This window comes from Streptomyces sp. NPDC057697 (assembly GCF_042799335.1).
In the GTDB taxonomy this organism is placed as follows: domain Bacteria; phylum Actinomycetota; class Actinomycetes; order Streptomycetales; family Streptomycetaceae; genus Streptomyces.
In genome coordinates this window covers 956-57,246 of the sequence record NZ_JBHVJA010000006.1, presented here as the reverse complement: position 1 = coordinate 57,246, position 56,291 = coordinate 956, and the positions used below count along the sequence as shown (strand labels likewise).

Below are 56,291 nucleotides of genomic sequence, written 5' to 3'. Positions count from 1 at the left end.
GCACGGTGAGCGATTCGGGCCGGCCGACCACGTCCAGGTCGTGGACGCGGCCACCGTGCTCGCGCAGCCGCAGCCCCTCGGCCAGGAAGAAGAAGTCGAACGTGCCGCGTTCCGCGGTGCGGGCGAGGTGCTCGAAGGAGGAGAAGTCGATCTGGCTCCCGGAGCGGGGGTCCGCCCAGACGGTGGTGCTGTTGACGCCCGGGAAGTGGGCGGCGAGGTGCATCTGTTTCGGTGCGGTGCTCATGCCCGTGCTCCTTCGGTGGCGTACCGGTTGGCGGGGCGGGCCAGCCCCAGGTGCTCGCGCAGGGTGCCGCCGGGGTAGAAGGTGCGGAAGAGGCCGCGGTGCTGGAGCAGGGCCACGGTGCCGTTGACGATCCGTTCGAGGTCGCGCCCGGGGGTAATGGGCGTGAGGTGGAAGCCGTCCGCCGCTCCGCCCCGGTGCCACCGGGTGATCAGTTCGGCGAGGTCGACCGGGCCGCCCCGGTAGTACGAGCCGTCGGCGGCGAGCGGCGGTCCGCTCTCCAGCCCCGGTTCCGCGGCGCTCTCGGCGTCGCCGAGGTCCACGGTGAGCGCGACCAGCACCCGGAGCGTGCCGGGGTCCCGGCCGTACGCCGCCGCGCGCCGGCGCAGATCGGTACGGGCCGCGGCGGCCTGCTCGGGGGCGGTGGCCCGGACCAGCACGACGTCCGCGTGGCGGGCCGCGGTCTCCCGGGCGGGGCCGCTCGTCCCGTCGACGACGACGACCGGGTGCCCCTGCGGGGGCCGGGGCACGATCGCCGGACCCCGGACAAAGAAGCCGGTGCCCTCGAAGTCGACGTAGTGCAGCTTGTCGCGGTCGATGAAGCGCCCGGTGGCGACGTCCCTGATCTCGGCGTCGTCCTCCCAGCTGTCCCACAGCCGGGCGCCCACGTCGACGCTCTCACCGGCCTCCCGCCACAGCTCGTCGGCGGGCGCCGCCGGGCGCCGGCCGAACAGCCGGGCCTCGGCCCCGGTCGTCGACACGTCGACGTACCAGCCCGCCCTGCCGCGGCTCACCCAGTCCAGGGTGGCCACGGCGGACGACACGTGGAACGGCTCGGTGTGGGTGGTGGTGACGGTGGGCACCAGGCCGATCCGCCCGGTGGCGGGGGCGACCCGGGAGAGCACCGCGAGCGCGTCCGGCCCGGGTCGGGCGAAGGAGTCGCCGAGCGTGACGAAGTCGAGGGCGCCGTGCTCGGCGAGCCGGGCGAGGGCGGTGTAGTGACCGGGGTCGTAACGGGGCGGCCCTCCGATCCCGGCGGCCAGGTGGAGGGGTGCGGTGGCGGGCATGGGCGGTACCTCTCAAGACTCTCTGGGGGGTTCTCGCAGGGCTGTCGCGGGCTCGGTCCCGGTCCCGGGCGGGCCCGGCGGGGTCGCTCTCGTGGATGAGCGCGGCGGGGAGAGCGCGGCGGACGGGCGCGGGCGCACTCCCCGGAGGGGACATGGGCCGCTCACAGGACCTTGGACAGGAAGGCGCGGGTGCGTTCGTGCTGCGGACGGTCGAGCACGTCGCCGGGGGCGCCCTGTTCGACGATCCGTCCCTCGTCCATGAAGACGACGGTGTCGGCCACCTCGCGGGCGAAGCCGATCTCATGGGTGACGACGATCATGGTGGTGCCCCGGCGCGCCAGGTCCTTGATGACGTCGAGGACTTCGCCGACCAGTTCGGGGTCGAGCGCCGAGGTCGGCTCGTCGAAGAGCAGCAGTTTCGGTTCGAGGGCCAGCGCGCGGGCGATGGCGACCCGCTGCTGCTGCCCGCCCGAGAGCTGCCCGGGGTAGGCGTCGGCCTTGTCCGCGAGCCCGACCCGGGCGAGCAGTGCCTCCGCGGTGGCCAGTGCCTCCTTCTTCGGTCGGCCGAGGGCGGCGACGGGGGCCTCGATGATGTTCTCCACCACGGTGAGGTGCGGGAAGAGATGGAAGTTCTGGAAGACGAAGCCGATCCGGGTGCGCCGGCGCAGTACCTCGCGCTCGCGGAGTTCGTACAGCTTGTCGCCGTCCCTGCGGTAGCCGACCGGGGTGCCGTCGACGGTGATCCAGCCGCGGTCGACCTTCTCCAGGTGGTTGATGGTGCGCAGCAGTGTGGACTTGCCGGAGCCGGACGGGCCGAGGACGACGGCGACCTCTCCGGCCCGTACCGACAGGTCGATGCCGCGCAGCACGTCCAGGCTGCCGAAGCGCTTGTGGACGGAGCGGATCTCGACCATGGCGCCCGGGGCCGGGGCGGTGTCCGCGTCGGCGCCGTTCATCGCGCCGCTCCCTCGGCGTGGCGGCGGTCGGCGCGGTGCCGGAGCGCGAGTGGGTCGCTGGTGAGGGTCATGGGGTTCCTTGGGCTGCGGGGTACGGGGGGTGCGGTGCGATGTACCGGGAGGTGCGGGAGGTCCGGGCCGGGAGCCCGGCCGGTCCCCGGCGCCGTCCCGGGCCGTGGTCAGCCCCCTCCTCCGGCGAGGCCCCGGAGGAGGGTGAGCGCCGCGCGGGCGGTGGCGTCGTTCTGCTGGAAGGCCGGACCACCGGTGCGTGGCCGGGTGAACGCCCCGCCGGCTCGGGCGCTGGTGAACGGGCCGAGCGCGAAGCGCCGCGGGTGCGGCCGGCCGTCGCGGCCCAGGATCCGGCCGCTGTCGGGGGCGACCGAGAGCAGCCCGGTGGCGGTGGTGGCGGCGCCGTCCTCGTACAGCTCCCGGAGCAGCGGGCTGCGGGTGCGTTCCAGCGTGGGGTCGGGCAGCCGGGCCTCCACCAGGGCGCGGGCCGCTATCCGCTGTCCCGGCACGGTGGCGCTGCCTGCCAGGAAGAGGCCCCGCCGCTCGTCGGTCCCGACGGTCATCCCGGCGCCGAGGAAGCGGACGACACCGGCCCTGGAGAGCGCGAGGAGCTGGTGCAGCCGGGGTCCGGGCGGCCCGGAGGCGAGATGGCTGAAGAAGCCGTGCCACCAGCCTCCGATGTCGCCGAGCCGGATCAACTGCCCGTAGACGGACAGCAGTCCGAGGAAGACGGCGAGATCCGGGCTGTGCTCGGGGTCGTGGCGGCGCTCCAGATCGGCGGCGATGTAGCCGCGCAGCCCCTCCTGCAGCGCGTCGTACGAGGGGTAGCGCACCCCGTCCAGGGGATGGTCGAGCGCTTCGAGGTCGAGCCGGTCCGCCGGGTCGGGGACGGCGGCGGCGACGAGGGCGGCCAGCTCCGGTCCCGCCGGGTCGGCGGCGGTGTACTCCGCCTTGAAGGCGGCCCAGTCGCCCGTCGTGCGCCCGGGGTGGGCGGTGAAGAGCCGGTGATAGTGGGCGTAGCCCAGCTCTTTGTCGACATGTGGCCACACATCGCGCCGGAAGTCGACCGGCCGGTCCGCCGTGAGCAGCGCCCCGGTCCGGTCGGGGCCGAGGAAGCGCGGCAGCGGGGGCCGTTCCCCCGTCCAGGCGTAGCCGATCTTGGAGTGGTACGGGACACCGCGGCGCGATCCGATGTGGAGCACGGGCTCCCTGCCGGACGGCACGTACTCGCCGTTCTCGTACCGTCCGCCACGGCCCTCGGTGAGCAGCACCATCAGGTCGACGAAGGCGAGCCCGAAGCCCCGGACGATGACCGGCTCGCCCGCGGGCACCTCGCTCAGATCGGTGTCGGCGGTGAAGTCCGGCGGCAGGTGGACGAGTCCGTGCCGGTCGGCGAACCCGGCCAGCTCGACCTGTTCCGGCTCCGGTTCGGCTTCGAGGTGGCCGATGGTGACCGCGACGGCGTCGGCGAGCAGCGGTCGGCCGCGCCCCTCCAGCCAGACCCGCTGTCTGCCTTCGCGCGGGCCGGTGACCCGTACGGCGCCGGTCCGGTGCCAGTGGACCGCGAAGGAGGCCGGGAGGGCGGCGACGGCCTGCTCGTACACCCAGCGCAGATAGACGCTCTGGAGCCGCCGGCTCGGGAAGTCCCCGCCCTCCAACGCCTTGATCTCGTCGAGGAGTCCGGGCTCGACGTCCATCCCGTCCGGGAGCGTGGCGCGCCCGTCCCGGATCTTTGCCGCCCAGCTGTGCAGGGCGGGGCCGGGCCGGACCGGGCCGTCCTGCCGGACGGTGTCGTCGGTGAACATCGTGACGTCCTCGGCCATGGAGTTCATCCAGAGCAGCGGGGACTGGTCGTACCGCCAGATCCGTCCGCCGCCGGGCGGGTACGGGTCGACGAGATGGAGGGCCAGCGGGCGGTCCCCGTACAGGGCGGGGGCGTTGGCGGCGATGCGTTCGACCAGGCCGGTGCCGCGCGGACCGGCTCCTATGACGACGAGGGTCGGCGTGCCGCTCATCGGGCACCGGCCGTGCCGCGCGCGTAGTGCCGTTCGACGTAGTGCTGGCCGATTCCGAGCAGCGAGGTGACCGCGGCGTACCAGAGGGTGGCGACCAGCAGCAGCGGGATGACCTGGTAGGTGCGGTGGTACACGAGCTGCACGGAGTACAGCAGGTCCTGTACGGCGATGATGCTGACGATCGAGGTGCCCTTGAGCGTGCCGATCAGCATGTTCCCGGCGGGCGGGACGATGGAGCGCATCGCCTGCGGGAGGACGATCCGGCGGAATCTGCGCCAGGGGCCGAGACCGAGCGACTGGGCGGCCTCGATCTGGCCGCGTTCGACGGAGAGGATGCCGCCGCGGACGACCTCGGCGGCGTACGCGGCCTCGTGCAGGGTGAGTCCGACGACGGCGACCGTGACGGGGCCGAGGAGGTTCACCGTACGGACCCCGAGGATCTCCGGGTAGAGCGCGCCGATGTTGAACCAGAACAGCAGCTGGACCAGGATCGGGGTGGATCTGAAGAGCCAGATGTAGCCCCAGCTGACGGCTTGGAGCACGCGGTTGGCGGAGAGCCTGAGGACGGCGAGCAGGGTGCCGAGGGCGAAGCCGAGCACCATCACCAGTGCGGTGAGCCAGAGGGTGAGGCCGAGGCCGCGCAGGACCGCGGCGGTGGTGAGGTACTCGGCGACGACGTCCCACTGGAAGGCGTCGTTGCGGACCACCGAGTTCAGTACCAGGGCGAGCAGGGCCAGGACCGCGGCGGCCGCCGCCCACTGGCCGGTGCGGCGTACCGGAACGATCCGGAGCCGGTCGGTTCTGTCGCTCTTCCCGTGCGGGGCGGGGGGAGAGTGCGGGAGGGTGTCTGTCTGCGCGGGCATGCGAAGGCTCCGTGGATGCAGAGATCGAACACGGGGCGTGCCTTCGGCCGGAACACAACGCGGACCGGGCCCCTCAGCGCCGGTCCGCCTCCGAGGTAAACGCCGTGCACCGCGTGCTGTCAAGCCTGTCCACACTGTGAGCCGTACGCCCGGGGTCGGTTGACGGACCACCGGATGCCTGTTCCACTTGGGCCATGCATTCGCAGCAGTGGCTGGTCAAGCGCTCCCACATCGACTTCGGTCGCGTGTGGTCCTCCTCCTGTTGAGCCGACCCCCTGCGTCTTCCCGTTTCTCCGCCTCGCGCCGTGTGCGGCGCCTGAGCACTCTTCCCCGCGTTCCTTCGCGGTCACGACGCCGTTCTCCCCTCCCCTCGTTCCGTCGTCCTTCCTCGCCCCGGCCGTGGGGCCGCCGCGTGCTGCCCCGACGCCGCGGCCGCTCCCGGCCGACGACTCCGGAGAACCACACCTCATGCCCCGAACCCGGCACACCGCCGCCTTCGCACTGATCACCGTCGCCGCCCTCGCCCTCACCGCGTGCGGGTCCGGCGATCCGGCGGCCGCACCGGGCGGCGCCGCCCGGAACGCGGCGGCCGGCGGGAAGGTTCCGACGCGGGACGTCGTCTCCTCGGTGCGCGAGGACGAGGCCGCGGCGAAACTGCTGCCCGCCGATGTCCGCGCCGCCGGGACCCTGACCATCGCCGCGAGCGTCGGCAACCCCCCGGGCGCCACCTATCTCGCGGACGGCAGGACGGTGGCCGGTACGGACATCGACTTCGCCGACGCGGTGGCCCGGAAGCTCGGCCTGCGGTTCACCCGCGAGGTGGCCTCCTTCGAGGCGATCCTGCCGGCCCTGGGCAGCGGGAAGTACGACGTGGGCACCGGCAACTTCGGGGTGACCGAGGAGCGCCGCGCGACGATCGACTTCGTCACGTACATCAATGACGGCCAGGGCTTCGCGGTCCGCGAGGACAGCAGGCTGAAGAAGGTCACCGATCTCGTCCAGCTCTGCGGCCTGACCGTGGGCACCGGCGCGGGCACCACCTTCGAGGTGACCCTGGAGGAGAACCGGCACCGGTGCGCCGACGCGGGCCGCGAGCCGTACGAGGTGAAGACGTACAACGACCAGGGCGCCACCTGGGCCTCGCTCCAGCAGGGCCGCAGCGATGTGCTGATGTCCACCATCAACGGGCTGCGGTACGCGGTGCGTCAGCAGGAGGGGGTGCGCTTCCTCAACGAGTTCAAGCGCCTCGACGTCGGCTTCGCCTTCAAGAAGGGCACCGCGCTGGCGCCCGCCTTCCGGGCCGCGGTGAACGGTCTCAAGGCGGACGGCACCTACGACCGGATCCTGAAGAAGTGGGGCATCGGCCCGTCGGCGATCAGGACCTCCCAGATCTCGCCGCCCGAGATCCGGTGATCCGTGCCGGGCGTCCGGCTGCCCGGCGGGAGACACTTGGCACCCGTGCCGGGCGTCCGGCCGCTCCGGGCATCCGGCTCAGCAGCCGCAATCGCAGTCGCAGCAATCGCACCCATCACAGCAGTCCCCGCAGTTACTACAGCAGTCGCATCCGTCGCAGCAGTCCCCGCAGTCGCACTGATTGCAGAGTCCTTCGCGGCGCCGATGGCTCCACGGGTCCTCGAACGTGCCGCAGCACATCTGGCAGGTGCAGGCCAGTCCCGCCCACACCAGGCAGCCCATGATCAGACCGCGCCGGTCGCGCGGCGGCTCGGGCGGGGGCATCGGCGGGCCCGCGGGTCCGCCGGGGCCCGGCGCGTACGGATTGCCCGGCGGCGGCCCGAAGGCCCCGGTCTGCCCGGAGGCTGACGGGGCGCCGGCTCCGTCCAGCAGCACGCCGCCCGCCCCGTGCGAGCACGCCGTGGTGCCGAAGGCCCGGTCCACCGACTGGCGCAGTTCGTGCGCCAGCAGCACATGGGCCAGCTTGCCGTCGGTGAACTCGGCATCGCGCAGGGCCAGCCGCACCCCGTGCAGCGCGTCGTCGCACAGCCGTCGCACCTCGGCGCGCGAGGTGCCGGTCGCGGTGAGCGGGTTCCAGGCACCTGACGCGGCGTCGGCCTCCTGGTCCTCCACGGCGTCCAGCAGATGCGCCAGCCGTCCGAAGAGGCGTCCGGCCTCGGCGAGCGGCTCCGCGTTCTGCGGCCTGCCGGCCAGCACCGCGGTGTGGGCGAAGGCGGCCGCGGTGGCGGTCTCGGTGGGTTCGGTGACCGTGAGCAGCGGGGTGCCGGGTCCGGCGATCCGCTCGATGCCGGTCTGCCGGTCGACGGCGTCCACGAGCAGCGCCGTGTCGAAGCCGAGCCGGGCGCCGGTGCGTGCGCCCGCCCGGTCCCAGCCCGCGGCGACCCGGCGTGCGGCGGCGGCGACCGGACGGCGCCTCAACAGTCCGTCCCCGTCCGCGACGTGGTCCCGGACCTTCGCCGAGGCCAGCACCAGGGAGACGGCGGCGGCCAGCCTGGCGCCCTCGCCCTTGGCGACCGGGGCGGTCCGCATGGCGCGCAGCGGACAGGGCCCCGCCGTGCGCCGCCATCCGGAGGTGCGCTCGGACTGAGCCTCCGTCAGGACGGAAACAATCAGACCGTCATAGTTCGTGACGATCCTGGCGAATTGCCCGTGATCGGAGCGAAGCGCGAGGCAGAGCCCGCAGAGATGGGCCATCCACTCGGTCCTGAGCCCCTCGGACAACCGATGGGCACAGGGCCTGACTATTCCGAACACGACGATCCCCCGAGAGTCGTTCACCTTTGCGCCGGGCTCGTGCGGCCGCGCGGTGTGCATCGTATCGACCGTGCCGTTCACCCGTACGTCGGCCACATCACCCATACGGCCCGGGGCATCATATTTTCTTTCCTTCAGACTCCCTATGTAGGAGAAAGCCTGACAAAGCGCCACATCTTCTGTGCCAGTACCGTCACGAATCCCCTGCGCGCCGACTATCCACTTGGCGCACGATCCGCATCATGGACGACCATAGGGGGAGACGGAAAAGATGCGGAACGCCACGGAACCGCGGTGAGAGGAGGCGTCCATGGGATCGGTGCGCAAGGCGAGTGCCTGGCTGGGCCTCGTGGAGGACAACGACGAGCGGTACTACGACGACGAGTACGCCGAGGGCGCGCAGACCGGGACCGGCCCGGCCTGGGTGACCGACCCCCGGGTGCAGGTCGCGTCCGAGGCCGCCGAGGAGACGGGCCGCCGGATCGCCACCGTCACCCCGGACAGCTTCCGGGACGCGCGGGCCATCGGTGAGCTGTTCCGTGACGGCGTGCCGGTGATCGTCAACCTCACGACCATGGACCCCACGGACGCGAAGCGCGTCGTGGACTTCGCCGCCGGGCTGATCTTCGGACTGCGCGGCTCCATCGAGCGCGTCGCCACCCGGGTCTTCCTGCTGACCCCGGCCGACACACAGGTGGTCACCGAAGCCACCGGCCGCCCGGCCGACGGCTTCTTCAACCAGAGCTGAGCAGGGCGCTCGCCGGACAGGTCCTAACGGAACGCGTCGAGACCGGTGAGCGCCTTGCCCAGCACCAGCTGGTGCATCTCCACGGTCCCCTCGTAGGTGAGCACCGACTCCAGATTCGTCGCATGGCGCATCACGGGGTACTCCAGCGAGATCCCGTTGGCGCCGAGGATCGTGCGCGAGGTACGGCAGATCTCGATCGCCTCCCGCACATTGTTGAGCTTCCCGAAACTGACCTGCTCCGGGCGGAGCCTGCCCGCGTCCATCCGCTGGCCCAGATGGTGGGCGAGCAGGATGCCCTTGTGCAGTTCCACGGCCATGTCCGCGAGCTTGGCCTGGGTGAGCTGGAAGCCACCGATCGGCCGGCCGAACTGCTCCCTGGTCCTCGCGTAGTCCACGGCCGCCTCGAAGCTGGCGCGGGCCGCGCCCATCGCGCCCCAGACGATTCCGTAACGGGCATGGCTCAGACAGCTGAGCGGACCGCGCAGACCGACGGCCCCGGGGAGTACGGCGTCGGCGGGCAGCCGCACCTCGTCCAGGACCAGCTCACTGGTGACCGAGGCGCGCAGGGACCACTTGTGCTTGATCTCCGGCGCGGAGAAGCCCGGGGTGTCGGTCGGCACGGCGAAGCCGCGGATCCCTTCGTCGGTCTGCGCCCAGACGACCGCGACCCCGGCGACCGAGCCATTGGTGATCCACATCTTGCGCCCGGTGAGCACCCAGTCCCCGCCGTCGCGCCTGGCGTGGGTGCGCATCCCGGCCGGGTCGGAGCCGTGGTCCGGTTCGGTGAGGCCGAAGCAGCCGATGATCTCGCCGGCCGCCATGCCGGGGAGCCAGCGGCGCCGCTGCTCCTCGGAGCCGAAGCGGTGGATGGCGTACATGGCGAGCGACCCCTGTACGGAGACCAGGGAGCGGATCCCCGAGTCCGCGGCTTCGAGCTCCAGACAGGCCAGTCCGTACTGGACGGCGGTGGCGCCCGCGCAGCCGTATCCCTGGAGGGACATGCCGAGCGCGCCGAGCGCGCCGAGCTCACGGGCCAGCTCCCGGATACCGGGCAGCTCGCCGTTCTCGTACCACTCGGCGATGTGCGGCAGGACCCGGTCGGCGGCCCAGTCGCGGACCGTCCCGCGGATCGCCAGGTCCTCGGCGCCGAGCAGGTCGTCGACGCCGATCGGGTCGGCGGGGTCGAACGGTGGGAGCTTCGAGGACTCGGTGCTGGACATGGGCGCCTCCGGCGGCTCGCGCGATCCTAAAACTAGCAGTGTTAGTTATGGCGTCGCACCGACGTTACGACTCAGTGCGCCGCCCGTCCAGGGCCGGTCGCCTCGGCGGGTCGGCGCCGGGCGGGCCGCACCGGGGAGCGCTGCGCGGGGAGTTCGCGCGCGGGGCGGTGTTCGCGCGTCCCGGCCGCGTCGGCCGGCTCCGCGTCGCCGAGCGCCGGCGAGGGGCAGTCCATCATCCGCGGCAGCCACAGCGCGGCGAACGCCCCGGCCAGCAGCAGAGCGGCGCTGACCAGCAGTGTGACGTGCAGTCCCGTGACGAAGGAGTGGCGCGCCGTGGAACGCAGCACGGCGCCCAGCGGGCCGCCCAGCCGGTCCGCCACCTGGTAGGCCTCGCCCAGCGAATGGGCGGCGGCCGCACGGGCCCCGGCCGGGACGCCCGCGTCGGAGAGCTTCGAGAGCCCGGGGGTGTAGGCGGCGTTCATGACACTGCCGAGCAGGGCGATCCCCATGCCCGCGCCCAGCTGGTACGAGGTCTCGCCGATCGCCGCCGCCCCGCCCGCACGGTCGGCGGGGGCCTCGCTGAGCATCGACTCGTACGCCCCGAAGAGCGTGGTCTGGAGCCCGAAGCCGAGGGCGACGAAGGCCACCGTCAGGAGCACGGGCCGGTCGTGCTGGCCCATCGCGGTCAGGATCAGCACCGAGACGGCCGTGAGCGCGAAGCCCCAGCCGACCATCCGGCGCGGGCCCAGCCGGCGCAGGGTGTACGAGCCGGTGGCGCCCGCGGCCATGGCGGCGAAGGTGAGCGGCAACAGCCGCAGACCGGTCTGGAGCGGGCTCAGGCCGAGGACGAGCTGGAGGTACTGCACGGCTATGAGTTCGAGGCCGACCAGGGCCAGCATGGCCAGGACGATGCAGCCCACCGCGGTGGAGAAGGCGGGCCGGGCGAACATCCCGATGTCGATCAGCGGATGCGTACGCCGTTTCTGACGGCGCACGAACACGACGAGCAGCACCGCCCCGATCAGCAGCGGGACGAGCGTGGCCGGGGTCAGCACCCCTTCCCCGGTGCCCGCCCGCTTCACCCCGAGGACCACCCCGAGCACTCCGGCCGCGGCCATCAGCGCGCCCAGCACGTCCCACGGGCCGTCCTGGCCGCCGCGCGACTCGGGCAGCAACAGCCGCCCGACCGGCAGCACCAGCGCCATCAGCGGCACGTTGATCAGGAAGACCGAGCCCCACCAGAAGTGCTCGACGAGAAAGCCGCCGATGACCGGGCCGGTGGCGGCGCCCACCGCGGCGACCGCGCTCCAGACGCCGATCGCGACGGCCCGCTCACGCCGGTCGGGGAAGACCTGCCGGAGGATCGACAGCGTCGCGGGCATGATCATCGCGCCGCCGACCCCGAGCAGGGCGCGCGCCACGATGAGCACGCCGGGGCTCCCGGCCAGCGCGGCGATCGCGGAGGCGACGCCGAAGAGCGCGTAGCCGAGCAGCAGGACGCGGCGGCGCCCGACCCGGTCCCCGAGGGTGCCGAAGAGGATCAGCAGCGAGGCGCAGACCAGCGGATAGGCGTCGACGATCCAGAGGAGGCCGACGGCGCTGGGCCGCAGGTCCTCGGTGACGGCGGGTACGGCGACGTGGAGCACGGTGGCGTCGAGCGCCACGAGCAGGAGGCTGAGGCAGAGGACGACGAGGACGACCCATCGATTGGCACCGTCGGCCGCTGGGCGCAGCCGGAATCGGGCTGTGGTCGTCCCGGACATGCATGTACCTCCCAAGGTCCCTCGCGCTCGGCGGGCCAACCGTGGATGCGACGGTTCGCCGCTCCTCATGGCCCGGCATCGACGGGCGAGTGATCCGTCAGCGTACGCGAGTTCGGACCCCTCACACGTGGTCCACCTCATACCCGGTCCGGCCACGGGGTGTGGCGTACGCCACCCCGGCCCGCCGCCCGGACCTGCGAGGACACCCTCCGCACCCGGCACAGGACGGTACCCGGCCGCCCGCGCGCGGCGGCCGCCGGGCCCGCACCGAAAGCGGCCGGTGACCGGACCGGCACCGTCCGTTCCGCCTTCCGCCGAGCCCGGATAAATTCATACCGGCACCTCCTGCGCTTTTCTTCCCGCGTCCAAACACCCTTCCGAAATGCGTGCGAAATCAATAGCGCGAAGGCCCTTCGAGAGGCATACCCGAGTCATGAATTAAGGGCCGTCCGAGACATAGTCCACATCACATCGTCATCACAAAGAGACCGGAACGACCTGGTCCCGCACTAACTCGCTGTAACGTCGATTGGGTGCGTACCGACATCTTTGCCCGCCTGGACCGGGAGCCGGAGCCGCCGAAGATAGAGCCACCGCGGATGAGTCGTCACCGCATCGCGCTCTTCGGCGGGACGTTGGCGTTCTATCTCGCCATCGTCGTCGCCGTGCTGGTCTCGTCCTGGCTGGTGACCCTGGACTGGAAGGTCATGCTCTTCCGGCCGTATCAGCAATGGCCGGGAATCCATGCCTTCCTCGACTACTACGTCGTGCTCGGCCAGCGCGGACCCACCGCCACCATGGTCGCGTGCTGGCTCGGCTGGCGCTCCTGGCGGCAGCACACACTGCGGCCGCTGCTGACGCTGGGCGCGGCGCTGCTGCTGCTCAATGTGACGGTCGGCGCGGTCAAGATCGGCCTGGGGCGACTCGGTCCGCACTACGCGACCCAGATCGGCTCCGCCGAACTCTTCGCCGGCGGCGACATATTTCCCTCCGGGCACACCGCCAACGCGGTGGTGACCTGGGGAATCCTCGCCTATCTGGCCACTACGCCACGGGCCCGGCGCTATCTCTCGGCGATGTCGGCCATCGTCTCGCTCGGCGTCGGTCTCACCACCGTCTATCTCGGTACGCACTGGCTCAGCGACGTCCTGCTGGGCTGGGCGGCGGGGCTGCTGATCATGCTGGGCCTGCCCTGGGTCGAGCCGCTGATCACCCGGGCCGAGGCGTGGATCTTCGCCCAGCGCGACAACCTGCGGGGGCTCGGCCGTCCCGTTCCCTCCGTGCCGGTCGCGGCCGGCGGGCCCAGGACCGTGCTGCTGCCGCAGCCGGACGGCGGCGACGTCCCGGCGCAGAACCCCGCGCCGGAGCCGGTCGCCGCAGGGGCCGCGAGCCCCCGCTCGCGCGCGCACACGACGCACCTGGTGCGCTCGGAGCGGACCCCGGTCACCCCGGCCGGCAGCCGTCGCCCGCCGCACGCCGACCGCACACCGCGCGGCGGCACCGCCCCGGCCCGCCCGGTGGCCGGTGGCTGAGGCCCCGGCGGACGCGTAGCGGTACGCACAGCCGCTCCCGGACATGTGTGAGGGCCCCGACCGGCGTCGGGGCCCTCACGCGTCCTCGGGTCACGGGCGCCGGACCGGCGGTGCCCTCAGCCCACCCAGCAGCGGGTGACGACACCGGCGGCGACCTCGAAGTTGATCCGCCCGCTCCGGAACTCCATCGTGACGATCGCGCCCGGCGGCAGGGATCTGACGGTGCTCCAGCCATGGCCGCGGGCCCGGCGCTCGGCGGCCTCGGAGGCGAGGCCGACGTACGCACCGGGGGTGTCGTCGGGCTGGGCGGAGGGGCTCGGTATGGGTGCCATGTCTTTCACCGTAGGCGGCCGGGGGCCATGACGGAAGCCGGGGCTCCGCCGCCGCCTGGCATCCCCACGTCCCCCATCGGTCACGCTTGTGTCACAGGATCACGACACGCCCGCCGCTCGGATCACACCGCCCGAACACGGGCCCCGGGGACCGGACACACAGTAATCGGACAAGCCCGGGAACAAGCGGCCGGAAGGCCCGGAATCGGAACGGAATATCCCGTGCCGAGCGCGTCGAATTCCCGTTCCGAATAACCTGTGTAAATGAGCAGGTCGCCGGGAATTCACGCTTCCTTATGGCACCCTTATCCTCTGGTCACAATATTCCGCGCCGACCGCCGGGCCGCCCGTCGGCCGTCCGTGGGTATAACGGGCAACCCGGGCCGCCCCTATGGCGTTGTCGCAGGCGGGACTCGGTCCAGGGCTCTGGAGAGCCGGTCCCTGACCGTCCCGATCGCGTCCTGGAGCTCCGGCGGTTCGACCACTTCGAAGTCGATTCCCAGCATCATCACGTGGATGACCAGCACTTCCCAGGTCGCCGCACCGGCGCGCAGCAGACAGGTGTCGGCGTCGACCGCCTCCAGCACCCCCGCCGAGGGCGAGACCCGCTCGGCCGCGCGCTCGATGCCCGCCTTCAGCCGGACCACCGCCCGCGTCGGGTACACCCCCGTGGAGATCCCCTTCGACACATAGGCGGCCAGGTCCTCGGCAGGCGCGTCACGGGGGACGAACCTCGGGCCGTGCGGCGGCGTGGGCGTGATCCGGTCCACCCGGAAGGTACGCCAGTCCGCGCGGTCCAGGTCCCAGGCGACGAGGTACCAGCGGCGCTCGGTGCACACCAGCCGGTGCGGTTCGACGGTCCGCCGGGAGACGGAGCCGGAGTGGTCCCGGTACGCGAAGCGCAGCCGCTCGGCGTCCCGGCAGGCCCCGGCGAGTTCGGTCAGGACCCCCGCGTCGGCGACCTCCCCGGCGGTCCCTCGGAGCAGCGGCACGGTGAAGGTGTTCAGCGCGTTCACCCGGCGCCGGAGGCGGTCCGGCAGCACCTGTTCGAGCTTGGCCAGAGCGCGTACGGAGGTCTCTCCGATGCCCTCGATGCCGTTGCCCGCGGCGGTGCGCAGACCGACCGCGACGGCGACGGCCTCCTCGTCGTCCAGCAGCAGGGGCGGCAGCTCGGCCCCGGCGCCGAGCTGGTACCCGCCGCCGGTGCCGGGGCTGGCGTTGACCGGGTAGCCCAGTTCGCGCAGCTTGTCGACGTCGCGCCGGACGGTCCGGGGGGTGACCCCGAGCCGCTCGGCGAGGTCGGCGCCGGACCAGTCCCGGTGGGCCTGGAGGAGTGAGAGCAGACGCAGCAGTCGTGCCGAGGTCTCCAACATGGGACGAGTCTGCCAGCCCTTGAGGACAGCACGTGTCCGCGAGCCCGGCGGACCGGCCTCAGCCCACCGGCTCCGGTTCGAGCCGTACGCACAGGTCGTTGTCGGTGGAGTAGCAGGGGGTGGCCAGGGTCCCCTCCCCCGTGCCGCGGCCGGGGTAGACGAAGATCTTCTTGCGGTCCCAGACGTCGTCGAGGATCCGGGAGATCCGTACGCCGCCGGACCCTTCGCCCTCCGCCGTCCCGGTCACCAGCCAGAGCGTCCACAGCTGCTGCGCGGTGACGGCCCCCTCGGCCAGCCGGTCCAGGGGGAGCGTGAAGGCGAAGGCGCCGTCCCGCCCGGTGACCGGCACCCGCAGGACCCGGCCTCCGGCGCCGGGCTGCCGCGCCTCGACACCGGCGTCGGCCCCGAGCTCCGCGCCGTACAGCCTGCACTCGACGGTGACCCCGGTCTCGTCGAAGGTCACCGCTCCCGCCTCGGCGTGCGGGGCGCGGTGCCAGCAGCGCACGGCGAGCCGGCCGTCGAGGGTCGGGTACGGGATGCGGACCGCGACCGGACCGGGCCCCGGGGTGCGGTCGACGAGCAGCCGCAGATCCCTGGTCCCGGGCTCGACGGCCACCGCCGCGTCGTCGTCCGTGCCCGGCTCGCGGAGGTACACGTCCCAGCGGCCCTCGGCGTACTCCCCGGCCCCGGGCAGCACCGCGCGCAGCCGTCCGTCGCGCAGCGGGCTCAGCGGGAGCCGTACGGTCCCGCCGGCCGCGCCCTTGCTGCCGCGCAGCCGCAGGAGCAGTTCGGGTGCTTCCCCGTCCTCGCGGCGGAGGCCGAGATCGAAGGTGATCCCGCCGTCGGGTCCCACGGTGCAGTCGGCCCGCGGTGTGCTTCGCCCTGCGGAGGCGCTCATGCGGTCTTCCCCTTGCGGATCGCGGCGGCCGCCTTGTAGCGCAGGGCGTACGCCCCGTCCAGCACGGTGCCCCGGGCACGGTGCAGCGTGGTCCTCATCGCGCCGTGCGAGCGGTCGCGCGGGCCCCGCGAGGCGAGTTCGGTGAAGAGCTGTTCGTGGCGTTCGGCGATCCGCGACGGGTCGAACCGCTGCGAGGCGACCAGCGCGGCGTGCCCCGCGCGGCGCCGGGCCTCGTCGTCCTGGATCAGGCCGAGCAGGGCGTCAGCCACCGCCGCCGTGTCGCCGACGGGCACCAGCCGTCCGTCGGTGCCGTCGTCGATGATCTCGCGGGGGCCGTGCGGGCAGTCGGTGGCGACGACCGGCAGCCCGCCGCGCATCGCCTCGACGATGGTCATGCCGAAGGACTCGCGGTCCGACGTGACCGCGGCGATCGATCCCTTGGGCCACTCGGCCTCCAGCGGATTGACCGGTCCCATCAGGAACACGTGGTCGTGCAGGCCGAGTTCGGCGACGAGGTCGAGCAGCGCCTGTCGTTCGTTGCCGGTCGCGTCGCCGCCGCCGTAGATGCGCAGCCGCCAGTCCGGACGGACCGCGACCACGTCGGCGAAGGCCCGGACGAGCAGGTCGTAGCGCTTGACCTTGTGCAGCCGGCCCGCGGCGATCACCCACTTGTGGTCGCCGTCGGCGGGCGGGATGGTCGGCGCGGGCACGCTGTTGGGGATGGCCTCGATCCGTACCCCGGGCAGCTTGAACCCGGCCCGGTAGGCACGGGCGTCCGCCTCGGTGACGGTGGTGATCGCGTCGAGCAGGGCGTAGCGGTGCCCGATCTCGCGGCGGAGCCGGTAGCCGTGGCTGTCGAGGGTGAGGTGCTCCTGACCGATCCGGACCGGGCCGCGGCGGGCCTGCCTGCTGATGTGCACATTGAGCCCCGGCCGGGTGCCGACCACGACGTCCGCCTCCAGGGAGCGCAGATGGTCCGCCACCCGGGCGTCGCTCAGCCTGCTGTACTGCCGGTACCTGCTGTCGCCGCGCGGGAACACGGTGGCGGGGCGGGCGTAGTCGGTGGCGTCGCCGTCGTACGTCGGGCTCTTCTTGCGGAGATCGACGAGGTGGCGCAGGCGCACGCCTTCGGGCGCGCCCAGCGCGGGCACGTCACGGTGCCGGAAGACCGACACGATCTCGATGTCGTGGTGCCCGGCCAGCTCCCCGGCGAGGTTGAACGTCGTACGGATCGTGCCTCCGACTCCATAGGCGTTGTGGAGCAGGAAAGAAATGTGCATGAGACGCCATGTCTCCCGGTTCGACTGGATCAGCTGTGGGCCGCACTTGGCAGGACGGCACGGGCCGGTCGACGGTTCACTCCGAGTAGGGACGAATTTCAGCCAGCCGTGAACTCGTCCGTTTTCCTGCTTTATCGAGGTATCGGCGCACCGGTGCACGGGCGAGTCGATCACATCCCGCCCCGCAAGATCACGACAAATACGCCTTAAACAGCCTCCAGGACCCCGAGATTCACCCTCTGCGCCGGTTGGTTCGATTACGTTCCCTTTCTCGCGTGACCCCGGCCGCGGCTCGCCCGTTGTCATTTCCATGAGCCGGGAACCGCCCGGCGCACGCACCGAGTTCGAGGAGCCACCCCGTGCCGCGCATGCTCGACGTCAGCGAGGACGTACGCGCCGAGATCGGCGACGCCGAAGCCGACCGGCTGCTCATCGGCGACAACGCCCCGGGCAGTTACGACTGCACTTCCTGCCGCACCCCCGGCGACTCCGAGCAGGAACGCACGAGCACGGTGCTCTTCGTCGGTGACGAGACCGCCGTCCTGGCCTTCGCCCACGCGACGTGCATCCCCTCGCAGGTCGTCCAGGTCGCCGAGGAGCAGCTGCAGGGCGCCGTACGCAGCATCACCGGCGGCGAGGCCCCGGAGGGCCTCTCCCCCGAGCAGGCGGTTCTCGGGGTCACCAGCGGCCTCGTCCTGATCGACGACGAGCTCCACCCGGCCCTCGTCGTCGAGCCGACCGGTGCGATCGCCCGTCCGGGCACCGACGGCAGCCGGGGCGACGAATTCCTCCAGCTGCTGCGGGAGCAGGGCTTCCACCCGGCCGCCGGGATGGACCAGGTGCCCGCCGTGCTGCACGGCTGGTCGATCCTGCTCGCCATGGGCCGGCTGCACGCCGTACTCCAGCCGGGCACCGGCGGCGGCGCACCGGTCGCCTGGTGGCAGGCGCACGCGCCCCTCCAGGTCACCGAGGGCTGGCGGACCGCGGCCAACAAGTCGCAGACCGTCCTCGTCTACGCCGCCCCCGCCGGGACGATCGGCCAGCAGCCGCGTGAGGACCTGCTGCGGGACGCCCTGGACAAGGCGGCGGCCGACGGGCTCCTGGTCGCCGCCGCGATGCCGCTGGCCGGTACCTGATCGTGGCCGTCGGCCGCTCCCACCGGCGGCGAACAGCTATTTCTCCGCCGCGCCCGCATCCGACGGAGACCGGGGTCGTTGGCACATACGTGCACTCATACGACTCCTCCCACCAGCGCCCGAGCCCGATCCCTGCCATGCGGCCCTCGCGGGACCCCTCGGGCGGTCAGTCCCAGACTCCGATCTACGACGCGCTGTACTCCGAGTACCGTCGCTCGTTCCGGGCGCTGCCGGGTGATCGGAGCGGCGAGGAGAATCTCGGCTTCATGGCCTTCGGCACCGGGCTCTTCGGCAGCCGTCTCCCGCTGAGCGGCCACTCCGCCGGCTTCTCCACCGGTCTCGCCGTGACCGGCGGCTCCGGCAGCCACAGCGGCGGCCTCGGCTCCTGGCAGCGGGTGGGCCGGCATTCCGGGCGCAGCCGGCCGGCGGCCCTGCCCCCGGGTTCGCGAGGGGTCTGACCCCACGACCGAGCCCCGGGCCGTCCCCCATGCGGGACGGTCCGGGGCTCGGTCGTACGCCCGTGGCTGCTACTTGTTGCGGCCGCGCTTCTCGCGGACGCGTACCGAGATGTGGATCGGGGTGCCCTCGAAGCCGAACTCCTCACGGAGCCGGCGCTCGACGAAGCGCCGGTAGCCGTGCTCCAGGAAGCCCGAGGCGAACAGCACGAAGCGCGGCGGCTTGGTACCGGCCTGGGTGCCGAAGAGGATCCGGGGCTGCTTGCCGCCGCGGACGGGGTGCGGGTGGGAGGCGACGATCTCGCCGAGGAAGGCGTTGAGCCGACCGGTGGGAACGCGGGTCTCCCAGCTGGCGAGGGCGGTCTCGATCGCCGGAACGAGCTTCTCCATGTGCCGGCCGGTGACGGCCGAGACATTGACCCGGGGCGCCCACGCGATCTGCGCGAGCTCCGTCTCGATCTCGCGCTCCAGGTAGTAGCGGCGCTCCTCGTCGAGGGTGTCCCACTTGTTGTACGCGATCACCAGGGCACGCCCGGCCTCCACGGCCATGGTGATGATGCGCTGGTCCTGGACGCTGATGGACTCGCCCGCGTCGATCAGGACGACGGCGACCTCGGCCTTCTCCACGGCGGCGGCGGTACGCAGCGAGGCGTAGTAGTCCGCGCCCTCCTGGAGGTGGACGCGGCGGCGGATGCCGGCCGTGTCGATGAACTTCCAGGTGATGCCACCGAGCTCGATCAGCTCGTCGACCGGGTCACGGGTGGTGCCCGCGAGCTCGTTGACGACGACGCGGTCCTCGTTCGCCACCTTGTTCAGCAGCGAGGACTTGCCGACGTTCGGGCGGCCGATGAGCGCGATCCGGCGCGGGCCGCCGATCGCGGTGCCGAAGCGCTGGGCCGGGGCCTCGGGAAGCGCTTCGAGCACGGCGTCGAGCAGGTCGCCGGTGCCGCGGCCGTGCAGCGAGGAGACCGGGTGCGGCTCGCCGAGACCCAGCGACCAGAGTGCGGTGGCGTCCGCCTCGCCGCTCTGTCCGTCGACCTTGTTGGCGCACAGCACGACGGGCTTGCCCGCCCGGCGCAGCAGCTTGACGACGGCCTCGTCGGTGTCGGTCGCGCCGACGGTCGAGTCGACCACGAAGACGACCGCGTCGGACGCCTCGATGGCGTACTCGGCCTGGGCGGCGACGGAGGCGTCGATGCCCAGCACGTCCTGTTCCCAGCCGCCGGTGTCGACGACCTTGAAGCGGCGGCCCGCCCACTCGGCCTCGTAGGTGACCCGGTCGCGGGTGACGCCGGGCTTGTCCTCGACGACCGCCTCGCGGCGGCCGATGATCCGGTTCACCAGTGTCGACTTGCCGACATTGGGACGGCCGACGACGGCGAGGACGGGCAGCGGTCCGTGACCGGCCTCGTCGATCGCGCCCTCGACCTCTTCGAGATCGAAGCCCTCCTCCGCGGCGAGCTCCATGAACTCCGCGTACTCGGCGTCGCCAAGCGCTCCGTGCTCGTGGTCCGAGCCGTCGGAGTGAATCTGGTCGTTCATGAAGTCCGTTCCTCTTTGCATCATCATCGATGGGCCGCCGACACGCGGCCCACTACTCAAGTCTTACTTAGCGCCCGGTGAAGCGCCTGGCCTCGTCCAGATGGGCGGTCAGCCGCTCCTGGATCCGTACCGTCGCCTCGTCCAGCGCCTTGCGCGTACGCCGCCCGCTGCCGTCGCCCGCCTCGAAGGCGTCGCCGAAGACGACGTCGACCCGGCTGCGCAGCGGCGGCAGTGCCGATATCAACCGTCCGCTGCGCTCGGTGCTTCCCAGGACGGCCACGGGCACGATCGGCGCCCCGCTGCGTACCGCGAAGTACGCGAGCCCGGCGCGCAGGGAGGCGAAGTCGCCCTCGCCCCTGGTGCCCTCGGGAAAGATCCCGAGGGCCCCGCCGTTCGCCAGCACACCGAGGGCATGGGTGACGGCGGCGCGGTCGACGGTCGTACGGTCCACCTTCAGCTGACCGATTCCGCGCAGGAACGGGTCGAGCGGGCCGACGAACGCCTCCTTCTTGATCAGGAAGTGGACGGGCCGGGGCGCGGTGCCCATCAGCATCGGACCGTCGATGTTGTGCGAGTGGTTCACCGCGAGTATGACGGGTCCGGCGGCGGGGACCCGCCACGCACCGAGGACGCGGGGCTTCCACAGCCCGTACATCAGCCCGATGCCGATCCCGCGCCCGACCGCCGCACCGCGCGGCGAGGGCGAGCCCGTGGCCTGGGTCACTTCGCGGCCCGCTTCTCCTCGACGAGGGTGACGACGCACTCGATGACCTGCTGAAGGGTCAGCTCGGTGGTGTCCACCTCGACGGCGTCGTCGGCCTTGGCGAGCGGGGAGGTCTTGCGGCCGGAGTCGGCCGCGTCCCGCTTGATCAGCGCTTCCTTGGTGGCGGCGAGATCGGAGCCCTTGACCTCTCCGCTGCGCCGGGCGGCGCGCGCCTCCGGGGAAGCGGTGAGGAAGATCTTCAGGTCGGCGTCCGGCAGCACGGTGGTGCCGATGTCACGGCCCTCGACGACGATGCCGTGCCCGGCCGCGGCCGCGATGGAGCGCTGGAGCTCGGTGATCCGGGTGCGCACCTCGGGCACCGCGCTGACGGCGCTGACCTTGGAGGTGACCTCCTGGGTGCGGATCGGGGCCGAGGCGTCCTCGCCGTCGACGGTGATCGTCGGGGCGGCGGGATCCGTGCCGGAGACGATGACCGGCTTGGCGGCGGCGGTCGCCACCTCCGCGGCGTCCTGCACGTCGACGCCGTTGTTCAGCATCCACCAGGTGATCGCCCGGTACTGGGCGCCGGTGTCCAGGTAGCTCAGGCCGAGCTGCGCGGCGACGGCCTTGGACGTGCTCGACTTGCCGGTGCCGGAGGGCCCGTCGATGGCGACGATCACTGCGGCCGGGGCCGTACGGGTTTCCACGGTGGTGGACACCTTCCTGATACACGGGGTGGGCGGGACGGGGGCGCGTGCGAACCCGCCCCGCACAAGGTTACCGAGTGTCGGAGCGGGTCTCCGCACCCCTGTGGACAACGGCCCTTTGGCCCTGCCCGCCCCGGGGCTACTGCCGTATCGACCAGCCGCGCTCGCTCAGCGCCGCGCTCAGCCGGGGGGCCGCGCTCGGCTCGACCATCAGCTGGACCAGACCGGCCTGCTGCCCGGTGGCGTGCTCGATGCGTACGTCCTCGACGTTGACCCCGGCCCGCCCGGCGTCGGCGAAGATCCCGGCCAGCTCGCCCGGCCGGTCGCTGATGAGCACGGACACCATCTCGTAGACGGTGGGGGCGGTCCCGTGCTTGCCGGGCACCCTGATCCGGCCCGCGTTGCCCCGGCGCAGGACGTCCTCGATGCCCTGGGTGCCCTCGCGGCGCCGTTCGTCGTCGTCGGACTGGAGGCCGCGCAGTGCCCGTACCGTCTCGTCCAGGTCGGCGGCGACCCCGGCCAGCACGTCGGCGACCGGGCCGGGGTTGGCGGAGAGGATCTCCACCCACATCCGGGGGTCGGAGGCGGCGATCCGGGTGACGTCCCGGATGCCCTGGCCGCAGAGGCGCACGGCGGTCTCGTCGGCCTCCTCCAGGCGCGCGGCGACCATCGACGAGATCAGCTGCGGGGTGTGGGAGACCAGGGCGACGGCCCGGTCGTGCGCGTCGGCGTCCATGACGACCGGGACGGCGCGGCAGAGCGCGACCAGCTCCAGGGCGAGGTTGAGGACCTCGGTGTCGGTGTCCCGGGTCGGCGTGAGGACCCAGGGCCGGCCCTCGAACAGGTCCGCGGTGGCGGCGAGCGGGCCCGACCGCTCCTTGCCGGCCATGGGGTGCGTACCGATGTACGGCGTGAGGTCGAGGCCGAGGGCCTCCAGCTCGCGGCGCGGGCCGCCCTTCACGCTGGCGACGTCGAGGTAGCCCCGGGCGATGCCGTCCCGGATGGCGGCGGCCAGCACCGAGGCCACATGGGCGGGGGGCACGGCGATGATCGCCAGGTCCACCCGGCCCTCGGGCGCCTCGTCCGTACCGGCGCCCAGCGCGGCCGCGGTGCGGGCGGACCCGGCGTCGTGGTCGACGAGGTGGACCTGGATGCCGCGCCCGGCGAGGGCGAGGGCCGCGGACGTGCCGACGAGGCCCGTTCCGATGACGACGGCGGTTCTCACTGGGCGATGTCCTTGCGGAGTGCGGCGGTGGCGCCGAGGTACACATGGGCGATCTCGGACTTGGGAAGGTACGTCTCGACATGCGCGAGGACGCGCACCACGCGGGGCATGGCCCCCGTGATGTCCAGTTCCTGGGCGCAGATCAGCGGTACGTCGACGATACCGAGCCCGCGCGCGGCGGCGGCCGGGAAGTCGCTGTGCAGGTCGGGGGTGGCCGTGAACCAGATGCTGATCAGATCGTCCGCGACGAGGCTGTTGCGCTCCAGGACCGCCGTGAGCAGGGCGCCGACCTGCTCGCCCATGTGCCCGGCCTCGTCCTGGTCCAGCTGGACGGCTCCGCGGACCGCTCGTACCGCCACGTCGTGCTCCTCGGTTCCTCGTCCGGGTCGCGCCTGCCGGCCGCCCGCGTGATCTCTCCGACGGATCAGCCTAGAGGGACGGCGAGGCCGGCGGTTCCGGCTGCTCTGTCCGTGAGACGGAACGGGTGCGTGCCGCCGGGGCCGCTTCCCGCCGCGACCCCGCCCTCCCGGAGGGGATTCATCGACAATGTCGGCCAGAAAACGAGGGTGCGCCACCCGGGCGGGCGTTCCGCACCGGGGCCCCGGGCCGGGAAACCCCGGGTGCAACCCGTTTTCGCTCCCGTACGCTCGCCGGCATGATCACCCCCGGCCCCGAGGCCCTCGTACGCGACCACACGGTCTACTCCTGTGTGATGGGCTCACGCGCCTTCGGACTCGCCACGGAGGGGAGCGACACCGACCGGCGCGGCGTGTTCCTCGCGCCGACCCCGCTGTTCTGGCGGTTCGAGAAGCCGCCGACCCATGTCGAGGGCCCGGCGCAGGAGCAGTTCTCGTGGGAGCTGGAGCGCTTCTGCGATCTGGCGCTGCGCGCCAACCCCAATGTGCTGGAGTGCCTGCACTCGCCGCTGGTGGAGCACGCCGACGCCGTGGGCCGTGAACTCCTCTCCCTGCGCGGCGCGTTCCTCTCCCGGCTGGCCCACCGGACCTTCGTGCGCTACGCCCTGGGCCAGCGCGGGAAGCTGGAGGCGGACGTACGGCAATACGGGGCGCCGCGCTGGAAGCACGCCATGCATCTGCTGCGGCTGCTGGCCTCCGGCCGGGACCTGCTGCGCACGGGCGAGCTCACGATCGAGGTGGGCGCGGCCCGGGAGGAGCTGCTGGCGGTGCGGCGGGGCGAGGTGCCGTGGGCGGAGGTCGAGCGCCGGATGAACCGTCTCGTCGAGGAGGACGAGGCGGCCGGAAGGAACTCCCCGCTCCCGCCGGAGCCGGACCGGGCCCGGGTGGAGGACTTCCTGATCCGCACTCGCCGGGCATCCGTGTCCTGGCCCGGCGGGGACTCCGCTGCCGGGCCCTGACCGGCGGGAACCCACGGACGCGCCCCGGCCCGGCGGAGAACGGCTGACGGGCCCCGGTCCGGCCGGGCGACCGCGGGCTCCGAACGGGCCCTACCCCGCCCGCCCCGTCAGCCGTGCCCGCACCACGAGGTCGTGGAGCGCGTCGAACGCGCCGGGCGCATCGGGGAGCCTCGACTCCGCCTGGGCCTCGTCCAGCACCCCGTGCAGCGCCTCGACGTCCCGGGAGACCTCCGGCCCCGCCGCGTCCCCCGCCGCGCCGTGCTCGGCCCCGGCCTTCGCCTCGATCAGCTCGGGCAGGTACGCGGGCGCCGCCACCTCCCCGAGCAGGGTCGGCAGATGCGCCCGTACCTCGCCGCTGCGCATCAGATGGATCCCGGTGAGCAGCGCCCGGAACGTGTACAGCAGCGGCTTCAGCTCGCCGGTCCTCCCGAAGAGCCGCCACTGGGTGTTGGCGAATCCCCGGTAGTGGTGGGCGTGGTTGCGGGTGACCACGCCCGGCGCCAGGTCCGCCAGTTCCTCATGTGTCCCGCTCGTGTGCACGACCAGCGGCGAGAGCAGCTGCTCCAGCACATAGCCGTTCGGCTTCAGCATCAGCCGGACGAACTTCCGCAGGTCGTGCGTGACGAGGTCCATCTCGACCCCGTCCCGGTCCCACATCCGTGAGCGCGTCTCCTCGGGCTCGCGGAGTCCCACGAGATCCTCCGCGGGCAGGAGATGGACCCCCCGAAGGTCCACATCCGAGTCCTTGGAGGGGAACCCGTACAGATGCGCCCCGGAGACCGTGGCGAACAGCAGCGGGTGGCGCTCCCCGGCGACGACCGGGCCGAGGTCCGTGACCGGCAGCCCGGCTTCCTGGAGGTGCTTGGTGTCCATGCGCATGGATCAAGAATCCCAGAGCGCCCCCAGCGACAGCAGATCGCTGCGGTACTCGATCCGCTCCGACCACTCCTTGGGCCAGGCCCCGGCTCCCAGGTGCGCCCCGGCGAACGCGCCGGTCAGACAGCCGAGGGAGTCCGAGTCGCCCCGGGTGCAGGCGGCGCGGCGCAGGGCGGTGACGGGTTCGTCGGGGAAGAGGAGGAAGCAGTGCAGGGCCGTGGCCAGGGCCTCCTCGGCGATCCAGCCGTCACCGGTGGTCTCGCAGGGGTCGGTCTCCGGGGACGGGTCGCGCAGCGCGTCCTGGACGCGGGCCAGGACGGTGAGGCATTCGTCCCAGCCGCGCTGGATGTACTGCTCGGGCGAGGCGTCGCCCGCGTGGCGCCAGAGGTCGCCGAGCCAGCGCGTGAGGTACCGGCCGCTGTTCTCGTACGCGTACGAACGCAGCTGCCCTATCAGGCCCATCGGCTCCGCCCCCTGTGCCAGCAGGTGCACCGCGCGGGCCGTCAGGTCGGACGCGGCGAGCGCGGTCGGGTGGCCGTGGGTGAGGGCGGCCTGCAACTGGGCGGCGCCGGAGCGCTGTTCGTCGCTCAGCCCCGGGACGAGACCGACCGGCGCGACCCGCATGTTGGCGCCGCAGCCCTTGGAACCGGTCTGGCTGGCCTCCTGCCAGGGCCGGTCGCTGTCGAGCAGCCGGCAGGCGGTCATGCAGGTGCGCCCGGGGGCCCGGTTGTTGTCGGGCGAGTGGTACCAGTCGACGAACTCCTCGCGCACCGGGCGGGCCAGCCGCGGCGGGGTGAGCAGCCCGCGGTCCATGGCGGTGCGGATGCCCCGCCCCAGGGCCAGGGTCATCTGGGTGTCGTCGGTGACGTGCGCGGGCTTCGGCAGCCGCATCGAGCGCCACGGACCGCACTTGGCGAGGATCGACGGCACGTTGTTGAACTCGGTCGGGAAGCCCAGGGCGTCGCCGAGCGCGAGCCCGGTCAGCGCGCCGGTGGCGGCCTGCTTGGTCAGGGTCCTGGTCATGATCATGTGCTTCTTCCTTCCGGTCTCAGCAGGGGAGGGTGCAGGGCGGTGGCGGCACCCGCCCGGTAGAGCGCGGCCGGTTTGCCCCGGCCGCCGGTCCGGCGCGGCGGTCCCTCCACGGCCTGCACGAAGCCGGGCGTGGTGAGGACCTTGCGCCGGAAGTTGGGGCGGTCCAGCTCGACGCCCCAGACCGTCTCGTACACCTGCTGGAGTTCCCCCAGGGTGAATTCTGGCGGGCAGAAGGCGGTGGCCAGGCAGCTGTATTCGAGCTTGGCGCCGATCCGGTCGTGCGCGTCGGCGAGGATGCGGTCGTGGTCGAAGGCGAGCGGGCCGGGCGTCGCGGCGTCCCACCACTGGGCGCTGGCCGCGTCGCCGCCGCCGCGCGGCTCGGGCAGGTCGGGTACGAGCGCCGCGTAGGCGACCGAGACGACCCGCATCCTGGGGTCGCGGTCCGGATCGCTGTAGGTGCGCAGCTGTTCCAGGTGGAAGGCGCTGACGGTGCCCTCGGTCAGTCCGGTCTCCTCGGCGAGCTCCCGGCGGGCGGCGGACTCGGCGGACTCGCGGGGCAGGACGAAGCCGCCGGGCAGCGCCCAGTGCCCCTTGTACGGGTCCGCGCCCCGTTCGACCAGCAGGACGTGCAGCCGGCTGTCGCGGACCGTGAAGACGGCGAGGTCGACGGTGACCGCGAAGGGTTCGAAGGCGTGCGGGTCGTAGCCCGCGGGGGCGCCGGCGCTCATCGGTTCTCCGGCAGGGGCGCGGCGAAGTTCCAGCTGTCGGCGAGCAGTGCGTCGACGGCGGCGACCGCGGTGGCCAGCCGCTCCTGTCGGCCTCCGGTGAGCTCGGTGAACGTCCTTCCGGTACGGGTCAGTTCGGCCCGGAAGCGGTCGGTCATCCAGGGCCGCAGCTCCTCGCCGTCACGCAGCCCGTCGTCCTCGAAGGCGACGCCCTCGTGGTCGGTGAGCAGCCACAGGTGGTGGGCGACGCGGTCGGCGGTCTCCTCGACGAGCGGGTTGCGTCCGCCGACGTACCGCTCGTGCCAGACGGTGGTGGCGAAGGAGTCGGTGTCGCAGAAGAGCACCGGCGATCCGAGGCGGGCGGCCGCCTCCTCCTTGGCGTTCTGGGCCTCGGCGATCAGGGGGAAGTCGTCGGTGGTGAAGGTGACGTCCTCCCCCTGGGCCCCGGGGTGGAGCGCGCGCAGGTCGGCCAGTTTCCGTTCGCTGAACTCCCGGCCGTACTCGGCGACGTACCCGGTCCGCGCCCAGACCCCGCCGCGTGCGCGGTAGTGGTCGGTGAGGGCGCGGGCCATCGTCGTGGTGCCGGTGGACTCCGCGCCGAGGACGACGACGCGGCGGGCGAGGGCGGCCCGTACGGGCGGCTCCAGGAAGTCCCAGTTGCCGACCGGGTCCTTGCGGACGGCGGTGCCGGAGACCGGGAACACCGTGCGGCCGGGGTCGACGCAGACGGACCGGGCGCCGAACCTGCGGGCGAGCTCGTCCCCGTACGGCTCCGAGGTGAAGACGGCGTCCACCCGCTCGGGCACGGCCCCGGTGAAGACGGCCATGTGCGCGTCCCAGATCGCCGGGTCGTGGAGGTCCATGCGGATGTCGTCGACGGCGCCGACGACCCGTACGTCCGGGTGCGTCTCCCGCATCCAGGCCACCCGGTCGGCGAGCGGCACGGATTCGACGGAGGCGGCGCAGACCAGGACGGTCAGCCGCTCGCAGCGGTCCCGCGCGGTGCGGACGAGGTGGTGGTGGCCGGCGTGCGGCGGGTAGAACTTGCCGAGGACCAGCCCGTGCCCGAAGCGCTTCATGCCGCCACCTCCAGCGGCCGCGGCCGCTGCCCGGCGAGGTCGCGCCGCCAGTTGCGCAGGCCGATCAGGCAGAGCGTCAGGAAGCCGACGTACAGCAGCGAGGTCAGATAGAGCTCCTTGTACGCGTACAGCGGGATGTACACGACGTCGGCGGCGATCCAGAGCCACCAGGACTCGACGAGCTTGCGGCACTGTCCGTACGTCGCAGTCAGGGACAGCGCGGTCGTCAGGGCGTCCCAGAAGGGCACGGTCGAGTCGGTGGCGTGGTCGAGCAGGACGGTGAGGGCGACGGTCCCCACCGCCCCCGCCGCGCACAGCCAGGTCCATTCGGTGCGTGTGGTGCGCCGCACCGGCAGGTCGGGCGAGCCCGGTCCACCCCCGTGGGTCCAGGTCCACCAGCCGTACGCGGCCAGGGCGATGAAGACGATCTGGAGGCCGGCGTCGGCGTACAGACCGGACTGGGTGAACAGCAGGATGAAGAAGAGGTTGTTGGCGATGCCGATCGGCCAGTTGGCGAGGTGCTGGCGGGCCACGAGCCATACGCACAGCGCCCCGCTGCCGAAGCCGAGCACCTCGGTCCAGCTGACCGGGGTGTCGAGCACCGTCACCAGGGGTTGTTGCAGTGGATCGAGGAAATCCGCGAGACTCACGCCCGCCTCCTTAATAGTCATACTGACTATAAAGGAGGTGCGGGCACGACGAAAGACCCGCGGCCGGTTCCCGTCCCACCATCGGGGACCGGAACCGGCCGCGGGCCGTGGAGCGTACGGAGGCGGGTTACAGACCGACCTCGCGCATCAGCATGCCCACCTCGGTGTTGGTGAGGCGGCGCAGCCAGCCGGACTTCTGGTCGCCCAGCGGGATCGGCCCGAACGAGGTCCTCACGAGCCGCTCGACCGGGAAGCCCGCCTCGGCGAGCATCCGGCGGACGATGTGCTTGCGGCCCTCGTGGAGGGTCACCTCGACCAGGTAGTTCTTGCCGGTGTTCTCGACGACCCGGAAGTGGTCGGCGCGGGCGTAGCCGTCCTCCAGCTGGATGCCGTCCTTGAGCCGCTTGCCGAGGTCGCGCGGGAGCGGCCCCTGGATGGCGGCCAGGTAGGTCTTCTTCACCCCGTACTTGGGGTGGGTCAGCCGGTGGGCCAGCTCGCCGTGGTTGGTGAGCATGATGATGCCCTCGGTCTCGGTGTCCAGCCGGCCGACGTGGAAGAGCCGCGTCTCACGGTTGGTGACGTAGTCGCCGAGGCACTGGCGGCCGTCCGGGTCCTCCATCGAGGAGACGACACCGGCGGGCTTGTTCAGCGCGAAGAACAGGTAGGACTGGGCGGCGACGGTCAGACCGTCGACCTTGATCTCGTCCCTGTTCACATCGACGCGCATGCCCTGTTCGACGACGATCTCGCCGTTGACCTCGACGCGGGCCTGCTCGATCAGCTCCTCGCACGCCCGGCGCGAGCCCATGCCCGCCCGCGCGAGGACCTTCTGCAGCCGCTCGCCCTCCTGCTCGGCGCCCGGGTGGGTCTTGGGCGTCCTGATCTCGGCCTTGCCCGCGTACCGGTCCCGGTTGCGCTGCTCGATCTTGGCGTCGAGCTCACGCGGACGGGACGGGGCACCCTGGGGGCGCCGGCCGCCGCTCCTGGCGCTGCCCGCCTGCGCGGGCTTCGGGCCGCCCTTGGCGCCGCCGCGGGCCGCCGCGCCGCGCCCCTTGCGGGGGCCGTCGCCGCCCGGCTTGTCGTTGCCGACGTCGTAACGGCGCTCCTCGGGGCGGGGCCGGCGGGGGCGCTGCTCCTGCTTGCCGTCGCGCTCGGAGCTGGGAACCCGGGGGTTCGGGTTGCTGTTCCTGCCGCTGCCGGTGTTGTTCCTGCCGCCGCTGCCGCCGCTCCTGCCGCCGCCGCTCCTGGCTCCGCCGCCGCTTCCGCTGTTCCTGCCACTGCTTCGCATCAAAAATCCGTCTTGTCGTCTGCGTGAGTATCCGGGGTGTCCGGTGCGTCCGGATCGAACGACGGCACACCCTCTAGCGTCTCAGCCTCGATCGCGTCCGCCTCGGGGAGGAAGGGCGCGAGCTCCGGGAGCTCATCCAGGCCGCGCAGGCCCATCCGCTCCAGAAAGTAGTTCGTCGTCCTGTACAGGATCGCACCTGTTTCGGGTTCCGCGCCCGCTTCCCCCACCAGCCCCCGCTGGAGCAGGGTCCGCATGACCCCGTCACAGTTCACTCCGCGGACCGCGGAGACCCTGGAGCGGCTGACCGGCTGGCGGTACGCGACCACCGCGAGGGTCTCCAGCGCCGCCTGGGTCAGCCGGGCCTGCTGGCCGTCCAGGACGAAGCCCTCGACGGCCGCCGCGTACTCGGGGCGGGTGTAGAACCGCCAGCCGCCCGCCACCAGCCGCAGCTCGAAACCGCGCCGCTGCACGGTGTACTCGTCGGCCAGCGCCCGCAGCGCGTCGGCGACGGCCCTGCGGGGCCGTTCCAGCACCTTGGCGAGGTGCTCCTCGGTGGCGGGCTCGTCGACGACCATGAGGACGGCCTCCAGCGCGGGCCGGAGATCGAGCTCCGCGACGGAGGAACCGGTGGTCCCCTCGGTGACGGGGGAGCCGGTGGTGTCCTGCTCGCTCATGCCTTCACATCCTCCTGCTCCTGGACGTCCTGCGCCTCGGTGTCGAACTCGTCCGTGACCACGGGCCCGGCCCCCTCTCCCCCGGCCCAGCGCACCAGGAGTTCCCCGAGCGCCTCGTCCTGGTCGAGCGCGACGGCCTTCTCCCGGTACAGCTCCAGCAGCGCGAGGAACCGGGCGACCACGGTGAGGGTGTCCGGGGCGTCCTCGGTGAGCGTCCGGAAGCTGGCCTCCCCCGCCTCCCGGAGCCGCGCCACCACGATCCCGGCCTGTTCCCGCACGCTGACCAGCGGCGCGTGGATGTGGTCGACGTACACCTGCGGCTCGGCCCTCGGCTGCATCGCCTTCACGGCCAGTGCGGCGAACCCCTGCGCCCCGATGCTGATCACGACCTCGGGCAGCAGCTCGGCGTGGTGCGGCTCCAGCCCCACGGTCCGGGGGAACCGACGCCCCTCCGACGCCAGCCGGTCGCTGAGGATCTCCGCGATGCGCTTGTAGGCGCGGTACTGGAGCAGCCGGGCGAAGAGCAGGTCCCGCGCTTCGAGCAGCGCCAGATCCGCCTCGTCCTCCACCTCGGCGGCGGGCAGCAGCCGGGCCGCCTTCAGGTCGAGCAGGGTCGCCGCGACGACCAGGAACTCGGTGGTCTGGTCCAGGTCCCAGTCCGGTCCCATGGCGCGGATGTGCGCCATGAACTCGTCGGTGACCCTGGACAGCGCGACTTCGGTCACGTCCAGCTTGTGCTTGGCGATGAGCTGGAGGAGCAGATCGAACGGCCCCTCGAAGTTTGCCAGCCGTACGGTGAACCGGCCGTCGTCGGCGGGCTCGGCGGGCTCCCCGGCGGGCTCGGCGGACCCGGCGGGCTCCCCCGCGGACTCGATGGGCTCCCCGGGCTCCCCCGCGGGCTGTGCGCCGGGCGTCCCCGCATCAGCGATCTCCGCGCCGGGGATCTCCGCGCCGGGCGTCTCCGCGCCGGGCGTCTCCGCGCCGGGCGTCTCCCCATCGGGGTTCCGTACGTCGGCGCTCCCGCCGCCCGCCGGTTCCGGCGCGGCCCGGCCACCCGGACCGCGCCCCAGGGGGCGGCGGGCGGTGCGGGCGGGCTCGTCGGTCGTCGGCATGGAGGTCCAGGGGCAGCGGGATACGGGCGGCGGGCCGTGGCCCGTACGGAAGGGCCGGACCGCTCGTCCGGCGGTCGCCCACCTGGCAGGCTACCGGCGCCGCGCCCGTCAGCGGCCGCGCAGCCGCCGTACGAGGATGCTCGCGTCGCCCCGCGACTCCAGGTCCGCGAGCACCACCGCGACCGCCTCACGGACGATCCGCCCGCGGTCGACCGCGAGTCCGTGCTCGCCGCGCAGCACGAGGCGGGCGTGTTCGAGGTCCATCAGTTCCTCGGCGGAGACGTAGACGGTGATCTTCTCGTCGTGGCGCTCGCGGCCGCTGGGCCGCCGGTTCGCCCCGCGCCCCCCGCCACGCCTGCGCTGCTGCTGGACGGGGGCGGGGACCGCCTCCTGCCCGGACGACGGAGCGGGGACCGGCGCGGACTGCTGGGGCCGGTGCCCGGCCTGCGCGGCCGCCGCGACCCGGCCGCCCTCGCCGGCGCGGCTGCGCGACTCCCCCGCCTCGGCGTCCGCCGCGGAGTGCTCCTCGCGCGAGGCGCCGTCGGTGCCCTGTGCCGTGTCCGTGCCGGCCGCGTCCGCCGCGGCATCGCTCTCACCGGCGGGACCGGGCACCCGGGCCTCGGCGTTCGCCTTGCGCCGCCGGTCCGCGGGGGACGAGGCCTGGAGCCCCATTCCTCCGGTGGTACGGAACAGTTCGTCGGCACCGGGCAGACTCACTCGGCGTGACACCGGGCGAGCACCTCCCTGGCGAGCTGGCGATAGGCGGCGGCACCGACCGAGTTGGAGGCGTAGGTGGTGATGGGCTCACCGGCGACCGTGGTCTCCGGGAAGCGCACGGTCCGCCCGATGACCGTGTGGTAGACGTGGTCGTCGAATGCCTCGACGACGCGCGCGAGGACCTCACGGCTGTGCACCGTACGGGAGTCGTACATGGTGGCGAGGATGCCGTCGAGCTCCAGATCGGGGTTGAGGCGCTCCTGGACCTTCTCGATGGTCTCGGTGAGCAGCGCCACACCGCGCAGCGCGAAGAACTCGCATTCGAGCGGCACTATGACCTTGTGGGCGGCCGTGAGGGCGTTCACGGTGAGCAGGCCGAGCGAGGGCTGACAGTCGATCACGATGTAGTCGTAGTCGGCCATCAGCGGCTTCAGGGCGCGCTGCAGCGTGGATTCCCGGGCCACCTCGCTCACCAGCTGCACCTCGGCGGCGGAGAGGTCGATGTTGCTGGGCAGCAGGTCCATGTTCGGGACCGCGGTCTTCAGCAGGACCTCGTCGGCCGACATTCCCCGCTCCATGAGCAGGTTGTAGACCGTGAGGTCGAGCTCCATCGGGTTGACGCCGAGGCCGACCGACAGCGCTCCCTGCGGGTCGAAGTCGACGAGCAGGACGCGCCGTCCGTACTCGGCGAGCGCGGCGCCCAGGTTGATGGTCGACGTGGTCTTGCCGACGCCGCCCTTCTGGTTGCACATCGCGATGATCTTCGCGGGGCCGTGGTCGGTCAGCGGACCCGGGATCGGGAAGTAGGGCAGGGGCCGGCCGGTCGGGCCGATCCGCTCGCGGCGCTGGCGGGCAGCGTCGGGCGCGAGGGTGGCCGCGTACTCCGGATCGGGCTCGTACTCGGCGTCGGGGTCGTAGAAGTGCCCCTGGGGCACCTCGTCGAAGTCGGCGAAGCGGGCGGTCTCCCGGCCACTCTCGTTGCCGGCCATGGCGTTCACGTGTAGGCCGTCCATCATCTGGGGGGCTGTCGTCATGTGCTGTTGGGTGGCGAAGGTGCGGACAGCGACGGAGCCGACAGCCTCCAGCCCGTGCGGGCTCTGGCCCCGTGCAGGCATCCCTGGATGAACACCCCCGGGAGTAAATGTCGACTCATTCACAAGTCGTCTTACCTCCTTGGACGTGACCAGGAAACTTATCGATAGGTCAGCGTGGCACCATGCCGACGATTGGCGACTCTATGGCGTGTCACCGCTCCGCAGCAACACAATCCGCCGGACCCGGCCCGATGTGTCGGCAATCGAACACCCCCCTGTCAAGGGTGCACAGCCACCGGGGTGCGGTTTTCGCAGGTGTACGAATCGGTCGAAGAGTTACGTTCGAGACGAGTTGAACAGGGCCGGCACAGGTGCCCGACATGCCTCCGGCCGGACCTTGCTCGGCAAGGTCCGGCCGGACACGTGAGGTTGACGGAAGCGGTTGACCCGTCAGCCGAGGAGCGAGCTCAGCTCGACGTGCTCCAGGCCGTGCGCCTCGGCCACCTCGCGGTAAACGACCTGCCCGTCATGGGTGTTGAGACCCTTGGCCAGTGCGGCGTCACGGCGCAGCGCCTCGGCCCAGCCGCGGTTGGCGAGCTCCACGATGTAGGGCAGCGTGGCGTTGGTGAGGGCGTACGTGGAGGTGTTCGGCACCGCGCCCGGCATGTTCGCGACGCAGTAGAAGACCGAGTTGTGGACCGTGAAGGTCGGCTCGGCGTGCGTCGTCGGGTGCGAGTCCTCGAAGCAGCCGCCCTGGTCGATCGCAATGTCGACAAGAACACTTCCGGGCTTCATCTTGGCGACGAGCTCGTTGGTGACCAGCTTCGGCGCCTTCGCACCGGGGATCAGCACCGCGCCCACGACGAGGTCGGCCTCGATGACGGCCTTCTCCAGCTCGAAGGCGTTGGAGACGACGGTCTTCACCTTGGTGCCGAAGACCTTGTCGGCCTCGCGCAGCTTGTTGATGTCCTTGTCGAGCAGCGTGACGTGGAAGCCCAGGCCGACGGCGATCTGGGTGGCGTTCCAGCCGGAGACGCCGCCGCCGATGACGACGGCCTCGGCGGGCGCCGTGCCCGGGACGCCGCCCGGCAGCACGCCGCGGCCGCCGACCGAGCGCATCAGGTGGTAGGCGCCGACCTGCGGGGCCAGCCGGCCCGCGACCTCGGACATCGGGGCGAGCAGCGGGAGCGCGCGGTTCGCGGTCTCGACCGTCTCGTAGGCGATGGCCGTGGTGCCCGACGCGACCAGCGCGTCGGTGCACTCGCGGGAGGCGGCGAGGTGCAGGTAGGTGAAGAGCGTCTGGTCCTTGCGGAGGCGGTGGTACTCCTCCGCGACCGGCTCCTTGACCTTGAGGAGGAGGTCGGCGGTGGCCCAGACCTCGTCGGCGGTGGGGAGGATCTGCGCCCCGGCGGCGACGTACTCCTCGTCCGTGATGGAGGAGCCGGCACCGGCGTTCTCCTCGACGACGACCTGGTGGCCGTGACGGACGAGCTCGTGCACACCGGCAGGCGTGATCGCCACGCGGAACTCGTTGTTCTTGACTTCGCGGGGGATGCCGACCTTCACGTCGATCACGGTCCTTGGCTCAGAGGGTTACCCGGACATAGCTATACATACCCGGATAGACACTACGTAAATGGAGACACCGCGAACACACGCGGCAGAGCCAGTCTAATGAAGGGTTTCGTGCTGTCTAGCCTTACAAAGCATTAATTTTCAGTCGCCGCACTACGGATTTCGCAGGCCGTACCCTCCTGATCCAGCAATCTGTCGGCCAGACCCCGGTGCAGCCCGGCCGCCGCCGGGTCCCCGAGCCTGTCGAGCGTGTCGGCCAGCCGGAGCTCCAGCGCCGCCTGGAGCCGCACGTCACCGGCCCGCCTGGCCCACTCGACGGCCTCCTGGCAGGTGTGCAGGGACTCGTGCGGGCGGCCCGCGTACTCCTGCACCCGGGCCGCCTCGCTGAGCGCCCGCGCCTGGGCCGGTACGTCGCCGAGCCTGCGGTACCCGGCCGCGGCGGCGCGCCAGTTCCGCAGGGCCTCGCCGTACCGCCCGGCGTAGGTATGGACGGCGCCGAGCCGCCCGTAGAGCCGTGCCTCGTCGGCCCGCTCGCCCTGGGTGAGCCGCTGCGCCAGCGCCCGGCCGTACCAGTCGGAGGCCCGCTGGAAGTCCCCCAGCTCGGCATAGGCGCCTCCTACGGATTCCATCGCGCGGCCGGTGGCGTACGGGTCCCTCGCGGCCCGTCCGGCGTCCAGCGCGGCCCGGTAGCGGGTCAGCGCCTCCCGGGTGCGGCCGGTCCGGGCGTCGAGGTCGGCGAGGTTGAGCAGCGCCGCGGCCCGCTCGCGCGGCAGCTCGCGCCGCTCGGCGACGGCCAGCACCAGACCGTGCAGCCCGTACAGCTCGGGAGCGGCGGCCTCGGTGCCCTGGTGCACGGCCAGCGCCCGGACCAGGGCGGACACCAACCGCCGGGCCAGCGTGTCGAGTTCGCCGTCCTCGACGGCGAGCCGGGCCGAGGCCAGCAGGGCCGGCCGACGGATCCGCAGCCATTCGGCGGCGGCCTCGGGGTTGGGGAAGCGCAGCGAGCGCGGCAGCCCGGCGAGCTTGCGGCGGGCCGGGGAACCCTCGGGCTCGGTGACCGCCCGGCAGGACTGGAGCAGCCGTACGGTCCGCTCCAGCATCCTGGCCCTGGCGAGCTGGATCTCGGCGGGCCGGTCCCGGGCCTCCAGGAGCGCCCGCAGCAGCGGCGCGAGGCAGCCGGGCACCTCGTACTGCGGCTGGTCCGCCCCGTTGGTGTGCAGCAGCCCCAGGGACACGAAGTCGTCGAGGGTCGTCTGGGCGGCCGAGACGGAGCAGCCGGCCAGCGCGGACGCGGTATGGGCGTCGGCGAGTCCGGCGGGGGCGAGGGCCAGCAGTCGCAGTATCCGGGCGGCCGTGGGCGGCAGCGCTTCGTGGGCCAGCCGGAAGGCACGGGCCAGCGGGCGGGAGCCGGCGGACCGCTCCGTGTCGTCCGGCAGCTCGCGCAGCTGCCTGGTGACATCGGCGACCGAGGCCATCGGGTGGGCGGCCAGCCACCCGCCGACCAGGACCAGCGCGGCCGGCAGCCCGCCGCACTCCTCGGCGAGGGTCTCGGCGGTCCGCGGGTCGACGGTGATCCGGACGTCCCCGATGGTGCGGGCGAGCAGCCGCACGGCGGAGCCCGCGTCCAGGCCGCCGATGGTGCAGGGGCGGACGCCGGGGATGCCGGTCAGCGGGCCCCCGGACGTGGCGACGACCAGGCAGTCCGGGTTGTCCGGCAGCAGCGGGTCGACCTGTTCCGCGTCCACCGCGTCGTCGAGGAGCAGCAGCACACGGCGCCCGGCGAGCTCCTCGCGGACCATCCCGGAGAGTTCGTCCCCGTCCGCGCCGGGCGGGCCGGTCACCCCCAGCTGGTCGAGCAGCTCGCGGGCGGTGCGCTCGGTGGGCACCGGCGTGCCGCAGGGTTCGGTGAGCCGGGCGCGGAGCAGTCCGTCGGGGTGGCCGGCGGCGGCGAGCAGTCTGCGGGTGAGCTCACCGGCGAGCGCGGTGCGTCCGGAGCCGGGGCGTCCGGCGATCAGCAGGACCCGGGCGCGGGCGGCCTTGCGACCGGCCAGGGTGTCGAGGCCGGCGTGTTCGATGTCGGACCGCAGCGCCTTCAACTCACGGTCACGGCCCACGAATCGGGGTGGGGCGGTACGGGACGGCGCCTCGGTTCCCGCTGCCTCGGCCGGGCCGCTGGTGTCCACCGCCTGATCCGTCACGGGCCACGCTCCACTTCGCTGCACGCGTCGCCCGCCGGGACTCCGGTCAGGGCATTCCGAGCGTAGTTCAGGCGTGCGGACGTTTTCCCTGGAGCGGGGCGCAGAGGTCCCCCGATCGGATCAGCAGCTTTTCCGATCGAAGGACCTCGATGGACCGTTCAGCGGCCCTCACGAGCCGCCGCTACGGCCCGTCAGGCCGCGAACGGGCGGGCCGGCCACGGCGCCTCGGCCGGACGCAGCGAGTCGATCCCGTCCCCGGCGAGGACCGCGGCGAGCGAGAGGACGCCCACCACCAGGCAGTTGTTGTGCAGCTCCCCCGCGAGCACGCCCCGCACCAGCTCCTGGAGCGGCACCCGGGCCAGCTCCATGTCGGCCTCCTCCTCGGAGACCTCGAAGCGCTCCCCGTCGGCCTCGGAGAGACCGCGGGCCAGGAAGATCCGTACGGCTTCGTCGCAGCCGCCCGGGGTGGTGTAGACGTCCGTCAGCACCCGCCAGTCCTCGGCCTTGACGTACGCCTCCTCGTAGAGCTCGCGCTGGGCCGCGTGCAGCGGGTTCTCGCCGGGGACGTCGAGCAGCCCGGCCGGGATCTCCCAGAGCTTGTGGCGCACCGGGTGGCGGTACTGCCGCAGCACGACGACCCGGCCGTCCCCGTCCAGCGCGAGCACGGCGACCGAGCCCGGGTGGACCTGGTAGTCGCGGCGTACGACCGTGCCGTCGGGCATCACCACTTCGTCGGTGCGGACGCTGGTCTTGTTGCCGGTGAAGGGCGTCCCGGTCGCGGTGACCGGCCACTCCTCGGGCGTGTCCTGGAAACCCATCTACGTCCTCCCACGAAAAACAGAAACCGGGGTACGGGACCTCGGCGGATCCGTACCCCGGTCAACGTTAACGCCTGTGCGGCGGCGGTCTACTTGCCCTTGGCGCCACCGGCCGCGGCGCCCGTCCTGCGCGCGACGGCCGCCTTCACCAGGCCCGCGAAGAGCGGGTGCGGGCGGGTCGGGCGGGAGCGCAGCTCCGGGTGCGCCTGGGTGGCGACCAGGTAGGGGTGGACCTCGCGCGGGTACTCGACGTACTCGACGAGCTTGTTGTCCGGGGAGGTGCCGGAGAAGACCAGGCCGGCCTTCTTCTCCAGCTCGGCCCGGTAGGCGTTGTTCACCTCGTAGCGGTGACGGTGGCGCTCCTCGACGTACGGCTCGCCGTCGTACGCCTCGCGGACCAGCGAGCCCTCGGCGAGCTTCGCCGGGTAGAGGCCGAGCCGCATGGTGCCGCCGAGGTCGCCCGCGCCCTCGACGTACGCCAGCTGCTCGTCCATCGTCGAGATGACGGGGTGGGCGGTCGCGGCGTCGAACTCGGTGGAGTTGGCGTCGGGGATCTCGGCGAGGTTGCGCGCGGCCTCGATCACGATGCACTGCAGGCCCAGGCAGAGGCCGAGCAGCGGCACCTTGTTCTCGCGGGCGTACTGGATGGCGCCGACCTTGCCGATCACGCCGCGCTCGCCGAAGCCGCCGGGGATGCAGATCGCGTCGACGTCGCCGAGCGCCTTCTGGGCACCGGCCGGGGTCTTGCAGTCGTCCGAGGCGACCCACTCGACCTTGACCCGCGCCTTGTTGGCGAAGCCGCCGGCCCGGATGGCCTCGGTGACCGAGAGGTAGGCGTCGGGCAGGTCGATGTACTTGCCGACGAGCGCGACGGTGACCTCGTGGTCGGGGTTGTGGACGCGGTCCAGCAGGTCGTCCCACGTCGTCCAGTCGACGTCGCGGAACGGCAGGTCGAGCTTGCGCACGACATAGGCGTCCAGGCCCTCGGTGTGCAGCACCTTGGGGATGTCGTAGATCGACTTGGCGTCCACGCAGGCCACCACGGCGGCCTCGTCGACGTCGCACATCAGCGAGATCTTGCGCTTGATGGCGGTCGGCACGTCGCGGTCGGCGCGCAGCACGATGGCGTCGGGCTGGATGCCGATGTTGCGCAGCGCGGCGACGGAGTGCTGGGTCGGCTTGGTCTTGAGCTCGCCGGACGGGCCGATGTAGGGCAGCAGCGAGATGTGCACGACGAAGACGTTGTCCCGGCCGACCTCGTGGCGGACCTGGCGGACGGTCTCCAGGAACGGCAGCGACTCGATGTCGCCGACCGTGCCGCCGACCTCGGTGATGACGACGTCGACGTCGTCGGTGGCCATGCGGCGGATGCGGTGCTTGATCTCGTTGGTGATGTGCGGGATGACCTGCACGGTGTCACCGAGGTACTCGCCGCGCCGCTCCTTGGCGATCACCTGCGAGTAGACCTGGCCGGTGGTGACGTTGGCGGAGCCGTCGAGGTCGACGTCGAGGAAGCGCTCGTAGTGGCCGATGTCCAGGTCGGTCTCGGCGCCGTCGTTGGTGACGAACACCTCACCGTGCTGGAACGGGTTCATCGTGCCCGGGTCGACGTTGAGGTACGGGTCGAGCTTCTGCATGGTGACCCGAAGGCCGCGCGCCTTGAGCAGGGCACCGAGGCTGGAGGCAGTCAGACCCTTGCCGAGGGAAGAGGCGACACCCCCGGTGACGAAGATGTGCTTGGTCGTCGTGGATGTGGGCTGCATAGCCAAAGGGGGCTCCCGTGGTCGCGATCGTGAGGTGCGTACCGGCGATTTCATCCGGAGACTCCGGAGGCGCCGTCGCTGCGGTTCGGGGGCCTCGTCTGCGGTTGCGGACGACCACCGGTCCACGGGCTACCAGGGTAACAGCGCCGGAGGGACCCCGCTTCCGGCCGCTTCCCGACCCCGACCTCGCATGATCACCACGAGTGTCCGTACACACACCCGTTCGGGTCAGTCCTGTTGTCAAGACGGTCGCGCGGATCATCGGAGTGCGTCGTATCCTGCTCGGACACTTGCCCCGGGCGAGGTGACACGTTCGCAGGATTCCCCCCGACAACCCCTTGCGACGACCTCTTGACCCGCAGTAATGCCCTACGGGGCGACAAGGCCGTTCGACTGGAGACGCACGTGGCCGGGCGCATCGAGGATTACGCACTCATCGGAGACATGCAGACCGCCGCCCTGGTCTGCCGGGACGGCACAGTGGACTGGCTGTGCCTTCCCCGCTTCGATTCGCACGCCGTCTTCGCGGGACTGCTGGGTACCGAGGAGCACGGCTTCTGGCGCCTGGGTCCGGCGCGGGCGGACGGGACGCAGCCGCCGTCCGCCGACCGCCGCCGCTACCGCGGCGACTCCCTCATCCTGGAATCGGAGTGGGACACACCGCGCGGAACGGTCAGAGTGACCGATTTCATGCCGCCGCGTGACGGTGCGCCGCAGCTGATCCGCATCGTCGAGGGGATCAGCGGCCGGGTGCCGATGCGCTCGGAACTGCGCATGCGGTTCAGCTACGGCCGGGTCACCCCGTGGGTGCACAAGGTCGACGGACGCACGGTCGCCGTCGCGGGCCCGGACTCCGTCTGGCTGGACACCCCCGCCGACACCTACGGCGAGAACCTCACGACGTACTCCGACTTCACGGTGGCGCCCGGGGACCGGATCGCGTTCACCATCAGCTGGCAGCCCTCGCACCACGGGCCGCCGGCCCTGCCGGACCCGGAGGGGTCGCTGGACGCGACCGGGGACTTCTGGCGCGAGTGGGTCGAGCAGTGCACGTACCACGGGCCCTACCGGGAGGCCGTGGTCCGCTCCCTGATCACGCTCAAGGCCCTGACGTACGCGCCGACCGGCGGCATCGTCGCCGCGCCGACCACCTCCCTGCCGGAGGACATCGGCGGCTCCCGGAACTGGGACTACCGCTACACCTGGCTGCGCGACGCCGCGATCACGCTCTCCTCGCTGCTGCGCACCGGCTACCGCGAGGAGGCCCGCGCCTGGCGCGAGTGGCTGCTGCGGGCGGTCGCCGGTGACCCGGAGAACCTCCAGATCATGTACGGCATCGCGGGCGAGCGCGAGCTGGGCGAGGCCGAGCTGGACTGGCTGCCCGGCTACGAGAACTCCGGCCCGGTCCGGGTCGGCAACGGCGCGGCGGGCCAGCTCCAGCTGGACGTCTACGGCGAGGTCACCGAGGCGCTGCACCTCGCCCATATGACGGGCCTGACCCGCAACGACTACGCGACGGGCCTCCAGCTCAAGCTGATCGAGTACCTGGAGAAGCACTGGGACGAGCCGGACGAGGGCATCTGGGAGGTGCGCGGGCCGCGCCGCCACTTCGTCCACTCGAAGGTGATGGCCTGGGTCGCCGTCGACCGCACCATCAAGCTCATCGAGTCCGGGGACGCGGAAGGGCCGCTGGAGCGCCTGCACGAGCTGCGCGAGGACATCCACCGCGATGTCTGCGAGCGGGGCTACGACCCGGAGCGCAACACGTTCACCCAGTCCTACGGGTCGAAGGAGCTGGACGCCTCGCTCCTGCTGATCCCGCAGATGGGCTTCCTGCCGCCGGACGACAAGCGCGTGATCGGCACGATCGAGGCGATCCAGCGCGAGCTGTCCACCGAGGACGGCTTCGTGCTGCGCTACCCCACCTCCGGCGAGGACGCGGGCGTCGACGGCCTGGAGGGCGACGAGGGCGCGTTCCTGGCCTGCTCGTTCTGGCTGGCGGACGACCTGGCGATGATCGGCCGGGTCGACGAGGCCCGCCAGCTCTTCGAACGGCTGCTGTCCCTGCGCAACGACCTGGGCCTGCTGGCCGAGGAGTGGGACTCCCGGCTCCAGCGCCAGGTGGGCAACTTCCCGCAGGCCTTCAGCCATGTGCCGCTGATCGACACCGCGCTGCGCCTGACCGCGAGCGGGGCGTACGTCGGCTGACGCCGGTCACGGGGCGGGCGCAGACCCGTCCGCCCCGGTCACCACGGGCCGCTCCGACGGCAGCCCCCACTCGCTCCAGGACCCGTCGTACACGGCCTGTCCGCGGTACCCCGCCAGTTCGGCCCCCAGGGCCAGGACGCAGGCGGTGACCCCCGATCCGCAGCTGACGACCAGCCGCTCACGCTGTCCGGCGAGGGCCGCGAACACGGCGCGCAGCTCGTGCGCCGGGCGCATCCGCCCGGCGCGCTGAAGCTCTCCGAACGGCAGGTTGACCGCCCCCGGCATGTGCCCGGCGCGCAGTCCGGGCCGGGGTTCGGCGACGGCACCGGTGAACCGTTCCCCGGCGCGGGCGTCGAGGACCACCGCCGCGGGGTCGGCCAGCGCCGCCGCCACCTCCTCGGCTCCCACGAACATCCCCGCGCGCGGGGATGCGGTGAAGTCTCCGGGCGGCACGGCCGGCGCGGGCCCGGCGCTCTCCAGCGGCAGCCCGGCCCCGGCCCAGGCGGGCAGCCCGCCGTCGAGGACCGCGACCCGGTCGAAGCCCATCGCCCGCAGCATCCACCAGGCCCGTGCGCTGGAGTAGATGCCCGCGGCGTCGTACACGACGACGGTGTCGGTGCCGTTCACGCCGAGGGAGCGCAGCTCCTCGGTGAACCGCTCGGCGCCGGGCATCGTGTGGGGCAGCGGGCCCGAGTGGTCGGACAGCGCCCCGTCGATGTCGAAGGGCCGCGCCCCCGGAATGCGTCGTCCGCCGTTCCGGTGGGCGCCGACCGAGGCGTCGAGGACCACCAGTCCCGGCCGGCCGAGCCGTCGCGCCGTCCAGTCGGCACCGACCAGTGGTCCGGGCGGCTCCTGGCCGCTCGTGCATGCCTGTATGTCGTCGCCCACTGCCGCTCCAGGTCCGGGTCCGGTTGCTGAGGGCCGCGCGGCCGAGCCGTGCGGCGTCCACAAGATCGCAGCGGTGTTCCTGCCGTGTCAACAGCGTTCCGGACCGGGTCCGGGCCCCTGTCCGGACTCCCCGACGACGCCTCGGGCGCCCGGGGCCGGTACCGTCCTGAATCAGGGCGACCGCCCGTCGGAACCGAGTGAAGCGCGAGGCCGGAGCCAGTGGAGACCCAAGGCGGAATCACCGTGCAGCGAGCCCTGGAGCTGCCGGGGCTGCGCGGCGGGCTCCCGGAGGTGGTGGCCGGCTCGGACCGGCTGAACCGTACGGTGCGCTGGGTGCACGCGGGCGAGGTGCCCAATATCGCCTCGCTGCTCAAGGGCGGTGAACTGCTGCTCACCACCGGTCTCGGGCTCGGCACCCGCCCCGCCGAACAGCGTGCCTTCGTGCGCCGGCTCGCCGACCGTCAGATCGCCGCCCTGGTGGTGGAGCTCGGGCCGCGCTTCAGCCGGCTGCCGGCGTCGATAGTGGACGCCGCCCGCGCCGCGGGGCTGCCCCTGGTGCAGCTGCACCGCGAGGTGCCGTTCGTGACGGTGACCGAGGAGATCCACACCGAGATCGTCAACGGCCACTACGCGCTGCTGCGGCAGGCCGAGGACGTGCACCGGCGGTGCACGGAGGCGCTGCTCGGCGGCGGCGGGGTGCCGCAGGTGCTCGGCATCCTGGCGGACTTCACGGCCAACCCGGTCTTCCTGGAGACCGCGGACGGCCAGCTGCTGTACGCGGCGGGCCCCGGGTCCGGACCGGTCGGCGCCGATCCGCTCCAGGTGTGGGACGGGATGCGCGGTGGCCGCGCGGCCCGGGAGGCGCCGCCCACCGGTTCGGTGCTGGTGGACGTGCCGGGCGGCGGACCGGGGACCGGTTCGGTACGGGCCAGGCTGGTGCTGCTGGCGGTGTCCGGGCCGCTGGTGACCGTGCACCGGATGGCGGCGGAGCGCGCGGCGGGGATCCTCGCCGTCGTGCTGATGCAGGCCCGCCAGGAGGAGGAGCTCGCGGCCCGTGGCCGGGGCGACTTCCTGACCGATCTCGCGGAGGGCCGGATCACGCCGGAGGACGCGCCCGCGCAGGCCCGGGTGCTGGGCTTCAAACCGGCCGGGATGCCGCTGCTGCCGGTCGTGATGCGACTGGCCCCCGAGCTCTCGGTGTCCGGGAACTGGGCCTTGCTGGCGCGGGCGGTGCTGGAGGAGCTCTCGTCGGTGGGGGTGCCGGTGCTGCTGGGTGTACGGCCCGTGGAGGGCAGGGTTCCGGTGCTGCTGGGGCTGCGGTCCGAGACGGAGCGGACGGCGGTCGCGGACCGGGTCGCGGCGGCGCTGCGGGCCGGGGTGGAGCGGGCCGGTCTGGAGCGGGCGGGAGCGCATCCTCCGGTGGTGGTGGTCGGTGTGGCGGGCGGCTGGGCGGCGGCCGGCGCGGGGTTGCGGCACGCCGCCGAGACGGCGACGGCCGCGCACGGTCTCGGCGACCGGCCCTGGTACGACGCCCGCCGCCTCGACATCGACCTGCTGCTGTGGCGGCTGCGGGACCATCCGGACCTGGCGGCGTTCGTGGACCGGGCGATCGGCCCGCTGCGCGATCACGACCGCACCTCGCGCCCGGCGCTGCTGCCGACGCTGGAGACGTATCTGGCCCACGCGGGCCGCAAGGCCGAGACGGCGCGGGAGCTGCATCTGAACCGGCAGACGCTCTACAACCGGCTGGCTCGGATCGGCGAACTGCTCGGCACCGACCTGGACGACCCCCAGGCGGTGCTGGCGCTGAGCCTGGCGCTCCGGGCCCGCCGCCACACCTCGTGACCGGCCCGGCCCCGCGGCTCAGCGCACCCGCGCCGCCGCCGACGGCTCGGCCAACTCGTCGTACACGCTGAGCACTTGGGCGATCGTGTCGTCCTCGGTCGGCCAGCTCGCCGCCTGCGCGAGACCGGCGGCCGTCATCTCCTGGCGGCGCGGCGGGTCGCCGAGCAGCCGGGCCACCGCCCGCGCGAGCGCCTCCGCGTTGCCGTACGGCACGAGTTCGGCCGCGTCCCCGACGAGTTCGGGCACTCCGCCGACCGCGGTGGCGACCAGCGGGACGCCGAGCCGCAGCGCCTCCTGCGCCTGCACCGAACGCGCCTCCCAGCTGCTGCACAGCACCGTCAGGTCCGCCGCGGCCATGAGTTCGGTGCGGTCGTCGCGGTCGCCGAGGAGCCGTACCGGCAGTTCCTCGCTTCTGATCCGGCGCTGCAGGGCGGCCCGTTCGCGCCCCTCGCCCACGATGACCAGGAGCGGCGCGGGGTCGAGCTCCCGCCACAGCCGCGCGGCGTCGAGCAGCGCGCCGTACCCGTGATGCGGTACGAGACTCCCGCAGGCGACGATCAACGGCCTTTCCACCGCGCCGATCTCGGCCCGCGCCTTGCCCGCGTGGGTGGCGGCGGGCAGCCGGGGCACGGGGGCGGAGACCGGTGCGAGCCGGGCGTCCCGCGCGCCCCGGCGCCGTGCCCGGTCGACCAGGTCCGATGTCGTGCCGAGCACGACGGCCGCCGCGCGGGCGGCCCTTCGCTCCATCAGCCGGACCAGCCGACTGCGGGCGCCCTCGGTGTGGGCGCGGGCGTGCCAGGTGACGACCAGGGGAATGCGGGTGCCGCCGAGCGCGAGAGCGGCGCGCACGGCGGCGTGCGCGCCGTGCGCGTGGACGACGTCCGCCGTCAGGCAGGCGGTGCGCAGGGCGGCCACGGCGACCGGGTCACCGCGCCGCGGTACGGGGGCGAAAGCGGCTCCCGTACCGGAGTAGTCGTAGGCGTGGTCCAGTCCGGCGGGGGCGCAGACCGTGACGTGCACGCCCCTCGCCACGAGCCCGGCGGCCAGCGAACGGACGTGGGCGCTGCTGCCCGCGCTGCCGCCGCCCAGGACTTGGACCGTACGCAGCTGTGACACGTTGAATGGCTCCCGGGGCTCCCGACTCGGCGGTGACTGCATCGCCAAGGATGCCAGTCCCCACGCGCGCTCCGGCACAATCCGGCCGTCCTCGCGGCCCGTACGGCAACAACCGGGCGCGGGCCGCCACTCGCACGGGTGAGGAGGGGGCGCCCCGTTGTCCGGTCCGCCCGCGGCCCCGGGGCGTGTGGCGAGAGTCCCGTTTGCCCGGAGGTGTCCGGCACACGGGCTCGCCGCGTTGTCGGGACCGCCCCGGTACACCAAGTACCGGGGCGACCCTCCGCCGTGCGATCGCACGCACCGGACACCGCCGGGCCCGCCCTTCGGGCGGACGACGCCGCTTTCGGTACACGCCCCGGCCGTCAGCGGTCCGACAGCGTCCGCACGGCCCGGCTGATCCGGTCCCCGTACGCCGCCGCAGCGACCAGCCCCGCGGCGTGCGCGAGGAGTACCGCCCGGCCGCGCCCCGCGACGATCGCGACCCCGAGCGCGGCGCCCAGGGCGTGGACCCCGGTGTCCCCGAACATGGTCCGCTCCCCCACGTCGTCGGCGACGAGCGCGGCGACGGCGCCCATCGGCGCGGCGGCGAGCCCCTCGCCCGGCAGTCCGGGGGCCCCGAGGGCGAGCACGGTGACGGCGGCCGCGCCGGGCCGCACGTCCACCAGATTGACCAGATGGGCGGTTCCGGCGATCACGGTCCCGGCGAGCACCCGGTCCACCGGCCGGTCCTTGAGCAGCGCACCGGCCGCGAGCCCGGCCGCCCCGATCCCGAAGAGCTTCACCGCGCCGCTGGTCAACTCGCCTTTCGTGAGCGCCCCCAGATGGGCACGGAACCCCCGGCGCGGATCGTCCGCCCCCGCGAGGTCGTCGTACGCGCCGCAGCCGCCGGCCGCGAGTACGGCGAGCAGCGCGGCGCACCGGGTACGGGCCGGCAGCGGGAGGACGGCCGTTCCGGCCGCGGCGCCGAGCACGGCGGCCGGGCCCGCGTACAGATCGACGGCCCGGCCCGCGTGGTTGGTGCGCCGCCACCGCGGGCGCGGCCGGGACCGCAGCGCCCGGTGCACGCCTCCGGCGACGGCGGCGGCCACGGCGCCGGACGCCATGGTCCTGCTGAACGCTGCTCCCATGCGCGCCAGAGTACGAGGAGGCCCGCCGGATCCTGTCCGGCGGGCCTCCTCGGCGGTCGGGCGGGGCCCGTGCCCGCTATCCGTCCGAGCGGGCGGCGGCCAGCAGTTCCTCCGCGTGGGCCCGTGCCGTCTGGGAGTCCTCCTGGCCGGCGAGCATCCGGGACAGCTCCCGTACCCGGTCCTCGCCCTCCAGGACCGTGACCCCGCTGCTGGTCACCGATCCGTCGACGGTCTTCTCGACCAGCAGCTGCCGGTCCGCGAAGGCCGCCACCTGCGGCAGGTGCGTGACGACGACGACCTGGGCGGACCTGGCGAGCTTCGCCAGCCGCCGCCCCACCTCGACCGCGGCCTTGCCGCCGACGCCCGCGTCGACCTCGTCGAAGAGGTACGTGGGCACGGGGTCGGCGCCCGCGAAGACCACCTCGACGGCGAGCATCACCCGGGACAGCTCACCGCCCGACGCGCCCTTGGCGATCGGCCGGGGCTGGGCGCCCGGGTGCGGGGCCAGCAGCAGCTCGACCTCGTCGGCGCCGGACGGTCCGTAGGCCACGCTCCGGCCGTCGATCTCGATGCCGGACGCCTCGTCGGCCGCCTCGGTCTGCCGGATGTCGAAGGAGACCCGGGCGTGCGGCATGGCCAGCGAGGCCAGCTCCGCGGTCACCGCTTCGGCGAAGAGCGCGGCCGCCCGCCTGCGGGCGTCGGTCAACGTCTGTCCCAGGCCGGAGAGTTCGGCCCGCAGCGCGTCGCGTTCGGCCGTCAGCTCGCCGATCCGGTCGTCGTCGCCCTCCAGCTCGGTGAGCCGGGCGGCACCCTCCTGGGCCCAGGCGAGCACGGCGCCGATGTCCTCGCCGTACTTGCGGGTGAGCGCGGTGAGCGCCGCGCGCCGCTCCTCCACCGCGGCGAGCCGCCGCGGGTCGGCGTCCAACTGGTCGGCGTACCCGGCCAGTTCGCCCGCCACGTCGGAGAGCAGGATCGAGATCTCACCGATCCGGTCGGCGAGCGCCGCCAGTGCCGGGTCGTGGGCGCGCACGGCGTCCAGGGAGCGCCCGGCGGCCGCGACCACGGTCGTCGCGTCGACGCCCTCCGGGTCCTCCGGATCGCCCGCGAGTGCGGTGTGCGCGAGGGCCGCGGCGGAGGCGAGCGCCTCCGCGTGGCCGAGCCGCTCGGCCTCGGCGGCCAGGTCGGTGTCCTCACCGGCCAGCGGCTCGACCGCGGCGATCTCGCCCAGCCCGAAGCGCAGCAGATCGGCTTCCTGGGCGCGTTCCCGGGCCCGGGTCGTCAGCTCGTCGAGCTCCGCGACGACGGTCCGCAGCCGGCGGTAGGCCGCCGCGTACGCGGTGTGCGGCCCGGCGACGCCGTCGCCCGCGTAACGGTCGAGGGCCTGCCGCTGCCGGGCGGGCTTGAGCAGCCCCTGCTGGTCGGTCTGGCCGTGGACGGCGACGAGTTCGTCGGCGAGTTCGGCGAGCACTCCGACGGGCACGGACCGGCCGCCGAGGTGCGCCCGGGAGCGCCCCTCCGCGGAGACGGTACGGCTGACCAGCAGCGCGCCGTCCTCGATCTCGGCCCCGGCCTCCTCGGCCCGCAGGGCCACGGCGTCGCCGCCGGACACCGTGATCCGCCCCTCGACGACGGCGGCCTTGGCCCCGATCCGTACCAGGGCGGGGTCGGCGCGTCCGCCGAGCAGCAGCCCCAGACTGGTGACGACCATGGTCTTGCCCGCGCCGGTCTCGCCCGTCACCGCGGTGAATCCGGGTGACAGCTCCACCACCGCGTCGTCGATGACTCCGAGCGACCGTATCCGCATCTCCTCCAACACGGACACGACCTTACGAGGTCCGGACCCCGATGTGCGACGGACCCCGCCCCGGGGGCCGCTCTCCCGGGTGTGCGCACGGCATTCGCCACACCTCCGGGGGAATGTCCGCCGGTCAGTGCGGGGCGCCGCGCCACCCGGAGACCGGCAGTGCGAATTTCGCGACCAGCCGGTCGGTGAACGAGGCGTGGTGCAGCCGCGCCAGCCGTACGGGCACCGCGCCGCGCCGCACCTCGACCCGGGCCCCCGCGGGCAGCTCCACGGTCCTGCGCCCGTCGCACCACAGCACCCCGTGCGGGGTGTGCTGCTGGACCTCGACGGCGAGCACCGAGGTCGGGGAGGTCACCAGCGGCTTGGCGAACAGCGCGTGGGCGCTGATCGGCACCATGAGCAGCGCCTCGACCTCGGGCCAGACGACGGGACCGCCCGCCGAGAAGGCGTAGGCGGTCGATCCGGTCGGGGTCGCGCAGACGATTCCGTCGCAGCCGAACCCGGTCACGGGGCGGCCGTCGATCTCCAGGACCACTTCCAGCATCCGCTCGGGCGACATCTTCTGGACGGCCGCCTCGTTGAGCGCCCAGTCGGTGTGGACGATGTCGCCGTTGCTGTGCACCACGACGTCGAGGGTCATGCGTTCCTCGACCTGGTAGGCCCGGGTGACGACCCGGTCGACGACCTTGTCCAGGTCGTCCCGCTCGGCCTCGGCGAGGAATCCGACCCGGCCGAGGTTGACGCCGAGCATCGGCACCCCGGAGGCGCGGGAGAACTCGGCGCCGCGCAGCAGCGTCCCGTCCCCGCCGAGCACGATCAGCAGTTCACAGCCGTCCACGGCCTTGGGCGTGGTGTCCGTGACCGTCTCCACGGACGGTGGCAGCGGCAGGTCCGCCGCCTCGGTGGCCAGCACCCGGACGCCGAGGCCGCTGCGCAGCAGCCCCTGTACGACCAGTTCGGCGCTGCGGATCGCGGCCGGGCGGCCGGTGTGCGCCAGAAGAAAGACAGTTCGTGCCGCATTCGTCGTCAACGAGGCCCCTCCGCCACTGCACGGTCGACATCCGCGGGATCCAGTTCAGGTGCTCCGGCCCGCAGCCAGAGAAAGTACTCGACGTTTCCGGAGGGTCCCGGCAGCGGGCTCGCCGTCACACCCCGTACGCCGAGGCCCAGCGCCCAGGCCCGGCGCGCCACTTCACGGACCGCTTCGGCCCGCAGCTCGGGGCTGCGCACCACACCGCCGCTGCCGAGCCGTTCCCGGCCGACCTCGAACTGCGGCTTGACCATGAGGACCAGGTCCGCGTCGGGGGCGGCGCAGCGTGCCAGGGCGGGCAGCACCAGGCCCAGCGGGATGAAGGACAGATCGCCGACGACCAGGTCCACCGGCTGTCCGTCGATCGCCTCCAGCGTCAACTCCCGTACGTTGGTGCGGTCCTTGACGGTGACGCGTTCATCGGACTGGAGCGACCAGGCGAGCTGCCCGTATCCGACGTCGACGGCGACGACATGGGCGACGCCGGCTCGCAGCAGCACATCGGTGAAGCCGCCGGTCGACGCTCCGGCGTCCAGCGCCCGCCGTCCTTCGACCTCCAGCCCGAGGGGCACGAAGGCGGCGAGGGCGCCCGCGAGCTTGTGCCCGCCGCGCGAGACGTACCCGGGGTCGCTGTCGTCCTCGGTCACGACGACGGCGGCGCTCGTCTCCACCTGGGTGGCGGGTTTGGTCGCGGTGTTCCCGCCGACGGTCACCCGCCCCGCGGCGATCAGCTGGCTCGCGTGCTCGCGTGAGCGTGCGAGCTTGCGGTGGACCAGCTCGGCGTCGAGGCGGCGGCGTGCCACTCTTGCCACGTTCGGTTCAGCTCCTGTTGTCGTGCGGGGGCACCGGTGCGGGTGCGGGCCTGGCGTCCAGCGCGGTCAGCGTTTCGCGCAGCCCGCGGTGTACATCCTCATACACCTCGATGTGTCCGTCGGCCGGGAGGTGGTCCGCATCGGCGAGACGCTCCAGTGCCGTGTCCACTCCGGTGTCGCCGGTGGGGGTGCGTACGAGGCCGAGCGGCGTGGGCACGGCGGGGTCGAGCGCCGTCCCGGCGGCGGGGTACGGGCCCTCGCCGGACGGGTCGGCCGCCTCGTTCCCGGGCACTGTCGCGGCCGCCGTTCCCGGTTCCGGCATCGAGTCGCTCATGCGGGAAACGCTACCGCGAAGGGCTGCGGTACCGTCGATCACGATGGCGACCATGGCGGAGTGCCGCAGCGCACTCGACAGACTTTCCGACAGCCTCGCGGGGGCCGACGGCGACGTGCGCAGCGCGGCTGCCCTCGACCGCTCGCTGAGCTGCCACATCAAGGACCTCGGCATCACCTTCACGGGACGGCTGGCCGATGGCCGGATCCGGGTCCTGGACACGGTCGAGGGACCGCCCCGCGAGAAGGCGGAGATCCGGCTCGCGATGACCGGCGACGACCTGGTGGCCATGGTGGACGGCGAGCTGAACTTCGCCAGGGCGTGGAGTTCGGGCCGGGTCCGACTGGAGGCCGGTTTCCGGGATCTGCTGAAACTCAAGTCGCTGCTGTAGCCGGGGCGGCCCTCCGGCGGCCGTCCGTTCAGCTCCCGGCCGGGGCTTCGGCGGCCGCCCCGCCGCGCGCGTCCGCCGCGTCGCCGCGCGGCCTGCGTGCGGCCGGCACCACCAGCGGGGTCCCGGTCTCCGGGTCGTCGATGACCTGGCAGCGCAGTCCGAAGACCCGCTCCACCAGCTCCGCGGTGACGACCTCGCCCGGCGCCCCCTCGGCGATCACCTCGCCGTCGCGCATCGCGATGAGGTGGGTGGCGTACCGCGCGGCGTGGTTCAGGTCGTGCAGGACGGCCACCAGGGTGCGCCCCTGGGTCTCGTGCAGCTCCGCGCAGAGGTCGAGGACCTCGATCTGGTGCTGGATGTCGAGATACGTCGTCGGCTCGTCGAGCAGCAGCAGCGGTGTCTGCTGGGCGAGCGCCATGGCGATCCAGACCCGCTGCCGCTGTCCGCCGGACAGTTCGTCGACATAGCGATCGGCGAGTGCGCCGACCCCGGTCGCCGCCATCGATTCGTCGACAATGCGTTCGTCGTCCGGCGACCACTGGCGCAGCAGTCCCTGGTGCGGGTACCGGCCGCGCCCGACGAGGTCCAAGACGGTGATGCCGTCCGGGGCGATGGAGGACTGCGGCAGCAGCCCCAGCGTCCTGGCGACCTTCTTCGCCGGCATCCCGTGGATCGTCTGCCCGTCCAGGAGCACCCGCCCGCTGTCCGGCTTCAGCATCCGCGCCAGCGCCCGCAACAGGGTCGATTTGCCACAGGCGTTGGGGCCGACGATCACCGTGAACGAGTGGTCGGGAATCTCGACCGAGAGATTCTCCGCGATGACCCGCCGGTCGTAGCCGAGGGTCACCGAATCCGCGGTGAGGCGCTGCATGGTCGTACTCCCGGAGTCACAGATGGTGCGGTGCGTACGACGACACACCGGTCAGGAAGACGACGACACACCGAGCAGAACGAAGTTAGGTTAGCCTAGCCTCTCCACACGGAGGGGGCCGGGAGCCTCCTCCGTGTGGAGACCCCTCGCCCCGGAAGCCTCGTACGAGAGTGCCGGGCAGTCCTTCACGAGAGTGCCGGGCGGCTTTCGTACGAGGAGGCCGCGGCTCCCCGTACGGGGGCTGTGGCCGTGCCCCCTGCTTCTCCGCTACAGCCCCAGCCGGGCGACCGCCTTGCCCGTGTCCAGCCCGCACGAGCCGTCCCCGGCGTGCGACCAGGCCGCCGCGCAGAGCGCCCGCAGCCCGTCGAGCGTGTCCCCGTCGCCCGCCAGCACCAGCTCGTCCCCGCGGACCGCGGCCGTCCACTCCCCGCACCCGAAGCCCTCGCCGCTCTCCGTCACCTCGGGCTGCCCGGTCAGCAGCCCCCGCAGATCCGCGTCCACGTACGTCGGCCGGTGCTCGGGCGGGGCGGCGAGCAGCAGGGCCGCGTCCGTCACCCCGGTGAGCACCAGCAGGGAGTCCACCCCGCCGTTGAACGCGCCCTCGATGTCCGTGTCCAGCCGGTCGCCGACCACCAGCGGACGCCGGGCCCCGGTCCGCAGCACCGTCTCCCGGTGCATCGGCGGCAACGGCTTCCCGGCGACCTGCGGCTCGGCCCCCGTGGCGATCCGTACGACCTCCACCGCGGCGCCGTTCCCCGGTGCGATGCCCCGGGCGCTCGGGATCGTCAGATCGGTGTTGGAGGCGAACCACGGCACCCCGCGCGCGATCGCGTACGCGGCCTCGGCGAACCGCCCCCACGCCATGTCGGGCCCGCCGTACCCCTGCGCCACCGCGACCGGCTCGTCGTCCGCCGACTCCACCGGCACCAGGCCGCGCTCCCGCAGCGCGACCCGCAGCCCCTCGCCGCCCACCACCAGCACCCGGGCCCCGCCGGGGAGTTGGTCGGCCATCAGCCGGGCGACCGCCTGCGCCGAGGTGATCACATCGGCGGGCTCCGCCGGAACGCCGAGTTCGGTCAGGTGACCGGCCACCGCGGCCGGGGTCCGCAGGGCGTTGTTGGTCACGTACGCCAGGTGCATCCCGCCGTCCCGCGCCGCCGTGAGCGAGTCGACGGCATGGACGATGGCGTGACCCCCCGCGTACACCACACCGTCGAGATCGAGCAGCGCCGTGTCGTACGCCTCGTTCAACGCGGTGCTGCTGCCACTGGGGCTGGTCCTGCTCGGCTGACTCATTCTGTGCGCTCCTCGTTCCATGCTTCTGTCCCGATCATCGCGCATCCCGGCCGCACACATACGATGCAGAAATGAACACATCAGGTCCGGCCGACCAGGGACTGCGTCTGATTCCGTTCCGTGGACTGCGTTACGACCCCGATCGGGTCGGCAGTCTCGCCGCGGTGACCTCGCCGCCGTACGACGTCGTCGTGCGCCCCGACGGGCTCCACCACCTGGAATCGGCGGACCCGCACAACATCGTGCGGCTGATCCTTCCGCAGGCGGCCACCGCCGCGGCCCGTCATGAACAGGCGGCACAGACCCTGCACCGCTGGCTGGCCGAGGGCGTCCTCTCACTGGACAGCGAGCCCGCTCTGTACGTCTACGAGCAGCGCAACGACGAGATCCTGCAACGCGGTGTCGTCGGCGCACTGGCGCTCTCCGGCCCCGCGGACGGCATCGTCCTGCCGCACGAGGACGTGATGGCCCACGTGGTGGAGGACCGGGCCGACCTGATGCGTACCACGGCCGCCCATTTCGAACCGCTGCTGCTCACGTACCGCAGCGAGGGCGGCGACTCGGGCGCGACCGCCGTCATCGAGCGGACCACGGACCGCCCGCCGCTGCTGGCCACCACCACCGAGGACGGCTACCACCACCGGCTCTGGGCGGTCACCGATCCGGCGGACCGCGCCGAGATCGAGACCGACCTCGCCCGTCACCAGGCCCTGATCGCCGACGGCCACCACCGCTGGGCCACCTATCTCCGCCTCCAGCAGGAGCACACCGCGCCGGGCCCCTGGGACTTCGGCCTGGTCCTCCTCGTCGACACGGCCCGCTATCCGCTCCGGGTCCGCGCCATACACCGGCTGCTGCACGGCCTCCCGGTCGCCGACGCGCTCGCCGCGCTGGACGGTCTCTTCCGCGTCCGTGACCTGGCGGGGCCGCTCCCCCGGGCCCTGGACGCCCTGGCCGAGGCGTCCGCCGAGGGCAACGCGTTCCTGCTCGCCGGTGACGGCCGCTTCCATCTGATCGACCGCCCGGACCCCGGTCTGCTGTCCCGCACGGTGCCCGCCGACCGCCCGGCCGCCTGGCGGACCCTCGACGCGACGGTCCTGCACTCGGTGCTGCTCGAACACGTCTGGCGGATCCCCGACGCCCCGGAGCACATCGCGTACATCCACGACACCGCGGCCGCCGTGGAGCAGGCCGAGCGCCACCACGCGACGGCGGTCCTGATGCATCCGGTGCGCGAGGAAGTCGTCAGGGACCTCGCCCGACAGGGCGTCACCATGCCGCGCAAGTCGACCTCCTTCGGCCCCAAGCCGGCCACCGGCCTGGTCCTGCGGAGTCTCGAACTCGGCTGATCCGGCCGTCGGCGGACCCGGCGAACGAAAAAGGGCGGCACCCCTCCCGGGGTGCCGCCCTCTCTCATGCCTTACGCCTCGGGCGTACGGTCCTTGTCCTCGTCGTCGTCCGCGCGGCTGTCGTCCGCCGCACCGGCGACCGGCTCCGGGGCCGCGCCGTCGTCGTCCCCGTCGTCCTCCCCGTCCTCGTCGAGGGCGTCGACGAACTCGACACCGTCCATCTCGGCGAGCCGGTCGGACGCGTCGGTGGAGCCGTCCTTGTCGGCCTCCAGCGCCTTCCCGAACCACTCACGCGCCTCGTCCTCGCGCCCGGCGGCCAGCAGCGCGTCGGCGTACGCGTAACGCAGCCGGGCCGTCCACGGGTGCACGGCGTTCGACGCGAGCTCGGAGCTCTGGAGGGTGACGATGGCGGCGTCGAGCTGCCCCATGTCGCGACGGGCTCCGGCAGCCACCAGGCGCATCTCGACCTGCCCGGCCTTGTCGAGCTTCTGCACCTCGGGTTCGCCGGCCATGGCCATCGCCCGCTCGGGCCGCCCGAGTCCGCGCTCGCAGTCGGCCATGACGGGCCACAGCTCCACGGACCCGGTCATCCGCTTGGCGGCCCGGAACTCCGCCAGCGCCTCCGAGTACTTCTGCGTGGCGTACGCGGCGAATCCCGCCGCCTCACGGACCGCGGCCACCCGCGAGGCCAGCCGGAGCGCGATCCGCGAATACGCGTACGCCTGCTCGGGGTCCTCGTCGATCAGCCGGGCCACCATGACGAGGTTGCGCGAGACGTCCTCGGCCAGGGTCTTCGGCAGGCTCATCAGCTCCTGCCGCACGTCCTTGTCGATCTCGTCACCGGTGACGTCCTCGGGGATCGGCAGCCGCTTGATGGGCTCGCGGTCCCGGTCGTCACGCCGCTCGTACCCACCACGGTCGTCCCGCCCGCGGTAGCCGCCCCGGCCCCCGCGATCGTCCCGGCCACCGCGGTCGTCCCGCTGCCCGCGGTATCCGCCACCGCGGCTGTCGTCGCGACGGAACCCACCACCGGAGCCGCCGCCCCGGTTGTCATCACGGCGGTAGCCGCCGCCCCGGTTGTCGTCGTCACGGCGGGGGCCACGCGGCCGGTCGTCACGCCGCTCGAACCCACCCGCAGGACGCCCACCACGGTCGTCATCACGACGCGGACCACGGAACCCACCACGATCGTCGTCCCGACGCGGACCACGATCCCGATCACGGTCACGGTCGTCACGGCGGAACCCACCACCGGAGCCACCACCACGGTTGTCATCACGCCGGAAACCGCCACCACGGCTGTCGTCACGGCGGAACCCACCACCGGAACCGCCACCACGGTTGTCATCACGCCGGAAACCGCCACCGCGGTTGTCATCACGGCGGTAGCCACCGCCCCGGTTGTCGTCATCACGACGGGGGCCACGCGGCCGGTCGTCACGCCGCTCGAACCCACCCGCAGGACGCCCACCACGGTCGTCATCACGACGCGGACCACGGAACCCACCACGA

General features: G+C 72.8%; 52 protein-coding genes (1 of these 52 cut by a window edge). 10 read left to right on the top strand and 42 right to left on the bottom strand.

What is annotated here, in order from left to right:
- From ACFVFH_RS17775 to ACFVFH_RS17755, 5 genes are all read right to left on the bottom strand, one after another.
- On the bottom strand, positions 1-223 hold the 5' end (the start) of the coding sequence (locus ACFVFH_RS17775) for an NtaA/DmoA family FMN-dependent monooxygenase (RefSeq protein WP_383769919.1). 1,058 nt of this gene lie to the left of the window's left edge; the window shows 223 of its 1,281 coding nt (coding positions 1-223); it begins with the start codon at positions 221-223; its stop codon lies beyond the left edge, outside the window.
- 17 nt (positions 224-240) lie between these two features.
- On the bottom strand, positions 241-1,308 hold the full coding sequence (locus ACFVFH_RS17770; RefSeq protein WP_383769172.1) for an LLM class flavin-dependent oxidoreductase: 1,068 nt from the start codon (positions 1,306-1,308) through the stop codon (positions 241-243).
- Positions 1,309-1,469: 161 nt separating this feature from the next.
- On the bottom strand, positions 1,470-2,222 hold the full coding sequence (locus ACFVFH_RS17765) for an amino acid ABC transporter ATP-binding protein (protein WP_383769916.1): 753 nt from the start codon (positions 2,220-2,222) through the stop codon (positions 1,470-1,472).
- A gap of 221 nt (positions 2,223-2,443) precedes the next feature.
- On the bottom strand, positions 2,444-4,288 hold the full coding sequence (locus ACFVFH_RS17760; RefSeq protein WP_383769169.1) for an FAD/NAD(P)-binding protein: 1,845 nt from the start codon (positions 4,286-4,288) through the stop codon (positions 2,444-2,446).
- Positions 4,285-5,151 carry an amino acid ABC transporter permease gene (locus tag ACFVFH_RS17755; protein ID WP_383769166.1) on the bottom strand — a complete coding sequence of 289 codons (867 nt, stop codon included), beginning with the start codon at positions 5,149-5,151 and terminating at the stop codon, positions 4,285-4,287. The genes ACFVFH_RS17760 and ACFVFH_RS17755 overlap by 4 nt, the downstream gene beginning before the upstream one ends.
- Positions 5,152-5,619: 468 nt before the next feature.
- Between ACFVFH_RS17755 and ACFVFH_RS17750 the strand changes: the two genes are divergently transcribed.
- Positions 5,620-6,564 carry an ABC transporter substrate-binding protein gene (locus tag ACFVFH_RS17750; protein WP_383769163.1) on the top strand — a complete coding sequence of 315 codons (945 nt, stop codon included), beginning with the start codon at positions 5,620-5,622 and terminating at the stop codon, positions 6,562-6,564.
- Between the two features lie 78 nt (positions 6,565-6,642).
- On the opposite strand, the gene ACFVFH_RS17745 is transcribed toward ACFVFH_RS17750, so the two are convergent.
- Positions 6,643-7,878, bottom strand: a complete 1,236-nt coding sequence (locus ACFVFH_RS17745; RefSeq protein ID WP_383769913.1) for a DUF5685 family protein — start codon at positions 7,876-7,878, stop codon at positions 6,643-6,645.
- 310 nt (positions 7,879-8,188) lie between these two features.
- On the opposite strand from ACFVFH_RS17745, the gene ACFVFH_RS17740 reads away from it, so the two are divergent.
- A complete protein-coding gene (locus tag ACFVFH_RS17740) occupies positions 8,189-8,626 on the top strand; it encodes a cell division protein SepF (RefSeq protein WP_383769160.1) in 438 nt (145 codons plus the stop codon).
- 23 nt (positions 8,627-8,649) lie between these two features.
- On the opposite strand, the gene ACFVFH_RS17735 is transcribed toward ACFVFH_RS17740, so the two are convergent.
- Both ACFVFH_RS17735 and ACFVFH_RS17730 read right to left on the bottom strand, forming a co-directional pair.
- Positions 8,650-9,846 (bottom strand): acyl-CoA dehydrogenase family protein, encoded by a 1,197-nt coding sequence (locus ACFVFH_RS17735; protein ID WP_383769158.1) that lies wholly within the window; start codon positions 9,844-9,846, stop codon positions 8,650-8,652.
- Between the two features lie 71 nt (positions 9,847-9,917).
- Positions 9,918-11,609: an MFS transporter gene (locus tag ACFVFH_RS17730; RefSeq protein WP_383769155.1), complete on the bottom strand. Its 1,692-nt coding sequence runs from the start codon at positions 11,607-11,609 to the stop codon at positions 9,918-9,920.
- A gap of 533 nt (positions 11,610-12,142) precedes the next feature.
- Between ACFVFH_RS17730 and ACFVFH_RS17725 the strand changes: the two genes are divergently transcribed.
- A complete protein-coding gene (locus ACFVFH_RS17725) occupies positions 12,143-13,141 on the top strand; it encodes a phosphatase PAP2 family protein (RefSeq protein WP_383769152.1) in 999 nt (332 codons plus the stop codon).
- A 116-nt stretch (positions 13,142-13,257) separates the two neighbouring features.
- On the opposite strand, the gene ACFVFH_RS17720 is transcribed toward ACFVFH_RS17725, so the two are convergent.
- From ACFVFH_RS17720 to ACFVFH_RS17705, 4 genes are all read right to left on the bottom strand, one after another.
- Entirely contained in the window at positions 13,258-13,473 is a 216-nt protein-coding gene (locus ACFVFH_RS17720) for an I78 family peptidase inhibitor (RefSeq protein WP_383769150.1), read from the bottom strand.
- 389 nt (positions 13,474-13,862) lie between these two features.
- A complete protein-coding gene (locus tag ACFVFH_RS17715; RefSeq protein ID WP_383769148.1) occupies positions 13,863-14,846 on the bottom strand; it encodes a helix-turn-helix transcriptional regulator in 984 nt (327 codons plus the stop codon).
- Positions 14,847-14,904: 58 nt separating this feature from the next.
- Complete coding sequence (locus ACFVFH_RS17710; protein WP_383769145.1) at positions 14,905-15,744, bottom strand: transferase; 840 nt, start codon at positions 15,742-15,744, stop codon at positions 14,905-14,907.
- Positions 15,741-17,024 (bottom strand): glycosyltransferase family 4 protein, encoded by a 1,284-nt coding sequence (locus ACFVFH_RS17705; RefSeq protein ID WP_383769142.1) that lies wholly within the window; start codon positions 17,022-17,024, stop codon positions 15,741-15,743. Before ACFVFH_RS17705 ends, ACFVFH_RS17710 begins: the two co-directional genes overlap by 4 nt.
- Before the next feature lie 359 nt (positions 17,025-17,383).
- Here ACFVFH_RS17705 and ACFVFH_RS17700 point away from each other — a divergent pair, with 359 nt between their 5' ends.
- Together ACFVFH_RS17700 and ACFVFH_RS17695 are read left to right on the top strand one after the other, a co-directional pair.
- Positions 17,384-18,160, top strand: coding sequence for a hypothetical protein (locus ACFVFH_RS17700; protein WP_383769139.1), 777 nt, complete (start codon positions 17,384-17,386; stop codon positions 18,158-18,160).
- 137 nt (positions 18,161-18,297) lie between these two features.
- A complete protein-coding gene (locus tag ACFVFH_RS17695) occupies positions 18,298-18,618 on the top strand; it encodes a hypothetical protein (RefSeq protein ID WP_383769137.1) in 321 nt (106 codons plus the stop codon).
- A gap of 69 nt (positions 18,619-18,687) precedes the next feature.
- Here ACFVFH_RS17695 and der read toward each other — a convergent pair whose 3' ends face one another.
- From der to aroH, 5 genes are all read right to left on the bottom strand, one after another.
- Complete coding sequence (gene der, locus ACFVFH_RS17690) at positions 18,688-20,157, bottom strand: ribosome biogenesis GTPase Der (protein ID WP_266421313.1); 1,470 nt, start codon at positions 20,155-20,157, stop codon at positions 18,688-18,690.
- A gap of 67 nt (positions 20,158-20,224) precedes the next feature.
- Positions 20,225-20,881, bottom strand: coding sequence for a lysophospholipid acyltransferase family protein (locus tag ACFVFH_RS17685; RefSeq protein ID WP_383769134.1), 657 nt, complete (start codon positions 20,879-20,881; stop codon positions 20,225-20,227).
- The gene (gene cmk / locus ACFVFH_RS17680) at positions 20,878-21,579 is read right to left on the bottom strand and encodes a (d)CMP kinase (RefSeq protein ID WP_383769131.1); all 702 of its coding nucleotides are present in this window, start codon (positions 21,577-21,579) and stop codon (positions 20,878-20,880) included. Before cmk ends, ACFVFH_RS17685 begins: the two co-directional genes overlap by 4 nt.
- Positions 21,580-21,706: 127 nt before the next feature.
- Positions 21,707-22,792, bottom strand: a complete 1,086-nt coding sequence (locus ACFVFH_RS17675) for a prephenate dehydrogenase (RefSeq protein ID WP_383769128.1) — start codon at positions 22,790-22,792, stop codon at positions 21,707-21,709.
- Complete coding sequence (aroH, locus tag ACFVFH_RS17670) at positions 22,789-23,151, bottom strand: chorismate mutase (protein WP_383769125.1); 363 nt, start codon at positions 23,149-23,151, stop codon at positions 22,789-22,791. The genes ACFVFH_RS17675 and aroH overlap by 4 nt, the downstream gene beginning before the upstream one ends.
- Before the next feature lie 296 nt (positions 23,152-23,447).
- Here aroH and ACFVFH_RS17665 point away from each other — a divergent pair, with 296 nt between their 5' ends.
- Positions 23,448-24,167, top strand: a complete 720-nt coding sequence (locus ACFVFH_RS17665; RefSeq protein ID WP_383769123.1) for a DNA polymerase beta superfamily protein — start codon at positions 23,448-23,450, stop codon at positions 24,165-24,167.
- Between the two features lie 90 nt (positions 24,168-24,257).
- On the opposite strand, the gene ACFVFH_RS17660 is transcribed toward ACFVFH_RS17665, so the two are convergent.
- The 14 genes from ACFVFH_RS17660 to ACFVFH_RS17595 all read right to left on the bottom strand — a co-directional run bounded on the left by ACFVFH_RS17660 (position 24,258) and on the right by ACFVFH_RS17595 (position 39,708).
- The gene (locus ACFVFH_RS17660) at positions 24,258-25,046 is read right to left on the bottom strand and encodes a DNA polymerase beta superfamily protein (RefSeq protein WP_383769121.1); all 789 of its coding nucleotides are present in this window, start codon (positions 25,044-25,046) and stop codon (positions 24,258-24,260) included.
- A gap of 3 nt (positions 25,047-25,049) precedes the next feature.
- Positions 25,050-26,072 (bottom strand): ADP-ribosylglycohydrolase family protein, encoded by a 1,023-nt coding sequence (locus tag ACFVFH_RS17655; protein WP_383769118.1) that lies wholly within the window; start codon positions 26,070-26,072, stop codon positions 25,050-25,052.
- The gene (locus tag ACFVFH_RS17650) at positions 26,069-26,803 is read right to left on the bottom strand and encodes an NUDIX domain-containing protein (protein WP_383769115.1); all 735 of its coding nucleotides are present in this window, start codon (positions 26,801-26,803) and stop codon (positions 26,069-26,071) included. Before ACFVFH_RS17650 ends, ACFVFH_RS17655 begins: the two co-directional genes overlap by 4 nt.
- Entirely contained in the window at positions 26,800-27,879 is a 1,080-nt protein-coding gene (locus ACFVFH_RS17645) for an AAA family ATPase (RefSeq protein ID WP_383769112.1), read from the bottom strand. The genes ACFVFH_RS17650 and ACFVFH_RS17645 overlap by 4 nt, the downstream gene beginning before the upstream one ends.
- A complete protein-coding gene (gene pnuC, locus ACFVFH_RS17640; protein ID WP_383769110.1) occupies positions 27,876-28,529 on the bottom strand; it encodes a nicotinamide riboside transporter PnuC in 654 nt (217 codons plus the stop codon). The genes ACFVFH_RS17645 and pnuC overlap by 4 nt, the downstream gene beginning before the upstream one ends.
- Positions 28,530-28,656: 127 nt before the next feature.
- Positions 28,657-29,817 (bottom strand): pseudouridine synthase, encoded by a 1,161-nt coding sequence (locus ACFVFH_RS17635; protein WP_383769107.1) that lies wholly within the window; start codon positions 29,815-29,817, stop codon positions 28,657-28,659.
- Entirely contained in the window at positions 29,817-30,491 is a 675-nt protein-coding gene (scpB, locus tag ACFVFH_RS17630) for an SMC-Scp complex subunit ScpB (protein ID WP_383769104.1), read from the bottom strand. The genes ACFVFH_RS17635 and scpB overlap by 1 nt, the downstream gene beginning before the upstream one ends.
- On the bottom strand, positions 30,488-31,603 hold the full coding sequence (locus ACFVFH_RS17625; RefSeq protein WP_383769101.1) for a segregation/condensation protein A: 1,116 nt from the start codon (positions 31,601-31,603) through the stop codon (positions 30,488-30,490). Before ACFVFH_RS17625 ends, scpB begins: the two co-directional genes overlap by 4 nt.
- Positions 31,604-31,711: 108 nt before the next feature.
- Positions 31,712-32,320: a hypothetical protein gene (locus ACFVFH_RS17620; RefSeq protein ID WP_383769910.1), complete on the bottom strand. Its 609-nt coding sequence runs from the start codon at positions 32,318-32,320 to the stop codon at positions 31,712-31,714.
- Positions 32,317-33,435: a ParA family protein gene (locus ACFVFH_RS17615; protein WP_383769098.1), complete on the bottom strand. Its 1,119-nt coding sequence runs from the start codon at positions 33,433-33,435 to the stop codon at positions 32,317-32,319. The genes ACFVFH_RS17620 and ACFVFH_RS17615 overlap by 4 nt, the downstream gene beginning before the upstream one ends.
- Before the next feature lie 369 nt (positions 33,436-33,804).
- Positions 33,805-34,920, bottom strand: coding sequence for an alanine dehydrogenase (gene ald / locus ACFVFH_RS17610; RefSeq protein WP_383769907.1), 1,116 nt, complete (start codon positions 34,918-34,920; stop codon positions 33,805-33,807).
- A 143-nt stretch (positions 34,921-35,063) separates the two neighbouring features.
- Entirely contained in the window at positions 35,064-37,127 is a 2,064-nt protein-coding gene (locus tag ACFVFH_RS17605) for a tetratricopeptide repeat protein (RefSeq protein ID WP_383769095.1), read from the bottom strand.
- A gap of 191 nt (positions 37,128-37,318) precedes the next feature.
- Positions 37,319-37,945, bottom strand: coding sequence for an NUDIX domain-containing protein (locus ACFVFH_RS17600; protein WP_383769092.1), 627 nt, complete (start codon positions 37,943-37,945; stop codon positions 37,319-37,321).
- An 89-nt stretch (positions 37,946-38,034) separates the two neighbouring features.
- Positions 38,035-39,708: a CTP synthase gene (locus tag ACFVFH_RS17595; RefSeq protein WP_383769089.1), complete on the bottom strand. Its 1,674-nt coding sequence runs from the start codon at positions 39,706-39,708 to the stop codon at positions 38,035-38,037.
- Between the two features lie 405 nt (positions 39,709-40,113).
- Here ACFVFH_RS17595 and ACFVFH_RS17590 point away from each other — a divergent pair, with 405 nt between their 5' ends.
- Positions 40,114-41,916: a glycoside hydrolase family 15 protein gene (locus tag ACFVFH_RS17590; protein WP_383769086.1), complete on the top strand. Its 1,803-nt coding sequence runs from the start codon at positions 40,114-40,116 to the stop codon at positions 41,914-41,916.
- Between the two features lie 6 nt (positions 41,917-41,922).
- On the opposite strand, the gene ACFVFH_RS17585 is transcribed toward ACFVFH_RS17590, so the two are convergent.
- Positions 41,923-42,804 (bottom strand): sulfurtransferase, encoded by an 882-nt coding sequence (locus ACFVFH_RS17585; RefSeq protein WP_383769083.1) that lies wholly within the window; start codon positions 42,802-42,804, stop codon positions 41,923-41,925.
- A 219-nt stretch (positions 42,805-43,023) separates the two neighbouring features.
- Here ACFVFH_RS17585 and ACFVFH_RS17580 point away from each other — a divergent pair, with 219 nt between their 5' ends.
- Positions 43,024-44,649, top strand: a complete 1,626-nt coding sequence (locus ACFVFH_RS17580) for a PucR family transcriptional regulator (protein WP_383769080.1) — start codon at positions 43,024-43,026, stop codon at positions 44,647-44,649.
- Between the two features lie 18 nt (positions 44,650-44,667).
- On the opposite strand, the gene ACFVFH_RS17575 is transcribed toward ACFVFH_RS17580, so the two are convergent.
- The 6 genes from ACFVFH_RS17575 to ACFVFH_RS17550 all read right to left on the bottom strand — a co-directional run bounded on the left by ACFVFH_RS17575 (position 44,668) and on the right by ACFVFH_RS17550 (position 50,872).
- Entirely contained in the window at positions 44,668-45,765 is a 1,098-nt protein-coding gene (locus ACFVFH_RS17575) for a glycosyltransferase family 4 protein (protein ID WP_383769077.1), read from the bottom strand.
- A gap of 362 nt (positions 45,766-46,127) precedes the next feature.
- Positions 46,128-46,892, bottom strand: a complete 765-nt coding sequence (locus ACFVFH_RS17570; RefSeq protein WP_383769074.1) for a hypothetical protein — start codon at positions 46,890-46,892, stop codon at positions 46,128-46,130.
- Between the two features lie 76 nt (positions 46,893-46,968).
- Positions 46,969-48,714, bottom strand: coding sequence for a DNA repair protein RecN (gene recN / locus ACFVFH_RS17565; RefSeq protein ID WP_383769071.1), 1,746 nt, complete (start codon positions 48,712-48,714; stop codon positions 46,969-46,971).
- A gap of 106 nt (positions 48,715-48,820) precedes the next feature.
- Positions 48,821-49,726, bottom strand: coding sequence for an NAD kinase (locus ACFVFH_RS17560; protein ID WP_093541583.1), 906 nt, complete (start codon positions 49,724-49,726; stop codon positions 48,821-48,823).
- Positions 49,723-50,538 carry a TlyA family RNA methyltransferase gene (locus ACFVFH_RS17555; RefSeq protein WP_329199953.1) on the bottom strand — a complete coding sequence of 272 codons (816 nt, stop codon included), beginning with the start codon at positions 50,536-50,538 and terminating at the stop codon, positions 49,723-49,725. The genes ACFVFH_RS17560 and ACFVFH_RS17555 overlap by 4 nt, the downstream gene beginning before the upstream one ends.
- 7 nt (positions 50,539-50,545) lie before the next feature.
- Positions 50,546-50,872, bottom strand: coding sequence for a hypothetical protein (locus ACFVFH_RS17550; RefSeq protein ID WP_383769067.1), 327 nt, complete (start codon positions 50,870-50,872; stop codon positions 50,546-50,548).
- A gap of 43 nt (positions 50,873-50,915) precedes the next feature.
- On the opposite strand from ACFVFH_RS17550, the gene ACFVFH_RS17545 reads away from it, so the two are divergent.
- Positions 50,916-51,263: an SCP2 sterol-binding domain-containing protein gene (locus ACFVFH_RS17545; RefSeq protein ID WP_383769064.1), complete on the top strand. Its 348-nt coding sequence runs from the start codon at positions 50,916-50,918 to the stop codon at positions 51,261-51,263.
- A gap of 28 nt (positions 51,264-51,291) precedes the next feature.
- On the opposite strand, the gene ACFVFH_RS17540 is transcribed toward ACFVFH_RS17545, so the two are convergent.
- Together ACFVFH_RS17540 and ACFVFH_RS17535 are read right to left on the bottom strand one after the other, a co-directional pair.
- Positions 51,292-52,134: an ABC transporter ATP-binding protein gene (locus ACFVFH_RS17540; protein ID WP_383769061.1), complete on the bottom strand. Its 843-nt coding sequence runs from the start codon at positions 52,132-52,134 to the stop codon at positions 51,292-51,294.
- A gap of 267 nt (positions 52,135-52,401) precedes the next feature.
- Positions 52,402-53,430: an HAD hydrolase-like protein gene (locus ACFVFH_RS17535; RefSeq protein WP_383769060.1), complete on the bottom strand. Its 1,029-nt coding sequence runs from the start codon at positions 53,428-53,430 to the stop codon at positions 52,402-52,404.
- 71 nt (positions 53,431-53,501) lie between these two features.
- On the opposite strand from ACFVFH_RS17535, the gene ACFVFH_RS17530 reads away from it, so the two are divergent.
- A complete protein-coding gene (locus tag ACFVFH_RS17530; RefSeq protein ID WP_383769057.1) occupies positions 53,502-54,779 on the top strand; it encodes a DUF1015 domain-containing protein in 1,278 nt (425 codons plus the stop codon).
- A 71-nt stretch (positions 54,780-54,850) separates the two neighbouring features.
- Here the strand turns inward: ACFVFH_RS17530 and ACFVFH_RS17525 are convergent, their stop codons facing one another.
- Complete coding sequence (locus tag ACFVFH_RS17525) at positions 54,851-55,585, bottom strand: tetratricopeptide repeat protein (RefSeq protein ID WP_383769054.1); 735 nt, start codon at positions 55,583-55,585, stop codon at positions 54,851-54,853.
- Positions 55,585-56,277, bottom strand: a complete 693-nt coding sequence (locus tag ACFVFH_RS17520) for a hypothetical protein (protein WP_383769052.1) — start codon at positions 56,275-56,277, stop codon at positions 55,585-55,587. The genes ACFVFH_RS17525 and ACFVFH_RS17520 overlap by 1 nt, the downstream gene beginning before the upstream one ends.
- Positions 56,278-56,291 lie beyond the last annotated feature (14 nt).

What these genes read in the sequence shown, in the direction of transcription:
- ACFVFH_RS17755 (WP_383769166.1), bottom strand. Translation starts at nt 5,151, where the DNA reads ATGCCCGCGCAGACAGACACCCTCCCGCACTCTCCCCCCGCCCCGCAC.
- ACFVFH_RS17715 (WP_383769148.1), bottom strand. Translation starts at nt 14,846, where the DNA reads ATGTTGGAGACCTCGGCACGACTGCTGCGTCTGCTCTCACTCCTCCAG.
- ACFVFH_RS17625 (WP_383769101.1), bottom strand. Translation starts at nt 31,603, where the DNA reads ATGCCGACGACCGACGAGCCCGCCCGCACCGCCCGCCGCCCCCTGGGG.
- ACFVFH_RS17645 (WP_383769112.1), bottom strand. Translation starts at nt 27,879, where the DNA reads ATGAAGCGCTTCGGGCACGGGCTGGTCCTCGGCAAGTTCTACCCGCCG.
- ACFVFH_RS17750 (WP_383769163.1), top strand. Translation starts at nt 5,620, where the DNA reads ATGCCCCGAACCCGGCACACCGCCGCCTTCGCACTGATCACCGTCGCC.
- ACFVFH_RS17600 (WP_383769092.1), bottom strand. Translation starts at nt 37,945, where the DNA reads ATGGGTTTCCAGGACACGCCCGAGGAGTGGCCGGTCACCGCGACCGGG.
- ACFVFH_RS17650 (WP_383769115.1), bottom strand. Translation starts at nt 26,803, where the DNA reads ATGAGCGCCGGCGCCCCCGCGGGCTACGACCCGCACGCCTTCGAACCC.
- ACFVFH_RS17730 (WP_383769155.1), bottom strand. Translation starts at nt 11,609, where the DNA reads ATGTCCGGGACGACCACAGCCCGATTCCGGCTGCGCCCAGCGGCCGAC.
- ACFVFH_RS17655 (WP_383769118.1), bottom strand. Translation starts at nt 26,072, where the DNA reads ATGATCATGACCAGGACCCTGACCAAGCAGGCCGCCACCGGCGCGCTG.
- ACFVFH_RS17735 (WP_383769158.1), bottom strand. Translation starts at nt 9,846, where the DNA reads ATGTCCAGCACCGAGTCCTCGAAGCTCCCACCGTTCGACCCCGCCGAC.
- ACFVFH_RS17710 (WP_383769145.1), bottom strand. Translation starts at nt 15,744, where the DNA reads ATGAGCGCCTCCGCAGGGCGAAGCACACCGCGGGCCGACTGCACCGTG.
- ACFVFH_RS17540 (WP_383769061.1), bottom strand. Translation starts at nt 52,134, where the DNA reads ATGCAGCGCCTCACCGCGGATTCGGTGACCCTCGGCTACGACCGGCGG.
- ACFVFH_RS17535 (WP_383769060.1), bottom strand. Translation starts at nt 53,430, where the DNA reads ATGAGTCAGCCGAGCAGGACCAGCCCCAGTGGCAGCAGCACCGCGTTG.
- scpB (WP_383769104.1), bottom strand. Translation starts at nt 30,491, where the DNA reads ATGAGCGAGCAGGACACCACCGGCTCCCCCGTCACCGAGGGGACCACC.
- ACFVFH_RS17705 (WP_383769142.1), bottom strand. Translation starts at nt 17,024, where the DNA reads ATGCACATTTCTTTCCTGCTCCACAACGCCTATGGAGTCGGAGGCACG.
- der (WP_266421313.1), bottom strand. Translation starts at nt 20,157, where the DNA reads ATGAACGACCAGATTCACTCCGACGGCTCGGACCACGAGCACGGAGCG.
- ACFVFH_RS17550 (WP_383769067.1), bottom strand. Translation starts at nt 50,872, where the DNA reads ATGAGCGACTCGATGCCGGAACCGGGAACGGCGGCCGCGACAGTGCCC.
- ACFVFH_RS17740 (WP_383769160.1), top strand. Translation starts at nt 8,189, where the DNA reads ATGGGATCGGTGCGCAAGGCGAGTGCCTGGCTGGGCCTCGTGGAGGAC.
- ACFVFH_RS17525 (WP_383769054.1), bottom strand. Translation starts at nt 55,585, where the DNA reads ATGAGCCTGCCGAAGACCCTGGCCGAGGACGTCTCGCGCAACCTCGTC.
- ACFVFH_RS17595 (WP_383769089.1), bottom strand. Translation starts at nt 39,708, where the DNA reads ATGCAGCCCACATCCACGACGACCAAGCACATCTTCGTCACCGGGGGT.
- ACFVFH_RS17770 (WP_383769172.1), bottom strand. Translation starts at nt 1,308, where the DNA reads ATGCCCGCCACCGCACCCCTCCACCTGGCCGCCGGGATCGGAGGGCCG.
- ACFVFH_RS17530 (WP_383769057.1), top strand. Translation starts at nt 53,502, where the DNA reads ATGAACACATCAGGTCCGGCCGACCAGGGACTGCGTCTGATTCCGTTC.
- ACFVFH_RS17570 (WP_383769074.1), bottom strand. Translation starts at nt 46,892, where the DNA reads ATGGGAGCAGCGTTCAGCAGGACCATGGCGTCCGGCGCCGTGGCCGCC.
- ACFVFH_RS17760 (WP_383769169.1), bottom strand. Translation starts at nt 4,288, where the DNA reads ATGAGCGGCACGCCGACCCTCGTCGTCATAGGAGCCGGTCCGCGCGGC.
- ACFVFH_RS17665 (WP_383769123.1), top strand. Translation starts at nt 23,448, where the DNA reads ATGATCACCCCCGGCCCCGAGGCCCTCGTACGCGACCACACGGTCTAC.
- ACFVFH_RS17765 (WP_383769916.1), bottom strand. Translation starts at nt 2,222, where the DNA reads ATGGTCGAGATCCGCTCCGTCCACAAGCGCTTCGGCAGCCTGGACGTG.
- ACFVFH_RS17720 (WP_383769150.1), bottom strand. Translation starts at nt 13,473, where the DNA reads ATGGCACCCATACCGAGCCCCTCCGCCCAGCCCGACGACACCCCCGGT.
- ACFVFH_RS17660 (WP_383769121.1), bottom strand. Translation starts at nt 25,046, where the DNA reads ATGCGCATGGACACCAAGCACCTCCAGGAAGCCGGGCTGCCGGTCACG.
- ACFVFH_RS17615 (WP_383769098.1), bottom strand. Translation starts at nt 33,435, where the DNA reads ATGCCTGCACGGGGCCAGAGCCCGCACGGGCTGGAGGCTGTCGGCTCC.
- ACFVFH_RS17695 (WP_383769137.1), top strand. Translation starts at nt 18,298, where the DNA reads ATGCGGCCCTCGCGGGACCCCTCGGGCGGTCAGTCCCAGACTCCGATC.
- ACFVFH_RS17635 (WP_383769107.1), bottom strand. Translation starts at nt 29,817, where the DNA reads ATGCGAAGCAGTGGCAGGAACAGCGGAAGCGGCGGCGGAGCCAGGAGC.
- ACFVFH_RS17545 (WP_383769064.1), top strand. Translation starts at nt 50,916, where the DNA reads ATGGCGACCATGGCGGAGTGCCGCAGCGCACTCGACAGACTTTCCGAC.